The organism is Bacillus sp. SH5-2, from assembly GCF_008368905.1.
Taxonomy (GTDB): Bacteria; Bacillota; Bacilli; order Bacillales; family Bacillaceae_G; genus Bacillus_A; species Bacillus_A luti.
In genome coordinates this window covers 1-57,671 of sequence record NZ_QOSD01000037.1, presented here as the reverse complement: position 1 = coordinate 57,671, position 57,671 = coordinate 1, and the positions used below count along the sequence as shown (strand labels likewise).

The 57,671-nt window shown below is 35.4% G+C and carries 52 protein-coding genes and 1 pseudogene (1 of these 53 running past the window's edge); 18 read left to right on the top strand and 35 right to left on the bottom strand.

Annotated features, from left to right (window positions below):
* From DN410_RS25945 to DN410_RS25920, 6 genes are all read right to left on the bottom strand, one after another.
* Window positions 1-442, bottom strand: partial view of an agmatine deiminase family protein gene (locus DN410_RS25945; RefSeq protein WP_149178599.1) — the 5' end (the start) only. It extends 605 nt beyond the left edge of the window; only the first 442 of its 1,047 coding nucleotides appear in the window; the start codon lies at window positions 440-442; its stop codon lies off the left edge, out of view.
* Window positions 443-549: 107 nt separating this feature from the next.
* The gene (locus tag DN410_RS25940; protein ID WP_149178598.1) at window positions 550-2,277 is read right to left on the bottom strand and encodes an amidohydrolase; all 1,728 of its coding nucleotides are present in this window, start codon (window positions 2,275-2,277) and stop codon (window positions 550-552) included.
* An 81-nt stretch (window positions 2,278-2,358) separates the two neighbouring features.
* Entirely contained in the window at window positions 2,359-3,180 is an 822-nt protein-coding gene (locus DN410_RS25935) for a MerR family transcriptional regulator (protein WP_149178597.1), read from the bottom strand.
* Between the two features lie 40 nt (window positions 3,181-3,220).
* On the bottom strand, window positions 3,221-4,192 hold the full coding sequence (locus DN410_RS25930; RefSeq protein WP_149178596.1) for an agmatine deiminase family protein: 972 nt from the start codon (window positions 4,190-4,192) through the stop codon (window positions 3,221-3,223).
* Window positions 4,193-4,599: 407 nt separating this feature from the next.
* Entirely contained in the window at window positions 4,600-5,757 is a 1,158-nt protein-coding gene (locus DN410_RS25925) for an agmatine deiminase family protein (RefSeq protein ID WP_149178595.1), read from the bottom strand.
* A gap of 288 nt (window positions 5,758-6,045) precedes the next feature.
* Window positions 6,046-7,173, bottom strand: coding sequence for a serine hydrolase domain-containing protein (locus tag DN410_RS25920; protein WP_149178594.1), 1,128 nt, complete (start codon window positions 7,171-7,173; stop codon window positions 6,046-6,048).
* 258 nt (window positions 7,174-7,431) lie between these two features.
* On the opposite strand from DN410_RS25920, the gene DN410_RS25915 reads away from it, so the two are divergent.
* Window positions 7,432-7,662: a hypothetical protein gene (locus DN410_RS25915; protein WP_149178593.1), complete on the top strand. Its 231-nt coding sequence runs from the start codon at window positions 7,432-7,434 to the stop codon at window positions 7,660-7,662.
* Window positions 7,663-7,772: 110 nt separating this feature from the next.
* Here the strand turns inward: DN410_RS25915 and DN410_RS25910 are convergent, their stop codons facing one another.
* Window positions 7,773-9,005: an MFS transporter gene (locus DN410_RS25910; protein ID WP_149178592.1), complete on the bottom strand. Its 1,233-nt coding sequence runs from the start codon at window positions 9,003-9,005 to the stop codon at window positions 7,773-7,775.
* Between the two features lie 86 nt (window positions 9,006-9,091).
* Between DN410_RS25910 and DN410_RS25905 the strand changes: the two genes are divergently transcribed.
* The 3 genes from DN410_RS25905 (at window position 9,092) to DN410_RS25895 (ending at window position 11,216) form a co-directional block, all read left to right on the top strand.
* On the top strand, window positions 9,092-9,943 hold the full coding sequence (locus DN410_RS25905) for a LysR family transcriptional regulator (RefSeq protein ID WP_149178591.1): 852 nt from the start codon (window positions 9,092-9,094) through the stop codon (window positions 9,941-9,943).
* The gene (locus DN410_RS25900) at window positions 9,936-10,445 is read left to right on the top strand and encodes a DUF3916 domain-containing protein (RefSeq protein WP_149178590.1); all 510 of its coding nucleotides are present in this window, start codon (window positions 9,936-9,938) and stop codon (window positions 10,443-10,445) included. The genes DN410_RS25905 and DN410_RS25900 overlap by 8 nt, the downstream gene beginning before the upstream one ends.
* A 93-nt stretch (window positions 10,446-10,538) precedes the next feature.
* The gene (locus tag DN410_RS25895; RefSeq protein WP_149178589.1) at window positions 10,539-11,216 is read left to right on the top strand and encodes a YdcF family protein; all 678 of its coding nucleotides are present in this window, start codon (window positions 10,539-10,541) and stop codon (window positions 11,214-11,216) included.
* Window positions 11,217-11,264: 48 nt separating this feature from the next.
* On the opposite strand, the gene DN410_RS25890 is transcribed toward DN410_RS25895, so the two are convergent.
* Together DN410_RS25890 and DN410_RS25885 are read right to left on the bottom strand one after the other, a co-directional pair.
* On the bottom strand, window positions 11,265-12,209 hold the full coding sequence (locus DN410_RS25890; protein ID WP_149178588.1) for a glycerophosphodiester phosphodiesterase: 945 nt from the start codon (window positions 12,207-12,209) through the stop codon (window positions 11,265-11,267).
* Between the two features lie 386 nt (window positions 12,210-12,595).
* Complete coding sequence (locus DN410_RS25885; RefSeq protein ID WP_149178587.1) at window positions 12,596-14,215, bottom strand: FAD-dependent oxidoreductase; 1,620 nt, start codon at window positions 14,213-14,215, stop codon at window positions 12,596-12,598.
* Between the two features lie 520 nt (window positions 14,216-14,735).
* Here DN410_RS25885 and DN410_RS25880 point away from each other — a divergent pair.
* The 5 genes from DN410_RS25880 to DN410_RS25860 all read left to right on the top strand — a co-directional run bounded on the left by DN410_RS25880 (window position 14,736) and on the right by DN410_RS25860 (window position 19,311).
* Window positions 14,736-15,080 carry an ArsR/SmtB family transcription factor gene (locus DN410_RS25880; protein ID WP_000571888.1) on the top strand — a complete coding sequence of 115 codons (345 nt, stop codon included), beginning with the start codon at window positions 14,736-14,738 and terminating at the stop codon, window positions 15,078-15,080.
* Window positions 15,081-15,098: 18 nt separating this feature from the next.
* A complete protein-coding gene (locus DN410_RS25875; RefSeq protein ID WP_149178586.1) occupies window positions 15,099-16,097 on the top strand; it encodes an NADP-dependent oxidoreductase in 999 nt (332 codons plus the stop codon).
* Window positions 16,098-16,292: 195 nt separating this feature from the next.
* The gene (locus tag DN410_RS25870; protein ID WP_149178585.1) at window positions 16,293-17,759 is read left to right on the top strand and encodes a protein adenylyltransferase SelO; all 1,467 of its coding nucleotides are present in this window, start codon (window positions 16,293-16,295) and stop codon (window positions 17,757-17,759) included.
* A gap of 263 nt (window positions 17,760-18,022) precedes the next feature.
* Window positions 18,023-19,120: a tetratricopeptide repeat protein gene (locus DN410_RS25865; RefSeq protein ID WP_149178584.1), complete on the top strand. Its 1,098-nt coding sequence runs from the start codon at window positions 18,023-18,025 to the stop codon at window positions 19,118-19,120.
* A gap of 2 nt (window positions 19,121-19,122) precedes the next feature.
* On the top strand, window positions 19,123-19,311 hold the full coding sequence (locus DN410_RS25860; protein ID WP_149178583.1) for a Phr family secreted Rap phosphatase inhibitor: 189 nt from the start codon (window positions 19,123-19,125) through the stop codon (window positions 19,309-19,311).
* 73 nt (window positions 19,312-19,384) lie between these two features.
* On the opposite strand, the gene DN410_RS25855 is transcribed toward DN410_RS25860, so the two are convergent.
* The 6 genes from DN410_RS25855 to DN410_RS25830 all read right to left on the bottom strand — a co-directional run bounded on the left by DN410_RS25855 (window position 19,385) and on the right by DN410_RS25830 (window position 23,971).
* Window positions 19,385-19,984 (bottom strand): FMN-binding negative transcriptional regulator, encoded by a 600-nt coding sequence (locus DN410_RS25855; protein ID WP_149178582.1) that lies wholly within the window; start codon window positions 19,982-19,984, stop codon window positions 19,385-19,387.
* Between the two features lie 141 nt (window positions 19,985-20,125).
* Entirely contained in the window at window positions 20,126-20,653 is a 528-nt protein-coding gene (locus DN410_RS25850) for a GrpB family protein (protein ID WP_149178581.1), read from the bottom strand.
* A 23-nt stretch (window positions 20,654-20,676) separates the two neighbouring features.
* On the bottom strand, window positions 20,677-21,024 hold the full coding sequence (locus DN410_RS25845; protein WP_149178580.1) for a DUF4260 domain-containing protein: 348 nt from the start codon (window positions 21,022-21,024) through the stop codon (window positions 20,677-20,679).
* Between the two features lie 12 nt (window positions 21,025-21,036).
* Window positions 21,037-22,005: a bile acid:sodium symporter family protein gene (locus tag DN410_RS25840; protein WP_149178579.1), complete on the bottom strand. Its 969-nt coding sequence runs from the start codon at window positions 22,003-22,005 to the stop codon at window positions 21,037-21,039.
* A gap of 4 nt (window positions 22,006-22,009) precedes the next feature.
* On the bottom strand, window positions 22,010-23,401 hold the full coding sequence (locus DN410_RS25835) for an FAD-binding oxidoreductase (RefSeq protein WP_149178578.1): 1,392 nt from the start codon (window positions 23,399-23,401) through the stop codon (window positions 22,010-22,012).
* A 171-nt stretch (window positions 23,402-23,572) separates the two neighbouring features.
* Window positions 23,573-23,971, bottom strand: coding sequence for a DUF2871 domain-containing protein (locus tag DN410_RS25830; RefSeq protein ID WP_149178577.1), 399 nt, complete (start codon window positions 23,969-23,971; stop codon window positions 23,573-23,575).
* A gap of 255 nt (window positions 23,972-24,226) precedes the next feature.
* Between DN410_RS25830 and DN410_RS25825 the strand changes: the two genes are divergently transcribed.
* Both DN410_RS25825 and DN410_RS25820 read left to right on the top strand, forming a co-directional pair.
* Window positions 24,227-24,730 carry a GNAT family N-acetyltransferase gene (locus tag DN410_RS25825; RefSeq protein WP_149178576.1) on the top strand — a complete coding sequence of 168 codons (504 nt, stop codon included), beginning with the start codon at window positions 24,227-24,229 and terminating at the stop codon, window positions 24,728-24,730.
* A 192-nt stretch (window positions 24,731-24,922) separates the two neighbouring features.
* Complete coding sequence (locus DN410_RS25820; RefSeq protein WP_149178575.1) at window positions 24,923-25,108, top strand: hypothetical protein; 186 nt, start codon at window positions 24,923-24,925, stop codon at window positions 25,106-25,108.
* Window positions 25,109-25,147: 39 nt separating this feature from the next.
* On the opposite strand, the gene colA is transcribed toward DN410_RS25820, so the two are convergent.
* Both colA and DN410_RS25810 read right to left on the bottom strand, forming a co-directional pair.
* Complete coding sequence (colA, locus tag DN410_RS25815) at window positions 25,148-28,063, bottom strand: collagenase ColA (protein WP_149178574.1); 2,916 nt, start codon at window positions 28,061-28,063, stop codon at window positions 25,148-25,150.
* Between the two features lie 202 nt (window positions 28,064-28,265).
* Window positions 28,266-28,943: an MgtC/SapB family protein gene (locus tag DN410_RS25810; RefSeq protein ID WP_149178573.1), complete on the bottom strand. Its 678-nt coding sequence runs from the start codon at window positions 28,941-28,943 to the stop codon at window positions 28,266-28,268.
* A gap of 291 nt (window positions 28,944-29,234) precedes the next feature.
* Between DN410_RS25810 and DN410_RS25805 the strand changes: the two genes are divergently transcribed.
* Window positions 29,235-29,753 carry a GNAT family N-acetyltransferase gene (locus DN410_RS25805; protein WP_149178572.1) on the top strand — a complete coding sequence of 173 codons (519 nt, stop codon included), beginning with the start codon at window positions 29,235-29,237 and terminating at the stop codon, window positions 29,751-29,753.
* A gap of 47 nt (window positions 29,754-29,800) precedes the next feature.
* Here the strand turns inward: DN410_RS25805 and DN410_RS25800 are convergent, their stop codons facing one another.
* Complete coding sequence (locus tag DN410_RS25800) at window positions 29,801-30,709, bottom strand: VOC family protein (protein ID WP_149178571.1); 909 nt, start codon at window positions 30,707-30,709, stop codon at window positions 29,801-29,803.
* Between the two features lie 174 nt (window positions 30,710-30,883).
* Window positions 30,884-31,795 carry a VanW family protein gene (locus DN410_RS25795; RefSeq protein ID WP_071711421.1) on the bottom strand — a complete coding sequence of 304 codons (912 nt, stop codon included), beginning with the start codon at window positions 31,793-31,795 and terminating at the stop codon, window positions 30,884-30,886.
* A gap of 443 nt (window positions 31,796-32,238) precedes the next feature.
* On the opposite strand from DN410_RS25795, the gene DN410_RS25790 reads away from it, so the two are divergent.
* The gene (locus DN410_RS25790) at window positions 32,239-32,568 is read left to right on the top strand and encodes a hypothetical protein (protein WP_149178570.1); all 330 of its coding nucleotides are present in this window, start codon (window positions 32,239-32,241) and stop codon (window positions 32,566-32,568) included.
* 116 nt (window positions 32,569-32,684) lie between these two features.
* The gene (locus DN410_RS25785; RefSeq protein ID WP_149178569.1) at window positions 32,685-33,776 is read left to right on the top strand and encodes a DUF3900 domain-containing protein; all 1,092 of its coding nucleotides are present in this window, start codon (window positions 32,685-32,687) and stop codon (window positions 33,774-33,776) included.
* Between the two features lie 198 nt (window positions 33,777-33,974).
* Here DN410_RS25785 and DN410_RS25780 read toward each other — a convergent pair whose 3' ends face one another.
* A complete protein-coding gene (locus tag DN410_RS25780; protein ID WP_370456830.1) occupies window positions 33,975-34,163 on the bottom strand; it encodes an LbetaH domain-containing protein in 189 nt (62 codons plus the stop codon).
* 296 nt (window positions 34,164-34,459) lie between these two features.
* Here DN410_RS25780 and DN410_RS25775 point away from each other — a divergent pair, with 296 nt between their 5' ends.
* Window positions 34,460-34,999, top strand: a complete 540-nt coding sequence (locus DN410_RS25775; protein WP_149178568.1) for a CatB-related O-acetyltransferase — start codon at window positions 34,460-34,462, stop codon at window positions 34,997-34,999.
* Between the two features lie 347 nt (window positions 35,000-35,346).
* Here the strand turns inward: DN410_RS25775 and DN410_RS25770 are convergent, their stop codons facing one another.
* From DN410_RS25770 to DN410_RS25740, 7 genes are all read right to left on the bottom strand, one after another.
* Entirely contained in the window at window positions 35,347-36,213 is an 867-nt protein-coding gene (locus tag DN410_RS25770) for an exonuclease (protein ID WP_149178567.1), read from the bottom strand.
* A 186-nt stretch (window positions 36,214-36,399) separates the two neighbouring features.
* On the bottom strand, window positions 36,400-36,600 hold the full coding sequence (cspB, locus tag DN410_RS25765) for a cold shock-like protein CspB (protein ID WP_001179150.1): 201 nt from the start codon (window positions 36,598-36,600) through the stop codon (window positions 36,400-36,402).
* A gap of 215 nt (window positions 36,601-36,815) precedes the next feature.
* The gene (locus DN410_RS25760; RefSeq protein WP_149178566.1) at window positions 36,816-37,715 is read right to left on the bottom strand and encodes a WD40/YVTN/BNR-like repeat-containing protein; all 900 of its coding nucleotides are present in this window, start codon (window positions 37,713-37,715) and stop codon (window positions 36,816-36,818) included.
* Between the two features lie 16 nt (window positions 37,716-37,731).
* Entirely contained in the window at window positions 37,732-38,175 is a 444-nt protein-coding gene (locus DN410_RS25755; protein ID WP_001062756.1) for a flavodoxin, read from the bottom strand.
* A gap of 139 nt (window positions 38,176-38,314) precedes the next feature.
* Window positions 38,315-38,935, bottom strand: a complete 621-nt coding sequence (locus DN410_RS25750; RefSeq protein WP_000070938.1) for an acetate uptake transporter — start codon at window positions 38,933-38,935, stop codon at window positions 38,315-38,317.
* Between the two features lie 86 nt (window positions 38,936-39,021).
* Window positions 39,022-39,417, bottom strand: coding sequence for an NUDIX hydrolase (locus DN410_RS25745; RefSeq protein WP_149178565.1), 396 nt, complete (start codon window positions 39,415-39,417; stop codon window positions 39,022-39,024).
* Window positions 39,414-39,755, bottom strand: a complete 342-nt coding sequence (locus DN410_RS25740; RefSeq protein WP_149178564.1) for an ASCH domain-containing protein — start codon at window positions 39,753-39,755, stop codon at window positions 39,414-39,416. The genes DN410_RS25745 and DN410_RS25740 overlap by 4 nt, the downstream gene beginning before the upstream one ends.
* A 71-nt stretch (window positions 39,756-39,826) precedes the next feature.
* On the opposite strand from DN410_RS25740, the pseudogene DN410_RS25735 reads away from it, so the two are divergent.
* Window positions 39,827-39,931: pseudogene (locus DN410_RS25735) on the top strand (CatB-related O-acetyltransferase); the annotation flags it as partial.
* A 96-nt stretch (window positions 39,932-40,027) separates the two neighbouring features.
* Here DN410_RS25735 and DN410_RS25730 read toward each other — a convergent pair.
* Complete coding sequence (locus DN410_RS25730) at window positions 40,028-47,500, bottom strand: DUF7507 domain-containing protein (protein WP_149178563.1); 7,473 nt, start codon at window positions 47,498-47,500, stop codon at window positions 40,028-40,030.
* A 116-nt stretch (window positions 47,501-47,616) separates the two neighbouring features.
* Between DN410_RS25730 and DN410_RS25725 the strand changes: the two genes are divergently transcribed.
* Window positions 47,617-48,366 carry a (S)-benzoin forming benzil reductase gene (locus DN410_RS25725; protein ID WP_149178562.1) on the top strand — a complete coding sequence of 250 codons (750 nt, stop codon included), beginning with the start codon at window positions 47,617-47,619 and terminating at the stop codon, window positions 48,364-48,366.
* A gap of 35 nt (window positions 48,367-48,401) precedes the next feature.
* Here DN410_RS25725 and DN410_RS25720 read toward each other — a convergent pair whose 3' ends face one another.
* The 6 genes from DN410_RS25720 to DN410_RS25695 form a co-directional block, all read right to left on the bottom strand.
* Entirely contained in the window at window positions 48,402-49,235 is an 834-nt protein-coding gene (locus DN410_RS25720) for a GNAT family N-acetyltransferase (protein WP_149178561.1), read from the bottom strand.
* 66 nt (window positions 49,236-49,301) lie between these two features.
* The gene (gene argH / locus DN410_RS25715) at window positions 49,302-50,810 is read right to left on the bottom strand and encodes an argininosuccinate lyase (RefSeq protein ID WP_149178560.1); all 1,509 of its coding nucleotides are present in this window, start codon (window positions 50,808-50,810) and stop codon (window positions 49,302-49,304) included.
* Window positions 50,811-50,911: 101 nt separating this feature from the next.
* A complete protein-coding gene (locus DN410_RS25710; RefSeq protein ID WP_149178559.1) occupies window positions 50,912-52,021 on the bottom strand; it encodes a serine hydrolase in 1,110 nt (369 codons plus the stop codon).
* Window positions 52,022-52,137: 116 nt separating this feature from the next.
* Window positions 52,138-53,070: a nucleoside hydrolase gene (locus DN410_RS25705; protein WP_149178558.1), complete on the bottom strand. Its 933-nt coding sequence runs from the start codon at window positions 53,068-53,070 to the stop codon at window positions 52,138-52,140.
* Between the two features lie 122 nt (window positions 53,071-53,192).
* Entirely contained in the window at window positions 53,193-54,626 is a 1,434-nt protein-coding gene (gene panF, locus DN410_RS25700) for a sodium/pantothenate symporter (RefSeq protein ID WP_149178557.1), read from the bottom strand.
* A gap of 3 nt (window positions 54,627-54,629) precedes the next feature.
* A complete protein-coding gene (locus tag DN410_RS25695) occupies window positions 54,630-54,908 on the bottom strand; it encodes a YhdT family protein (protein WP_149178556.1) in 279 nt (92 codons plus the stop codon).
* Between the two features lie 273 nt (window positions 54,909-55,181).
* Here DN410_RS25695 and dhaS point away from each other — a divergent pair, with 273 nt between their 5' ends.
* On the top strand, window positions 55,182-56,666 hold the full coding sequence (gene dhaS, locus DN410_RS25690) for an aldehyde dehydrogenase DhaS (RefSeq protein ID WP_149178555.1): 1,485 nt from the start codon (window positions 55,182-55,184) through the stop codon (window positions 56,664-56,666).
* A gap of 50 nt (window positions 56,667-56,716) precedes the next feature.
* Here dhaS and fabG read toward each other — a convergent pair whose 3' ends face one another.
* On the bottom strand, window positions 56,717-57,457 hold the full coding sequence (gene fabG / locus DN410_RS25685) for a 3-oxoacyl-ACP reductase FabG (RefSeq protein WP_149178554.1): 741 nt from the start codon (window positions 57,455-57,457) through the stop codon (window positions 56,717-56,719).
* Between the last annotated feature and the right edge of the window lie 214 nt (window positions 57,458-57,671).

Below are 57,671 nucleotides of genomic sequence, written 5' to 3'. Positions count from 1 at the left end.
ATTCAACTTTTGGAATGCTATACCTTTCACTTATTTTAGTTGGTATAATAGCATCGTTTACATACGGATATTTATCTCCCCAACCATTAAATACCCAGTGTGTTAGGCACAGATTTCCCTCTTTATCTTTCACAAAGATCGGTCCATTATCTCGTATCCAGACATCATCAGTTTCTTGTACTAAGAAATCAATTTTATCCATATCTACTTTCGCTTCCATTAACTTTGATTGGACATGTACTTTCTCTTCCTCATCGCATACAACAATATGCACATTTTCTCCATAATGAAGTTCCTTTGCCATCGATACCCAAATATCATCTAACTTAGCTCTATAGCCTTCTCCCCTATGCGTTTTATCATGAGGCCATTGGAGCCATGTCCCCTCATGTTTCTCCCATTCTGCTGGCATATAAAACAAACTATTTTCTATATTTCTCATATATATTCACCCCTTATATGAATGCAGATCCAGTCTATACTTTGACATCGTGTTAAGGTCAACAAGAATATATTCATTTACTTGTAGAAACTTTATAAGGTGACTCTTTACTTCTCCTTGTGATACACTATTTCTCCTTGTAAAACAGTCACCAAAACTTTCGCATTCGGAATCTTATCGGCACTCATTTTAGTAATATCTTCATCTAGTAATACCATATCAGCTGATTTCCCTACTTCAATCGAGCCAGTAATTTTATCAAGACCTAGCGCTTTAGCTGGCTTAATTGTATAGGCATCAATAGCTGCGTATACATCAGACAAGCCCTTGTCATCAATGCTTAATGCATTCGAAATCGTCACAAGTGGATTCAGTTCGTTTACATCCCAATCACTACTAAGTGATACATTCGCACCGGTTTTCCAAATTCGCCCTAACGGCATAATTCGTTTCATTTGCTGATCTGTAAAATACGTACTTGCCCAGCTTTGTTTAGGATCTTCTGCAAAATCATGACCTACTTGGAAATCAGCGCTAATACCTAATTTAGCAAAACGATTTATATCACTATCTTCTACCATTTCCACGTGCGTAAGCGTATATGGCTGTTTTGCACCTTCTGTTTTCGCCGCTTCAATCGCATTTAAACTCTCTCTTCCCCCGCCATCTCCAATTGTGTGAATGAGTGCACCGTAACCAATTTTATTCAGTTCAGTCAACCACCATTTCATTTTTTCTTCTGGAATATAGTTCAAACCATACGGGGTTCCTTGAAACCACTCAAATTTATATTTTTCTAGTGTTTTAGCTGTACTATTAATGCTAATTCCATCACTGTACATTTTCACTTGATTAATAAGCATGCGGGATGACAAATCATCACGTTTAATTTTCTTAAAATACTCCATTTGTTCTGCTTCATTTAAATTCGGATATACCCATGGACGAAGTACTACTCGCGTTGTTAACTTTTTTTCATCATTTACTTTATTCCAAACATCTAACCAGCCTCGTTTCCAATAAAGACGGCCATCACCAACTGTAGTTATACCATTCTTCGCAACTTCATCTAAACCGTCTAACAAACCGTCGTAATTCTTTTCAAAAAGTTTCGGCTGAGAATTCCATGCTTTTTCCATCACAATATCTCCAGCTGTATCATAAAGAATACCAAAAGCTTCTCTTGTCTCTGGATCCCGAATGATTCTTCCACCCTGCGGATCTTTCGTATCTTTATTTATCCCAGCTAACTCGAGTGCTTTTGAGTTAACCCATACAGAATGAGAGGTTCTTTCCATAATTAATACTGGATTATTAGGAAATAACTCATCAAGAACTTGTAATGGCGTTTGTTGTTCTGCTTTTTCGTCCATATCTTTTAATAGCTCTTCCAAACTAAATCCTGTTCCACTTACCCATTCGCCATCTTTCACATCTTTTTTACAATCCTTTAAATAAGAGCGTTGTTTTTGCAGCGAAGCATCTGGTGAGACACTACAATTCCCTGCTGCTGGTGATTTCGCTTCAAAAATATGATTATGGTTATCCACAAAACCAGGAAGAATTTGACGTCCTTGCAAATCTATCACTTTCGTATCATTATTAATTAATTTTTCTACATCCTTATTTGAACCGACAAAAGTGATTTTCCCATCTTTAATCTCCACAGCCTCTGCCATTTCTTGCTTTTCATTTGAAGTATAAATTGCCCCATTTTTCAACACTACATTTTTAGGTAACTGACTCGGTAGCTCACCTTTTCCTATTTCAGACGTACACGCTGAAATCCATACCATACTGAGAACCAGACAAATAATCATGATTGTTCTTTTCATATTCTTTCTCCTTTTTATTATGATAAATTGCTTTCGTATATAGAATAAGGATTGACATAATGTTAATGTCAATCCTTATTCTCATTCTATTTTCGTAAGTAATAAACAAATTTGTGTCACATACTCTTCTACTAAACAATCACATTCAGGTCCCTTTATATAAACTTCATATGGATGACCATCTATTCTATAACCGTTCTTTTCCACCCACTCTTCTAATGCCATATAAGCATAACCTATATAGTCATAACTACCATAATGCATAGTAGTAACAATTTGATGTTGATGTATCTTTTTTATTTCGCATCCTTGTAATTCATTTTTATCGTCACCATCCATAATCGGAATTCTTAATTCAATATCACTGTGACCCGGCATAAACTCTTCATCATAAAAAACGGTAGAAGGAGAGCCTACTATTTGCAAACTATTTTTTTGTACTTCTTCATATAAGTCATAAAAATAATCATCCATATGATCTATATCTATTTGCAACCTCTGAGCAATTACTGTTATTTCATTTCTCGTTCCATTTAATATATCGTAATTTCTATGGCGAGCAATATTTAAAGCCGTATTCATATTTACCATTTCATTCATTTCAGAAATAACCTGTAAATTTTGTTTCACCTCATGAGACAACTCGATAATTTGCGCTTGCATATGGTGAATAAATGAATCTTGATCTGATGACTGCAGTATTACTTTAATTTTCAGCAAAGGAAACTTGTACTCCCTCAGCTTTTTAATTTTCAACGCTATTTCTAGCTGTCCTTGCTCATAATATCTATATCCATTCACTGGATTCACATATGCTGGTTTCAATATCTCTTCCTTGTCATAGTGCCTTAGCATTCGCGTACTCATTTTGCAAATCCGTGAAAATTCAGTAATTGTATACATATACATACCCCTTGACTACATTTTCTTATACGCTTATTTATTAAAACCAATCAAAAATTTTTCTAATTGAAGATTCTCCATTCTGATTACTCAATCTTTTCATTTTTGAAGGTAATAAATGACTCGGACAATACCATGTTAAACAATTCATTGCGCCTCCCATAGTCGATATTTCTCCTACATGAATTTGAATAACTTGTTTCTCCGTATACTGTTGAATATATCGTAATACTTCCCCATCTTTAGCTAATCCAAACTTAGGAACGTAAAGAGCATCACATGTTTCTAATATATTTATATATAAGCCTTTTGCCGACGCTATTTCTTGATCATATTGGCCTTTCTCTGTATATGACGAAGGAACAACTATAAATTCAGCTTCTGGCATTTGCTCTTGAATAATCTCTTGAACATGATATCTAAATTCATGATCCCCTAGAAAATCACTAATAAACATTGTGTGTTCATCAATAAATTTAACCATTCCGTCTGCGTGCGCCAGTACATCTCCTTCTTCAGCAGGAATAATAATAACTCGGCTCACATCTAAATCCCACTCTAATTGCTCTATAATTTCCTCTTCTGTCCAATCATCATTATCATCAAATATGCGTTCTGTTAAAATAACAGTATCTTTTTTGTTCCAAATAAGATTACCACCGTCCAATATTAATGGTGATTTCACATATTCAAAGTCGTTCTTTTTCAACCATTTATTAAATTGGTGATCTAAATATCGCCCTTGATCATCTGGCAAATAATTTGGTCGATATTTAAATTTAACAAGATGATTCGTTACAACTGGTGCAACATCTCTTAACCAAATATCATCATACTCAAAAAAGCTCGTATGGAATTCTTGTTCTTCAACAGATAAAGAAATAAGTTGGTCTGTAACTCCCTTTTTCCCATTTAAATTTTCATTAAAATAAATAAGTTCTTCATAAAACGGTCCATAATATTCATTTGATTCATCTGGAATCGCAGTAAAAATAATTCCCTTTTGTTCCATCTTCTTTACCTCTCTTTTGTATAATATTTAATTAGCCCGCTCTTCTCCTCGATATTTTTCACTTTTCATTACAACTTTTAAAACGTGCACATTTCTTGAATGGATTATAGCACGAGGAAATATTATATATTTATATAAATAAGCCTTACATTGACTCTTGACAAAGATTTAACATATACATATTTAATAATTGTAATGAACCCTATTTTCAAAAACCTCTTCCTTTTTAATCTTTAAAATTATGAAAGTATACAGTTAAATGCTAGAATCATAAATCCAATCATTATGAAGCTAATTAAGATAATTTCTTTCAACACCTTTACTCCCTTTTATACAAATAAAAAAGAATGTCACCTAGCCAAAAGTTCGACTATGGACATCCCTGCCGATAGTTATATTTCCACTTACTACTTCAAACTAACGGGTTGTTGTTGCGTCACACAATGAATCATACCGCCATTTTTATAAAGCTCTCTCACATCAATACCAACTACTTTACGACCTGGGTATAATTTCTGAATCGTATCGTTTGCGATTTTATCATTTGGATCATTATAATTAGGCACCAATACCACTGTATTCCCAATATAATAATTGATATATGACCCTTTATAATCGAGAGTTTTTCCATTTTCTAATACAACTTTTTCTTTACTAAGCGGTAAGTATTCATACTTATATTTCTTTCCTGAAGCATTTTTTGCATTTAACAATGTATCCATATCTTTATTAGATAAACCCCATTCGGCTAGATCATCTTCTTTCATCGTTACAATGGTAGATTTATTATGAAATTTAGCAAATCCATCAATATGAAAGTCCGTAATATCTAAATTAGGCACTCCATCTAACCAAATAAAGTTTGATACCCCAAGATCACTTATATATTTTTCAATTTCCTTTTCTGATAAATCAGGATTTCTATTTTTATTCGTTACCGCACTTCGAGTTAATAAAGCAGTCCCATTGTTATCTAATTCAATTGCGCCGCCTTCAAGGACAAACTTTCCCCAATCAATTCTTTCAATCCCTGATTGTTTACTCACATTTTCACGTATACGAGCATCATTTTTGTACGGCGTTTTCTTTCCCCATCCATTAAATGCTGGGTCTAATATTTTTAAATTTTTATTATTGTCATAAACAAAAATCGGTCCACTATCTCGTGCCCATACATCATCCGTAGGAGCGATAAAGAAATCAATTTTATCCATATTCAGTCCTTTATCTATTAAAAGCTTATTGATTCGCTCTTTCTCCTCCTCATCGTATGCAACAATGTGGACTTTTTCCCCCTCAGTTAAAGTACTTGCCATCTTAACCCAAATAGGTTCAACTTCCTGCTGATACTCTTCACCATATGTGTATTCATGAGGCCATTGCAGCCATGTACCTTCATGTTTATCTTTTTCATCTGGTATTGTATACTTCCCAGCATTTTCCTGTACCTCTACCTTTTCCCCCTCTTTTCCTTTTGCATTTTTATTATTCTCTTCAAAAGAACATCCACTAATAATCGCTGTAGATAATGCACTTATTAAACAAAGCTTTACTATTTTTTTCATTTGTTCAACCTCCTGCTCTTGTCTCCAATAATATAAAGGTTCACATAGTGTAAAGCTCAAGTTTTTTATCAATGTAAAATTTACCAATTAATCTTCCGCATACATTCAATACAATAGATGAACTTCGTGCAGTACCTTTCCTATATATAACATTCATATCATTTAACTTCCTATATAAAATTATTCTAATAGTAATCGCCTCTCATACTTGCTTATTCATTAAGTAAAACATTACTAAATAAAAAAATCGGTATTGATAATTACATATCAATACCGATTTTCCCATTATTATTTTCCTTCTATTAAATCATTCGCCATTTTTCTAAACTCTTGATTAAATGTATCATTCATACCATTTTGTACGTTAGAGAATAATATGACAAACGTTCGTTTATCCCAGTTAAAATTATTAAAGGTATTCCAACCTGCTAATACGCCATGATTATGATAATAATCTGGATACGTATAGAAACTAAATCCATATTTTCTTACAGGTGATGCAGTAAACATATCTAATACACTTTGTTTAGACAGCAGTTTCCCATCCATAATAGCTTCATCTAATCTTTTCATATCTTCAACAGTCGTATACATTTCACCACACCCATACAACCAGTTCATTTTTATGCGGGGTGCAGCTATTAACTCATTATCTTTTTTCGTATAACCTTCTGCTAAAAAAATATCTTCTGGGAGATTTGCCCCCATTCCAGATTCATGCATTTCAACAGGCGTAAAAATATTTTCTTTCACATATTCAGCGAGCGGTTTATTTGCCACCTTTTCTACAATATACGCAAGTACCATATAATTATAGTCTGTATATTTCCACCCTGTCCCTGCAGGAAATTGTAACGCCTGCGAACCAATCCACGTTACTAACTTTAAACGCGAAGCCGCATCAACCCTACCTTGCCCCTGATCTGGCAACCCAGACGTATGTGTTAACAAATTTCGTAACGTAATATTTTTATCTGCTGGAAACGATGGAATATACTTATTTACATTGTCTTCAATATTTAATTTCCCTTTTTCTTTTAGCTGCATAATAGATATTGCAACGACTGTTTTCGTAATAGAACCAATACGATATTTCGTTCTTGGCGTCGTTAATACTTTATCCTTCACATTCGCATAACCGTAACCTTTTCGTAAAATCACATGATCTTTACTTACTACAAGAACACTTCCATTAAATCCTTTATCTTTTAAATATTGATCTAGTCTTTCTGCTGCAATTTCATAACGCTTTTTTTCAGCTATGCTAACCTCTTGCATATCGTCCTTACGCTTACCATTTAAATTAGAAAATGCCTTTATATCATATTTCTTACCTTTATTTGCATGTATGAGTGTAGCGACACTTCCACAAAAAACAGCAAAAATAAAGAAAACAATTAACCATTTCTTTAACATAATAGGAACCCTCTTTTATCTAGTTTCACTTAACGTACGTCCATTCTATTCTATATCTTTTAATTTTCAAATACTTTATAATATTATCTAACATTCACTCTATTTAAACTAGATCCCTTTTTCTCATATTCAATTTTTGACTACTCTCTATTGTATTTCTTTCTTACAAAATTTCCACCATACAATCGGATGCGTCAAACTATAATTTCAATTTCTTTTGTAACATTTGTTACATACTAATAAGAATGGAGATGTAATATGAAGAATACTGACAGACGCAATCGTTTAGATGATAGAATGTTTCATTATCGGGTAACAAAAAATAACATAGTTTTAATTGAATATTACGGAAAACGAATTATGATGTTAAAAGGAAATGATGCTGAAAAATTTTCAAACAAAATACATCATGCAAATAACGATAAAGAAAAACAACTAATTATGGCTAAAATAACAGGTAATTTCAAAAGAGGAAACGAACGTCATTGAAAACGAATCTCATTTATATTTCGATTATACAATAAATTCAAAAAGAAATGTCGCTCATTCGGCATTTCTTTAGACTTTCTTCATAGAAAATTTACATTGCTAACATTCCTTTATTTTTTGTTTTTACTATATAAACTCACTGCCGAGATACTTAATAATACCACTATACACAGCCACGCATACGTATACCCTTTCTGATCTACAATATAACCAAATAAAACAGGTGCAACAATAATAGCAATTTGATTTAATGTAAGTGCCAAACTAACTGTTATTCCAACAGCTTCTTCACTTGCCAGTTCAGCAACTTCGACGACAAAAAGACTAAACCATCCAATTGAAAAGAAGCCTAACAATGCACTTACACCATACAATACTCCACTCGCTATTATATGTATGCTCATTGCTAACAATAGAATCAAACCGATAGAAGCACAGACAGCTATAAATAAAGGCGTGCGCCGATTCCCCTTGTACAATACATCACTAATAGCTGCTAATACAACACGACCAATCATTCCAGAAAAAAACATAACTGAAAATACTGTTCCAGCTACAGTAGATGTAATTGATTGTTCCCTTACTAAAAATTTCATGAAGTGTCCAACTAACACCATTTGTAATGAAATCATGCAAATCCCCGTTATATAAATTGGATATAATTCTTTTTTATATATCACTACTTGTAGCTCCGTCCAAAAAGAAATTTTAATATGTTCTTTCTTTGTTTCCTTATGAACACATGGCTCTTTATAAAACAAAAAAAATAATAATCCTCCAATTATACAAATGCATGAAATACTATTTATCGCGTAAGCCACATTATATTGTATTGTAAGAAACGGGATTAGCACTCCCGCTAATGCGCCACCAATCGGTATACCAGCTTGCCTTATTCCCATCGCTAATCCACGATTTTCTTTTGGGAACCATTTTAAAATCACTTTACTTCCTCCTGGCTGGGAAACACTATAAAACGTTCCTACTAATAAAAATACAAATAGCAACCCATTTAATCCACTTACTATATTAGTTAGTAAAAGCGAACTCCCTAGCAAAAATGAACTGATAGAAATTAATATTTTTTCATTATACTGATCAAGTAGCCGACCAACAAAAAGCATACAAAATAATGGTCCAACATTTACAACACTTACTAACAATCCACTCTCCATATTCGTAAGCGCATATTCTTCTTTCCAAAATAAAGCGAAAGCCCCAACACCATACGTTATAAGCGTCGCAGTTGTTTGAGCAACCGTTGCAAAAATTAACATAACCCACTTATAAGTACTATTCATCCTTTCTTCAATTAACACAATAATCCCTCCATCCCCTTCCATTGTATGAAAGTTCTAATATCATATAAAATAAAGATTCATCATATAATCCATCAAAAAAATTGATACCTTTTCCGGAGGGATGATAGGTGGATATAAAAGATTTAACTGTATTTTACGAAGTTGCGAAGAAAAGTAATATTTCTCACGCAGCTAAAAATTTGAACTATGTGCAATCAGGCGTAACAATGCGTATGAAACAACTAGAAAATGAATTAGGGGTTCCTTTATTTTACCGTAACAGAAAAGGTGTAACTTTAACTTCTAACGGTGAGATTTTATTAACATATGCCAAACAAATTATCAACTTAATGGATCAATCAATAAAAGCGGTTCAAAGTAATGGAACTGAGCCAAAAGGCATTTTGAAAATTGGATGTACAGAATCTACAACTGCGGTAAGGCTCCCCTCTATATTAACAGCCTACTATGAGAAGTACCCAAAAGTAGATTTGATTTTAGAAACCAATACGACCGAACAACTAATTAAGCTTGTATTAGAACGAAAACTAGACGGGGCGTTTATAGCTGGATCTACTCATCATGCTGAACTTCATACAAATGTATTTCGTGAAGAAGAATTAGTGCTCATTAGCAAAAAACGTCTATCCTCTCTTAAAGACATAGAAAATATGAATTTACTTGCTTTTAGTCACGGTTGCTATTATAGAAGTTTATTAGAAGACTTACTTCAAGAAGAAGGGATCTCACCTAAACGAGTTTTAGAATTCGGAACAATTGAAGCAATACTCGCATGCGTAAAATCAAGTATGGGTGTAGCAATTATGATGAAATCTATTTTAAAAGGACATGAACATGACTTATCATTCAATCCTTTACCAAATAACTTCAAAAAAGTTCCTACTACTTTTATTACTAGAAAAGATATATATTACTCTGCTGCATTACAAAAATTTATGGAGTTGACTCACAATGCGTGAAAAGAAAATACGTGGTATGAAACGAAAAACAAACGCTATGACAAAACGAATTGCAGAACATACAAAAACGTTCCCTTCTACTTTTTATAACGATGAATATTGGTATATGCCTTTACCAGTTTCCCAAGCTTTTATCGATTCTCGTAAAACACCTAGAAAAGTAAAACGATTGTGTATACAAACCTTATTAAATCTAGCAAACCATTTAATAAAAATAAAACCGAACGATACAAATACATATCAGGTTGTTGTTTTAATTTCTATAGAAAATTTGTGGGGATCGCAAATTATCGTATTTAAAAACGATGACTACTTTCAAAATTTTTTTTATAAAAATAATGAATTTCAAAAATGGATTCTTCTTTCAAATGAAATTGATTTTTGGGAAACATGGGGAATTTCAATTTGTCCTACTGCCCAAATCTTGCACTTTCAAGAAGTCATTTATGATGAGGATGCAATCGATAAAAAAGAGATTTGGTTTATTGGAGAGTTATCTTAAAAGGGGTACTCTCAAATGAAAAGCTTCCCTTTTTTCACTTAACAAAATCGCTATATAATGAATCTATCATTTTATTATATAGGAGGTTTTCAAATGGTAATACCTAAATATCCTGATGTCCCTACTCTTACAAAAAAACAAATCGATGAAATTACAGAAATCACTTTTCTAAAAGAAATAACACCTCAAAAATGTGATGCAATTTTCGTTTTCTGTGGTTCTCATCCTGGCAATTGGCAAGCTCCTCTAGAATCTTATCGACAAGGTTTAGGAAATAAAATTATCGTTACAGGTGGTACCAGTTTGCATGGCATGAAACATCCGAGCTGGAATTACGGGGATTTGTCAGAAGCAGAAGTAATTGTAAATAAATTAATTGAATATGGCGTACCAAAAGACGCTATCATGTTTGAGACAAACTCCCTCCATTCTATCGCTAATGTAATGGAAGCGAAAAAGATTTTTGATTTCACAAAGATTAATCGGCTACTATTTGTATGCAAAAGCTTAGGCGCTGGTCGGCAATATAGAGTATTAAAAAAACATTTACCTAAAAATATTACTTGTATCCCATATACATTTGATACAAGTTTCGATGGTGAGTTTATAATTAATAGATATAATTGGATGGAAAATGAAAAGAGTCGCTCTATGATTTTTGGAGAATACTTGAGAAATGTTTGCTACGGCAGAAAAGGTGGTATTGAGCCGCCTGAAAAAGAGGTTCATGGTCTAGAAGAATATGTATCCTATTACTATAATCTAGCATAATAAAAACAAGGTATACCTAAAACAACGGTATACCTTTTTCTATTTTACTTATTTTTCTTTTAACACACTATGTAACCGATCCGGATAATTTGTAAACATTCCTGTAGCACCCCATTTAATTAACAATCTCATATCTGGTTTCTCATTAATTGTATAAGGATGAATTAATAGTCTATTTTCCCGAGCCATTTTCATATATGACTCATCAATAATTAGTTCTCCGTTGTCATTACGTAAGTTTGGCCCAATACCGACTGCATACTTTTTAATTTCTTGAAAATCATCATTCGTTACACTTTTCGGCTCATGTGTAATCCCAGACCATTCAACAATCTCATTGTTTTCATTTGGATAATACCAAAGCAATTGAACTAACGGAATATTTTCATTCATACTATGAATCTTTTTTAAACTATCTTTACTAAATGATTGAATCATAACACGACTAGATGACATGTTTTGACCTATTAAATTATATTTTTTTAATAAAGCTAATAATTTCTCTTCCATCCCTGGATACACATCTGGTGATTTTGTTTCAATGTAATATTTCATGCTTCTTCCGTACTTTTGGAAGATTTCTTCAAGAGTCGGAACTTTTTGACCAATGTACTCTTGCTTAGCCTTTTCTGGATAAGCTTTATTGAACCACGATCCTGCATCTAAACTCTTTATTTCACTTAATGTTTTATCTCGTACTTCCCCTGTACCATTTGTAGTTCGATCAACTGCTGTATCATGCATTGCAATCAACTCGCCGTCCTTAGTTAACTGAATATCTAACTCCAAATAATCCGCTTTCATTTTTTTCACAAGATCATAAGAAGCAAAAGTATGCTCAGGTGCATGTCCACTTGCTCCGCGATGTGCAATATTTAAAAACTTATTCGTATTCCATTCATGCTTCCCTTCTGCTTTCGCATGAACAGCTCCCCCAGCAAAGATACTTCCCGTCATAAAGAAAATAACTAAAACGCTAATAATCTTTCTCATCCTTTTAACCCTTCCTACGTTGTAAATTTCAACAAGTTAATGAGATTTACACGAAATAGAAGATATATTTTCATTGTTTTTATAAGCTTATATTAAAATTTCAGTCTTACAAATATACTTTCCCTATGTTATTAATATAGAAAACTATTTATTTTCTATATCCCTCCTTTCCACATGTAACTTCCCTATTGTGTACGGTTCTTCCAATAAAAAAAGCCATAAATTATTTAGAGAACACTTCTGTATCCCTAAATAAATTTATGGCTTTTCTCAAATATCTCCGGCCTCGATTAACTTGTCGAAATTAATCATACCAAACCTATTAAAATTTGTGAATATTATTTTTCAGCATAGTGAAGCACACAAAACAATATTTCCGTAGTTACTTAAAAATCACATAATAAATTACCCATTGCCTCTTTAAGCACTATATCTGGATTTACTACCTCTTTTTCCGAACGCCATCCTATAAAACCATCTGGTCTAATTAATACAGCTCCTCCATTCTCTATTCCATATAATTTGCTAAAAATATCTTCTTGAGCAATAAAGTCTCCACTTAAACCAACGCGATACACCTTTATATTTACTCCTAATTTAGCTGAAACAGTATATGCTGATTCAGCCCAAGAACCATTTTCTGCTCCAGTAAGTAAAACAAAATCGTTACCTAATAAATCAAGGACAGAGACTTCTTTCCCCTCATACATTCCAACAAAATGTGGTGCTCGCGTACCAGGTCTTCCGTTCAACTGTACAATATCCATTCTATGCGGGGTAACTAAGTCATCTATAATCGCCTCTGAACTATACTGATACCCAGCAGTTACAGCTAAACCATCCATATTATTCAAACTGCCTTCCTCTCTATTCGCAGCACGAAATAATAAACTACTCGCATAATTCGTCGTTAATTTTGCAACAGGGTATCTCTCTTCATGATATGTTTCTAACAATTTTGGTTTTGCTTTGCCTTTTAAAACAGCCGCTAATTTCCAAGCTAGATTGTGCGCATCTTGTATTCCTGTATTTGAACCAAACCCTCCAGTTGGCGGCATAATATGTGCAGAATCGCCAACTAAAAAAATACGATTATCTTGAAATTTTGTAGCAGTACTTTCAGTCGCTTCCCACGGTAAAACACTTACTATTTCTGACTCAACATTTGTGCTTCCAATTGCGGTTTGAATAATTTGTTTACAACGTTCTATAGTGAAATCCTCTGGCCCCTCTCCTTTTAATGGATCGTAGGATACATGGTAAATCCATCTTCTGTCGTTATCAACTGGAATAAGCGCACCAAGAACTTCAGGATGAAGTACCATAGTAAAACCAAATGCATCTCCTTGTATAAATTCGCTTAAATCCGCTTCAAAATAAATATTCATATAATAGCCACCGATTGTACCTCTTCCCTCCGTACTTATCCCTAGCTGCTCACGTATTTTACTTTTCGCTCCATCTGCTGCAATTACATAGTCACAATGAATAATACTTTCTTCTTCCGTTTCGCGATTCCGAATCGTTGCTATTACTTCGTGCTCATTTTGTTCATAAGAAACTAATTGATGATAAAAGGATAATTCTCCGCCTAATGTTCTCGCTTCTTGTAACATCATCTCTTCTAAAGTAATTTGATAACAAGCCGTTTGTTTTGATGGACTAATCTCTTCTATTTTTTGAAGTAACTTTTCATCATTTCCATACTGAGTCGCCTTCATTTGTGCCAATTCTTCCTGATTCGCCTCAGCTATTGTATGAACCGCTATTCTTCCTCGGCAATTTTCTAACGCTTTACCCGCCGATCTAATTCTTTGTTCTAAACCCAATTCTCGAAATAACTCCATCGTACGAAAAGTGATTCCACCTGCTTTTGGATGAATTGCAGTAGACAGATGCCTTTCAATAAGTAAATAATCAATATTATGTTTTGCAAGAAATAACGCAGATGCTAACCCTGATAATCCCCCTCCAACAATTAAAACTGGTACATCATTCGATTTCATATATTTATCCTCCACATCATTGTTCTGAGCTCAGTGATATAAATATAATCAAAAAAGCAACAAAGATATAGACTTATATTTCATTTTAAATTATCATATAGATAGATTACGCCCCAAATTAGTTTTATTTTTTCACACAATTATAATCCGCTAGTATTATGCGTGTATGAAAAAGTAAAACGAAAGAACTCACTTTAGTAGACACCAAAATAATGAAAACATTATAAGCGGTCGTAACCCTGAAAATTATCCAGGGTTACGACCGCTTAATTTTTTGTTCAATGGCTTAACTATCCTCATCTGGAAACAACCTATTATTAAATCATTTTCTATTTTTAAAACTTTATCCATTCTAATATGTAATTCTTTTCTACCCCCCTTATCATTTTCAACATAAAAAAATTCATTCGTCTCGATTTTCTTTCCCAATATTGCAGTTCATACAACAATCATGTAGCATTACCGTATCGAAGTAACGGTCCATCATCTTAAACCTTTCGACTAATTAGCAGGAGGTAAAGTGATTGAAATGAATAAACAAGAACAATTAAATGTTATAAAAAGAGATTTTATTGATTCACAAAAAGTGTTATTGGCAATTGGTGATGAAACACGGCAAGCTATTTTGTTAGTTCTAATGGAAACAGAATGTCAAACCGGATTACGTGTAGGAGAAATTACGAAACAAACACACCTTTCTCGACCAGCCGTATCACATCACCTTAGAATTTTACGAGAAGCCGGTATTATTTTAATGCGAAAAGAAGGTACAAAAAACTTTTATTATATTGATATACGTACAAAATTAAGTTTATTAAAAAATCTTGTATTAGATATTGAAAAGCTATTGCACAACTTTTATTGAAATTTGGAGGTATAAGAAATGAAAGCGATGATAATTGATAAGTACGGAAAAGTCCCAATGCGTATGGCCGAGGTACCTACTCCTGAAATAAATGAGTATGAAGTGCTCGCAGAAATTTATGCAGCTAGCATTAACCCAATTGATTTTAAAATACGTGATGGAAAAGTTAAAATGTTACTGAAATATGAAATGCCTCTAATCCTTGGGAATGACTTTTCCGGTGTCATCACGAAAGTTGGATCAAAAGTGACTCGTTTTAAAGTCGGTGATGAAATATATGCTCGTCCAAGAAAAAATAAGATTGGTACTTTCGCGGAGTATATAGCCATTCATGAAGATGATATAGCTTTAAAACCGAAAAATTTAAGTTTTGAGGAAGCGGCTTCGATTCCACTCGTTGGCTTAACTTCCTATCAAGCTTTACATGACATCATGCAATTACAAAAAGGTCAAAAGATTTTAATTCATGCTGGATCTGGTGGTGTTGGTACTTTCGCAATTCAGTTAGCAAAAATAATGGGTGCTACTGTTACAACGACTGCAAGTGAAGCTGGTGCGAATTTAGTAAAGTCTCTTGGCGCAGATGAAATTATTAATTACAAAACAGAAAAATTTGAAGATATACTAAAAGATTATGATGCAGTATTTGATACAATCGGCGGTGCTACACTTGAAAAATCATTCAACATTATAAAAAGCGGTGGCAACATTGTTTCCGTTTCAGGTATGCCGAATGCTCGCTTCGGTAAAGAGTTCGGTTCAGGATTTTTCAAAACACTCTTATTTTCATTAGCAAGTAAAAAACTTACTGCACTTGAAAAAAAGCATAATGCTCAATATTCATTTTTATTTATGAAGCCAAGCGGAGATCAATTACGCACTATTGCAAACTATATTGAAGCCGGAAAAATCAAACCGGTAATCGATCGCGTTTTCCCTTTTGAAGATGCTCAAAAAGCAATGGAATATTCCGAGTCTGGAAGAGCAAAAGGGAAAATAATTGTAAAAATAAAATAACAACAAAAACAAAAACTCCATTTTAATCAATCTTTTTGAAAAATAGAGTTTTTGTATTTGCTGTAAAATAGACACAATGCACTGAAGTCCTTACAATAGATTGCAAGGGGAAATAATATATTATACTTTTAGCTAACTTTACAAAGAATACATACGTACAAATACATAATAAAAAATACAAAAGGAGGAGATAACATGACTAGAAATAATGAAGCTGGTTGGAATTTAGATAATAGTTATACGACTTTACCACATTCATTTTATACAGAAATCCCCCCTACTCCCGTAAGTTCACCGGAGTTAGTTAAACTAAATCATTCATTAGCGATATCTCTTGGCTTGACCCCTGAAGAACTAAAGAAAGAAGCCGAAATTGCAATTTTCGCTGGTAACGCAATCCCAGAAGGTGCTCATCCATTAGCTCAAGCATATGCTGGTCATCAATTCGGACATTTTAATATGTTAGGCGACGGGCGTGCCCTTTTAATAGGAGAACAAATTACTCCTTCAGGTGAACGTTTTGATATTCAACTGAAAGGTTCTGGCCCCACTCCCTATTCACGCCGAGGAGATGGTCGTGCTGCACTCGGTCCGATGCTACGTGAATATATTATAAGCGAAGCAATGTATGCACTTGATATACCAACTACCCGAAGTTTAGCAGTTGTCACAACTGGAGAACCTACATACCGTGAAACAAAGTTACCTGGAGCAATTTTAACTAGAGTAGCTAGTAGCCATATTCGCGTCGGTACATTTCAATATGCTGCGGCTCGCGGTTCAACCGAGGACCTGAAATCACTAGCTGACTATACGATAAAAAGACATTACCCAGAAATTGAAGCTCATGAAAACCGATATACCGCTTTACTAGAAGCAATCATTAAAAGACAAGCAAGTCTCATCGCAAAATGGCAACTTGTTGGATTTATTCACGGCGTAATGAATACTGATAATATAACGATTAGCGGAGAAACGATTGATTACGGCCCTTGTGCATTTATGGACAAATACGACCAAGGAACGGTATTTAGCTCTATCGATACACAAGGTCGCTACGCATATGGCAATCAACCATATATGGCCGCATGGGATCTCGCACGACTAGCTGAATCTTTAATACCAATTCTGCACGAAGATGATGAAGAGGCATTAAAGATTGCCCAAGACGAAATTTCAAAATTTAGCGTACAATATGAAAACAATTGGTTCCTTGGAATGAAAAAGAAATTAGGACTATTTGGCGAAGACGAACAAGACAAATTACTTATTGAGAAACTTTTAAAAATAATGGAGAAATATAAAGCGGATTACACAAATACATTCCGTTCATTAACTCTCGATACATTAGAAAATACCCCTCTATTCGAAAGTCCAGAATTTAAAGAATGGTACGGACTATGGCAAACTCGATTAGAAAAACAAGACGAATCAAAAGCGAATGCCTATGAGATGATGAAAAATAATAACCCATCGATTATCCCAAGGAACCACCGCGTAGAAGAAGCATTAGAAGCAGCTGTTACAAGTGGAGATTATAGCGTAATGGAGAAACTTCTTGAAGCTCTATCAAACCCTTATGCGTATTCTACAGATCAAGAAGAATACTGCATTCCGCCTGCACCGACGAATCGTCCTTATCGTACTTTTTGTGGGACTTGATGGCTTTTATTTATAATCCGTATACTCATTTCCCTACACCACTTGAAATAGTGGTGTTTTTTTGAATTTTTTCTTAATTTTCGAAATAACAGAAGGTTTTACAAAATATTACACAAAATTATGTAGTATCGTAATAAGTTAAAACACCAAAATTTTCTCTTTTAAAAGAAAATTATTTATCAAGTGAATATTCATTATTTTTTGTATATTTATATGATAACATTATAGACAAAACTCAATAGACTATTCTGAGGGGGGATTTTATGAATACCTTATTAACTGGAAGTACATACGCAACGAAACACTTAGAGGCATGGTATCACGCAATCTTAATTCAAAATGTTACAGAAGCACAAACCTGCTATCATGCAGCAACTCAAGAACACAAAGAAATTCTTGTAAAAGAAGATAGTTTAAACTCATCTTACCATTTATTTTTTAACTTATTAAAATTCCGTTATACAGTATTCACTGATGGCCTATCCATTACAAAGGGTAGTTTTGATGCAATTGACGCTATTACTATCCCAACTGATTTACAACTATCCTACTTATACAATTATTACAAAGCCATTTACTTTACTGCATTAAACAAATTTGAAAAAGCTGATGATTATTTCGAAAAAGCAAAATCATCTTTAGCTAGCCTTTCTACTGTGGAACAGGCTGATTTCTATTACCGTTATGCAGTATATCATTTTCAGATGCAGCAACCAAGCCAATCCATCGTATATGCTACTAAGGCATTAGAAATTTTTCAAACATTAAATGAATGCGAAAGAAATATAACCTCCTGTTTAAGTGTACTAGGCGGATCTTATGTAGCAGTTGGTCATTATGAAAAAGCTGAGGAATTATACTATACAGCCATCGATATATTACAAAAAAACAACGAAGAGTCTTTACTTCTTCATGTACGAAATAACCTAGGTACACTCTATGCGAATAAAAACTTGTCAGAACAGGCCATTCGTCAACTGTCAGAAGTAATAGAAGAAATGCCAAAACACTATAAGGCATTATTCTTACTTGCACAAGAAAATGGAAAACTAGGAAATATAGAGTTGGCAAATAAATACATTCAAAGTGGTAAAGAAATTGTTTTACAACTAAACAATGAGGAATATAAACATCATTTTAATATTTTAGAAGCTATTATAAATAAATTTGAATTAGAACAATTAGAGCGAGTTATACAAGAAGGAATTGACTATTTTAATGAAGAATCTTTATTCAGTTATACTTCTGATTATTGCGAGAAAATAGCCACTTTATATCACAAAAAGGAACTCTTCGAAAAAGCTAGTGAGTATTTTTACAGCAGTATTGAAGCTAAAAAAAAGAATGAAAGAAGGTTATGAAAATGAAGAAAACAATTGGTAAAATCGCTTTAGGTATTGCATTTACTGGTATTTTTTCTTTTGGGTTAAACGCTAATCTGACAAGCCAAGCTGGACATGAACATTTCCCTGCACCGCAAAAAACTGACCTTGTTCAATCCGTTGATGTAAGTAAAGACTACAACTCAACAACAACTGAAAAAGCACTTTAAAAAATGAAAGACCTTCAATTAAGAAGGTCTTTTTAAATACGCTTATTTAGAATATTTCCCTTTCATGTAGGCTTTATTTTCTCATCAACTCCGCAATCCTCTTACTCCCCTCACTACCAACTTTCTCAAGTTCCTCCACAACTAATTTCCTTCTCTCGACAGAATGATTTTGACTTAACTTTGCTTTTCCTTCTATTTTATTTATCTTTATTTTGAATCCAACTATTCCCTTACTTAATCCTCCCATATAATTCGGATCTACATCATTAAGTGAGTAGGTGCTCTCTAGATCTTCATATTTATTTACTAAATCTTGAAGAGAATCTACTAATGTCTTCTCATCTTCAACAATTTCTAATTCACCGTATACATGCACTGCAACGTAATTCCATGTTGGTACTGCATTGTTTGTTTCATACCATGACGGAGAGATGTAACTATGTGGTCCTTGAAATATAGCTAGTACTTGCTGAGTCCCAATATCTTTCCACTGTTCATTTGGACGTGCGAAATGGCCGTGTAAAGTAAGGGTCTCCCTATGCAATAACAACGGTAAATGCGTTGCATATGGTTCCCCGTTATGTTGAGAAAATAACGTCGCAAAGCTATTTTGTTCAATTATTTCGTACTGCATCCCTTCATCTTGTATTGCGAAATATTTTGGTATGTACATAAGCTCCCTCTTTTCCGATCTTTTCTTTTTTATTCCCTATTATATTTAGTAATCGCATCAATCAACAGGGCCAGTTTGTCATTATTTTATAGTGGCAGCGTTCAATTCAAAAAGAATAGGTCGCATGTACTTAATGCGACCTTAGTTTATTTCCCCCAATATATTTGTAATAAATGCCGTCTTACCTTCACTATAACTAGCTCGATTTTTCGATCCTCTTGCTAACTCTTCCTTTAAACGTCCATATTCAGCAGCAACATCGTCATGTTCACGAAGATAATCCCGAAACGCTACATGTCTCCTCAGCTCTTCACTATTCTTATCACATACATATAGATGCTGTTCCATCCAAACTGTATTTCCCTCATTCCACGGAACGAAAGCACCCTTTCTTCCAAACGCCTCTCTCCCTTTGAAACTCCATTCCACTTGATGATAGTATCCTATCGTTTCAAGTTTTTTTACTACTTCAGGGAAAATTTCGTAATCTTCTATTACGATATCAATATCTAATATTGGTTTTGCTGGAAGTCCTTTAATAGATGTACTCCCAATATGTTCAATGGATAAAATGCTGTCTTCCATTACATTGTTAATGAGAGTTTGTAGTTTATTAAATTCACTTTCCCATTTGATGTTATATTCTTCGATAGTAATTCTCTGTTTCAATGTATCCCTCTCCTCAAAAGCAATTATAACCTTTGAATATGAGTATCTTTAAAATCCGTCTCATATTTCAAGCCATATCCAAACATTCGATCCATTCCAATATGCGCTGTCCATATTAAGCCAATCATAATAACTGTGTCTATCTTAAAATAGATACCTATGATAGCTATTAATATGGATATAATATATGTGTGAAATATATTATAGATTTTAGCACCTATATGATTATTTATCCCATACGCTAACATTGATAAATCCGGAGCTAAAAGGAACAGAAAAAATATTATCCAACTAAATTCATATATTGAATACGTATAAATCGCGGCTAACAAAACAACCAGTCCTTCAAAATGTACAATGCGTTTTTGCATTTTTTATCATCCCTATTTTTCTATATTTACCGATAATTTTTCATCACTAAAAGTATTCTTTGCATTTTTTGACCAGATGGTCGCTAAAATTGGTCCTGCAATGTTATGCCATACTGCTGCTAATACACTTGGGAGTGCGGCAGCTGGTCCAAAATGTGCTGTTGCTAGCGCAACACCTAAACCTGAATTTTGCATTCCTACTTCTATTGAAATAGCTCTTCTTGTCCCTTCGTCTAGTCTAAGTATGAATGCTGTTATATAGCCAAGTAAGAAACCAAAAGCATTGTGGAGCATAACTGCGATAAAGATAAGAAGACCTGAAGAAGTAATGCTACTTACATTGGCTGAAACAACTGCAGAAACAATAATGATAATTGCTAAAACTGATATTAAAGGGATAACAGTCATTCCTTTCGTAACAGTTTTAGGGAAAAACCTCTTCACCACTAATCCTAAAATAATAGGTATGATAATGACTTGTACGATAGAAAGAAACATAGACATAGGATTCACTGGCATCCATTGTCCTGCAAGTAATAATAAAATAAGGGGTGTAGCAATTGGTGCTAGTAACGTTGATAATGACGTCATTGCAATAGACAACGCTAAGTTCCCTTTTGCTAAATAAACCATAACATTTGATGCAGTGCCACCCGGTACTGAACCGAGCAACACTAATCCAGCTGCTAATTCGGCTGGCAGATTCATAACGTAGGCTAGTACGTATGCGACAAGTGGCATAATAATAAACTGAGCACATACACCGATAATAACTGGCAATGGTTTTGTAGCAATGATTTTAAAATCAACAGCCTTTAATGTTAATCCCATCCCAAACATGACAACCCCAAGCAAGATCGTTATGTAACTAGTTAACCCGAGAAATGGAGCTGGAATAAAATATGCAATAGCTGCAATACAAATAACCCAAAATGCAAAATACTTTCCAGCTATATTACTTATCGCTTCTAGTACTTTCACCCAATCAGCTCCTATCCTTTAACTGAAACACTTTATTCGGATTCAAAATATTTTGCGGATCAAGAGCTTTCTTTATTTTCTCCATTACGAATAGTGCCGCCCCATGTTCTTCTTCTTGATACTTCCTTTTTCCGATTCCGACGCCATGTTCCCCTGTACACGTTCCCCCTCGTTTAAGAGCATACAAAACGATATTTTCATTTATTTCGTCTGCCTTCTTCACTTCTTCTTTATCGTTTGGATCAACCATTAAAAGCACGTGGAAATTCCCGTCTCCTACATGGCCAAGAATACCACCAACAAGACCAATCTTATCTAATGTCTCTTTCGCATGTTGTATTGCACCAGCTAATTCTGAAATTGGTACACATACGTCTGTACTCATAAGCTTTTTACCAGGATAGCTATGAACGTAAGAGTATGCTAGATTATGCCGTGCATCCCATAATTTATTTCTCGCCGCAGTTTCCGTTTCAAAAGCAACTTCTTTACATTTATGATCAAAAACAATTTCCTTCGTGAATTCAATATCTTGCTTTAAACCTGCTTCATTACCGTGAAACTCTAAAAATAATGTAGGCTCTTCTCTGTAACTTGTTTCATTATAATGATTTACTTGTTTCATAGATAATTCATCTACAAGTTCAATTCTCGCAATTGGAATACCCGCTTGCAAAACATGTATAACCGCCTCTACTGCATCATTTACAGTTGGAAACGACGCTCTTGCTGCCATAATATGTTCTGGTATGCCGTATACTTTTAAAGTTAACTCTGTAAAACATCCAAGCGTACCTTCTGACCCTACGAAAATACCATTTAAATGATAACCTGATGATGACTTCGCCGCTAAATTCCCAGTATGTATTACTCCTCCATCAGCAAGAACGACTTCTAAATCTCGAACTTGATCACGCATTACACCATACTTTACCGCTGTTGTTCCGCTTGCATTTGTAGCAGCCATTCCACCTAACGTCGCATCGGCTCCAGGATCTACACTAAAAAATAATCCATACTTTTTCAATTCTTTATTAAGCTGAGAGCGAGTCACTCCCGGTTGTACTCTCACTAGAAAATCTTTCTCTCTTATCTCGAGTATTTTATTCATAAGTGAAAAGTCCATTGTAATTCCTTGTTCATATGGAATAACATGTCCTTCTAAACTAGACCCTACTCCAAAAGGAACGACAGGTTTTTTATGCTCACTTGCTACTTTCATTATTCTACTAACTTCTTCGGTCGTTTTCGGAAAAACTACTACATCAGGTAAACTACTAGCATGATATGATTCATCTTTACTATGTAACTCCCTTACTGTCGTATTCACAACTACTCGATCTTCGGGAATGACACCCTTTAGTTCATTTACTAAATGCTCTACTGTTATTTCCATCGTACACTCTCCTACTTTCTATAAATTAGAATTACAAAATATGTTAAGTGTTTTATACATAATAATCCGAAAAATTAAATAATTCAAGTTTTACATATACAAAATTCATTTCTTACTTTCTAATAGACGAAAAGAACTTGCAACAATTGCTGCAAGTTCTTTTCTATAAAACTATATCTTAAACGACTTCTTTATTAACAACATAAACCAAATTAAAGTAACTGCCATCAGCGAATGAGAAAAACCAACAATATAAGTTAACCCGTTAAAATCCGCTCCATTTAGCTGAAGAAGCCCTCTTGCTGCCAATGAACCTAACATTAAAATTAATGCGATATTATGTACAACAAACCACTTATTAAAACTTTTCGCTTCATGAAACGCGAATACTTTTGCTAATCCTAAAGCAATTAAAAAGAAGAAAAAACCAAGTACAAATGTATGTGTATGCAAAAGATTTAACAAAGTAGATCCCACAATCCCTTTATACTTTCCATACTCCCTAGCAAAAATTCCTGATAATAAACCGATAATCAAATACGTAAACGATGCATTATATAATTTCTTCATTATGTACCTCCTTGAGTAGAATGTGTAGTGTGTCATATTTAGTAATAATGATAGTTATATAGTAAAAACTCCTAGTCACCTAGGAGTCATTGTATAAGCATCTCACTCTTTACAATCAATCCTAATTATAAAATATCCTTTTATACAAAACAAACGAACTTTATGTGAACAAATGAAGCATAGTTAAAATATGTTGCACTTTTGTATTTCGCAATCCATACTAATTGTTATAACTTTTAAAGGTGGTGTAAAAGATTGATAGTTTTAGAAACTGAACGTCTCAATCTTCGTTGGTTCGATATACAAGATGCTCCGTTTATTCTCGAATTAGTAAACGATCCTGCATGGATTCAGTTTATTGGTGATAAGGGAGTTACAAACTTAGAAGACGCAAAAAAATACATCTTAAACGGACCCGTCGATATGTATAATAAAATGGGCTTTGGTCTTTACTTAGTAGAACGAAAAGAAGATCTCACTCCACTTGGTATGTGCGGCCTTATTAAAAGAGATTCATTAGAAGATGTTGATATCGGCTTTGCCTTTTTAGAGAAATTCCGTTCAAAAGGATATGGCTATGAGTCAGCTTCTGCGGTAATCAAATATGGTGTACAAAAGCTAGGAATGAAACGAATTGTAGCAATTACTTCTACGGACAATGTTAATTCAGGAAAGCTTTTAGAAAAAGTAGGATTGGAGTTCGAAGAGATCATTTCGGGCTCAGGAGAAGATTTAAAATTATTTGGATATAACGCATAATAAAAAGGTCGCTATTCATGGCGACCTTTTACTATTTTACTGATTTTGAAATAATATTTTAAGTTATAGTTTCTATCAATTCTTCTGATTAACAATATACCTTCTATATCACATTTTTAGGATTTTATAGAAATAACACTTTCACTTTTAAATAAATTATATTAATATACCAAATAAAGGAAGTGAGAATAAATGGAACAACCACTATTTTTGTTAGTTCTTCAATTCATTGCATTTATTTTAATCATTTGTATCTTATATGGAATCTTGTACAATACCGTATTGAAATTAAATATGCCTAAATGGACTGCACATATGGTAGCTACGGTATTTTCCCTTGGTAGTGCCTATCAAGCTTTTGTAAATTTTTTGGTATGATATGCAACAAAAAGGTCGCCACTCACGGCGACCCTTTTACTATTTCACTTCTACCGTATAATTCCCTGTTCCCCCGCCATACTGATACACATGTAAATAATATTTCCCTGGATACGTATAGTAACTCCCTACTAGTTTATTTCCTTGTTGCTGGGCATACGTAACATAATTATTTAAATCTGCTTCCGAATAAAGAACCCAGTTTACTCCGATATTATTTTCCTTCGTTACATTAATTTGTAGGTTTTTCGCCGTTTCTACATTTATTTCAAAGAAATCACTCGTATCACCATTTCCTAAACTAGCACGTAAAACTTGATTTAATTGCAGTTTATTTGCTGTTTGGAATGAATTATTTGGTTCTTTTTCTACACTGTTATCTTCTTTCTTTTGAACCGTTACATTCGTTGTAACAGCATTCGTTAACCCTTTGTCATCTGTTACTGTTAATTTCGCTGTATATGTTCCTTCTTTTGTATACACGTGAGTCGGATTTTGTTCATCACTTACAGTACCATCACCAAACTCCCATTTATAAGCAACAATTTTCCCATCTTCATCTTTTGATCCATCGCTTTTAAACGAAATTGCTTCGTTTACATTTCCGCTATACGGACCATTTATAACCGCAACTGGCGCTTTATTCACAGCACCTTCTTCTGTATTGATACCATGGAATACAACGTCATATTCAAATTGTCCTGCTGCATTCACACGGTAATTTACGAAGTACGCCGTTACTGTTTTATAGCCTGTCCATTCTTTTGCACTTAAATGTTTTAACGTATCATTCACGTTTTGTGTAATTGTTTTCCAGTCCTCATATTCCCCTTTTGCAGTAGTGCCTGTATACGTTCCTTGCAGTGTAAATGTATTAAAGAACTGTGACTTATTTTTCTTAACTGATACATTACTTAATTTCGCTTCTGCTGTAATTTCTGCCGCAATATCCGAAACTGGTTTTGGAGCATGAGTTGCTACATAATCGTCTGATACTAACGGAACATTATACTTCTCACGGTTATCGACTAACATTTGCATATAGTCTTGATACTCTTTATTTAAATTCGCATCTTTACTTAAAGCAGATCGGTATGCGTCATATGCTGGCACATCATTTTTTCTAATAAGATCATGAATTTTATCAAACATATCATATCTCTTATTGTACATGTACGATTGTAAAGCGAAGGAATAATTATAGAAATCCCACGTTCCATACTTTGCATTTAACGTTCGCTCTGCCGTATAACGTTCAGCTGGATTTGAAGATATTCCTCCTATAATACTCTTTCTCGGTACAACATTATCTGTTCTCGTTGCACCTGCAAAAAACTCAGCATTCCCTTCCTCAAACCAAGATAATCTCTCATTCTCATAAATCTTACCTTGTCCCCAAAGTCCTGGCACTTCATATCTTCCTTGTAGATAATGCGTGAACTCGTGTCGGAACAATTCTTCTAAACTATAAATACTTTCTTCAGGTGTTCGTTCATAAGTAAAGAACGTACCTGTTCCTTCTATATAAAGACCACCGTTATTCGTTTCATATCCATACAATTGACGATTAAATTGATATTCAGTTGGACTATTATAAATAACCATCGTTAATACATCATCAGGATTTCCTTTTTCTAAAGGCTGGTCACTTTCAACGGTACGATGAAACTGTGCCTTTACTTCTTTTGCTGCCCAATATAGACGTTTTACTTTTTCCTCAGTCACTTTATCTCCTGCTTTTAACACAATTGCTCCATCATCGAACGTATACGTTTTCGGTAAATATTTTTTCTTACCATCTTCTCGTATTTGATCTAGATCAACCACTTTACCATTTGCATCTTTCCCACCATAATTCGTCGCAATTTGCTCAGCCGCTACGAAATATTGCTCACCTAAATACGGATAGATTTTCATTGCATCTGTTACAACTTGCAATCCTTTCGTTCCTGTACTATGGAACGTACCAAGTCTACCCGTATAATAAATACCATTATTAATTAACCAACCATTCTTCGCTGTCACCGTTCCAATTAAGGCAAAACGACTTAATTCATTGATATAGCTATCAATTTTTTGGTACCATATTGTATCTTTCGGTGCTTTTCTCGTATCGTATAAATACGATTGAATATCGTAATCAACACCTTGCATAATATCGTAAATCGCATTTCCAGCTGAAAGATCGTCTACCAATGTAGAAAAATCATCATTATATTGTTTAAAAATCTTCGCAGCTGATGTTATCGTTTCCACATCACTCGAAGCATTTCCTATTAATTTTCCGTATGATGATACAACTCTATTTTGCTCTAATGTACCGAGTTTGAAATTCGGATTGCTTGCGATTGTTTTCAATGCAGGTAAGCATTTATCATGATAGTTCCGCTCATTTAGTTTACTTAATTCTGTATGATAAAAACCTAAGTAAAACCCTGAGCGTAACACCTCTACTAAAGTCTCAATCCCTTTTGAATCATCTTTCGTATAAGCTTGTCCTTGCTGCTTCAATTTATCAATAATCGCCTGCATCCTACTATCATTTTGATAGAATGCTAGACTATCCTTATTAAACTGAAATAGCCCAGTAATTTGCTCCCAATCGATTGTTACAAGTAAATCGACTAACTGCTGATTGCTTAATTGATTTAATTCAGCAATTGTATAAGTTTTTGCTGCCACTAATTGCTTACTTTCCTTTTTTACCTCTGGTGGTCTTTGCGATAAATCAGCAAGCTGTAGCCTTTTCTCAAAAGACTTGCTTTCAAGCACTTTTGATGAATGGGCCAATTCTTGCACTGGCAGTTGTACACCAACCGGCTCCATTTTAAGCACATTTCGATAAGAAACCTGCTCCCCCTTTGTATCTTCCGCCGATATGTTCCCCTGAAAACTCCCTAACATTAAACTAGCAAAACTTACCCCTACTAACACTTTTCTTGAATAGCCTTTCATACTCTCCCCTACCTTACATTTTTAGTGTCCCGCACCATTATTTTACTGTTTTTACTTTTTATTCTGTATTGAGAAAGAATAAGGGAACGTTCACACATGTATCCATTCAATGCAAAATTAACGCTTGACTTTCCGTATATTTTGTATCAAAAAAGGATAGATAATAGCGAAATTTCTGCTACATCCATCCTCTTTTTCAGCATTATGATTTTAACTTTATAAACGTAACTTCCGGTAATGTTTGCATATGCTGAATAAACTTATTTTTTTCTTCTGACGATATATTTTTCAGCTGCATCCCTACCTTAAAAACTATTTCTGTTTCTTGCTGTAAAACTTCCACTTCATATGAAAGTATTGGAAAGCCTCTTACTTGTAGTATTGCTAATATTTGTTGTACCGCTTCATGCTTATTTATACACATTTGCACCGTTATATTTTGTGGAAATAAAAATTGCACCTTAAAAATACGACTCACAATCTCTAAACCAATTAAAACAAGAATTGTAGCCCCAATCCCTACTACATACATACCTGCTCCAATTGCTAATCCAATTCCTGCTGTAGCCCATAAACCAGCCGCTGTCGTTAATCCTTTCACTGCCTGCTTTTGAATAATAATTGTACCTGCCCCTAAAAACCCTACTCCACTAACAACTTGCGCTGCAATACGGCTCGGATCAAGAGCCATATGTTCTTCATTCATAATATCTGAAAAAGCATATTTCGACACAACCATTATTAAAGCACTCCCTACCGCTACGAGGAAATGAGTCTTTAATCCGGCTTCTTTTGATCGAATTTCCCTTTCAATACCAATCATTGCCCCTAACAAACCCGCAACACCGATTCGTATAATAAAATCAAAATTTACACTCACGAGCCCTTCCCCCTTTCATTCATTATAGATAGATAAAACAAAAATTATCACACATCCATTTATCGATATGAAAGAATTTCACCAAAATACACTTAATACTCCGATCGTTTTATGTTAATATTTTAAATATTAACATAAAACAAACAAGTTATAATTTTAAACCTCCACTAATTTTCTTAAAAAAAACTAAGATAGATTACATGAAATGAGGTTGAGAAAGTTGAGAAAACGCTTTCATTTTTAAGTTGTAATTTTTTATAAATACTACATACATAAAGGAGTTTATTAACAATGAACGTCTCTTTACTTACACCTACTATCGATTTACAAGAACAATACTTAGATTTTTATAACGAATGGAAAGATAGCGGTGAAACGATGATTCCTTGGGTTATTTCAAAAGACCCATCTAACTTCCCCGCTATGATACAAGAATTACTCGATGCACATAACGGAATAAATATTCCTGAAACGTGGGTACCAGACTCTACGTATTGGCTCGTTACAGACAATAATAGAATTGTAGGGGCTGTTAATATACGTCATAGTTTAACCGAACATTTATTTAACGCTGGCGGTCATATCGGTTATGGTATTCGCCCTTCTGAAAGAAGAAAAGGTTATGCTACGGAGTTACTAGCGTTATCATTAGAAAAAACGAAGGAATTAAACATTACGAAAGCACTTGTCGTTTGCGACGAAGTGAATACAGCTTCAGAGAAAACAATTTTGCATAATGGTGGCCTTCGTGATAAAGATTTCACTGAAGAAAATGGTAATGTTGTAAGAAGGTTCTGGATTGAGCTATGAATAATCAATAAGAGGCCAGAAAGTGATTACACACTTTCTGGCTTCTTTTATACTACTTCTATTTCAAACTGAACTGTAATACCACTTGGATCTACTACTGTAAATCCATTTAAAATTTCATTTATTTCATGTTGTTTTTCTACTAATCTTTCTTTCACTTCATCTAACGCTTCTTTATGCGGTAATACAATTGTATATACCTTAAGTCCAGTTGCATGAGTCGGTGGGTGCGGATTATTTACACCATTCCACGTATTTGCACCGATATGGTGATGATAGCCTCCCGCTGAAATAAATAAGCAATCTTCCTCACGCTGTTGTACTTCAAATCCTACTGTTTCCACATAAAACTCATGTGATTTCTCTACATCAGCTATTCGTAAATGTACGTGTCCAACGACAGTATTAGCAGGTACTCCATCAAACCCATAATCAACGAGTGTTGCCAGTTCTTTTAAATCCAGTGGCGTACTTCCTCCCGGCCCTTCTCCCCATTGATCACGCGGACGATCCGCATAAATTTCAATACCATTTCCCTCTAAGTCCTGTAAATAAAACGCTTCGCTATACGTATGATCACTTGCACTATTAAACCTTGAAATTGGTAAAATTTCATTTGAATATGTATAACGTCCTTCTTGCTCAGCCGGACTATCAATTACATTCTTATTACGAATCACACCAAATAATGCCGAAGCAAACACCTCACGAGTCGGAACTAAAAATGCTACATGATATATACCAGTCGTACGCGGCTCTTGCAGTACCCCATTCTCTAACTTTTCAAGAACAAGTAACGTATTCTTACCGCCTTTTCCAGCTAAATGTGCTTTATTCCCCTCTTGTTTAATTACTTCTAATCCTACCACGTTCTCATAGAAAGCAATTTGCCGCTCTAAATCTTTCACCTTAAATTCAACATGACCAATACGTGTTTTCGGATGAATTTGTACCATGAATAACTTCATCTCCTTATTCCAATATTTTTCCATTACATATAACCGTTACTATGAAGAATACAACCAAAATCATCCTATGTAAATAGGAAAAGTCAGAATTTACACACATTTTTATTTTCATAATAAAAAAGCCACCTCTTCTAACTTTCAGAAAAAGTGACTTTATAACTCTTATCTCATTTTATGTACTTCAGCAACTAACTTACCACCCTGAATCCCCATATAAAGCTTCACAGGTGCGTCATTCGTATTTTCGAATACTAAGTCTAAATATGGATATGCAATTGTAGCATCTCTTCCTTGTGGAACATAACCTACTGTTTTAGAGTGTGTCGTTCTCTCTACCATTTTCAAACCAGCTTGATCCGCTGCGTTATATAAAGTTGATGAAGTTTGACAAACACCACCGCCGTATCCATCTACTAATTTACCATCTACTATTTCTTTTCCTAATTGATACCCTTTGTCTGGTGTTGTATCTCCGATTAATGCATTAAAAGAGAAACGGTCTCCTTTTGCTAATACAACTCCGTTTATGCTCGCTGCAGACAAACGAATGTTTTCAATTCGGCCACCTGTTGAGCCTCCTAAATTCGTTTCATATCTACCAACTACAGTACCACTTCCTTGCCCATCACTAAGTGTTGCGGTAGGCTTTTTCTCAGTAATTGGTAACTGGTATGAAGAGTCCCACATACCAACGTTCAATAACTTATCTACTAATTCTTTTTCCATTAATTCATAAGAAGGCTTTCCTTCTTGCCAACTTCCATCAGGAGCTATACGTGAAGGAACCATCTTTTTGTCAACGCTTTTTCCAACTTCGCTAGCAACCTTCGTTACTGATTTTTTAAATTTTGCTTCATCTTCAAAATAACCTAAACTCGATAAATCTAGTTTTTTCACTTCAGTACCAGTACGACCGTCAACTAAACTAATAGAATCCTGTACTTCTGCTTTAGCTTCTACAGTGTGTCCGCCAATATCACTTACTAATGCAACATCACTTACTTTCGTACCGCAACCACTTACTACAGCTACACATAATACCCCAACCAATATACCCTTTATTTTACGGAACAATATACTCTCCCCTTTTTCCTAACATCACTCTTATGTATTATTTCATTTGTATGTATGTTTTGTTACAATCATTTTACAATATATTTATAAATTGTTACAAGCTATTTTTTACTCTATTTAAATTACTCTTTTCTTTTGTAAATGTCTATACATATTTATGTTAATTTTTGAGTTTAATAACATTGTAACTTTTATGTACACTTTACACATCCAGTATATACCATTTACTAAGTGGAATACAAATGAAACACACTATTGTTTTACCTCTTTATGCAACCACATAAGCCTGTAACTATTATACAAATTCAACATTTTTATCTATCCTCCATAAGTACATCCCTCTTCCCTTTCTGCATATATAGGTATTTGCCGTGCCGCCGCTCCGCTTTCGCACATACATTATGATGAATTTAACCTAATTTAAAGAAACGGAGGATGTTATTATGTATCCCTACAATCCATACGATCCATATAATCAATATGCGTACCAACAGCCACAATATGACTTACAAGCACAATACCAATCTTATATAGATCAAGCAGAGCAGGCGAATCCATATGAACAAAATCGACAATTTCAAATTCCAATCTCTTTTCCTGGCACTGGAAACCGTCAATTAGAACGACGAGTAAATGAACTTGAACGAAGAGTACGTCAACTAGAAAACACAGTTGAGCGTCATACACGTAGATTAAACCGCTTAAATCAGCGTTTACGTACAGTAGAAAACAGATTGAACATTCCATTTTCAGCACTAGAAGACGGATTTTAATTTCAAAAATAAAAAATATATGAAGGAAGGGACCCCTCCTTCCTTCTATAAATTGACTAAAGTTTTTTCCATCTCTATACTGATAAGAGTTAACGAAATGAAACAAGGTGATAAATATGGATTTTGAAATAAATTTTCTTTCCTTTTATGTAGTACAAGTAGAAGGAAAAGGTGAAGCAATTGATAAACGCTACAAACATTTTCAAACATTAGACGCTGAAGAGTACGAAGATAGCTCTTTAAAAGAATTTTTGAATGGTGAATTATTAAAAATATCAAAGCGAAAAGTAGAACGTCACGCAAAAACAGAACAAGCCCCAACAAAAATCGGTCGCTTTATTGTAGAAGAAGGACACGAACTCGATTCGAACCCTCATTACAACCTTTTTAATCGCATTCGCTTTGCAGAAACGAAAGAAAACTTCAAAGATATGAGCGAACCTCTCGTTTATACATATCTTGACACAAGCGCTGTACGTGGTGGTGTATTTTTAATTGCGCAAGCAAAATTACGCAAATACTTTGATGATCCATTCGTTTTTGTTATGAAATGTGATTTCGAACCGAAAGTCGCTTCCATTTCAGATGAATCAACACTGATTCGTAACGTTGAAATGGCCATCACAACAAAGAATATGAAATCCATCCAATATCCGTACATGCCTGAAGAAGGTATGGTGGAACCTGGTGAACTAAAAATACACCAAGCATCACATGCCCGATACTTTGAAGACTTCTTAAAATTCGTCGAGTATGAACGCTCTATGCCTGAAATTATGAAAACACAAGTAATGGACATGGTATACGACCAAATTGAAGATGTATTTGAAGAAGGTACGGAAGAACGCGAACAATTCGACCAAGCGATGGAAGTATGGGCTGCTAGTCCGAAACGCGAAATTATGGAACAATTTTCAACCGAAGAAGTAATGGAAGCTACCGCTCAAATCGTCGAGCACGCTCCTGAAGTGGAATTAAAGCTAAAAGCGGATCATATCTCTGTGAAGGCCCTGCTTGCTGATTTCGGGGATCAAATACATATTGCTAAGGTAAACGACCGATATGTACTTATGATTGAAGCTGATACGCTTACGTTCGAGAAAGGATTTTCTCCTATCGAATTTCTAAAACCGGATGAATTACAAGATGTAATTGAGCGGATTGAGAATAAGCAGCAGTATTCTTATGATCCGAGCGGGATTGAATAAATCCTTCCATATGGCTGTTTTTACTGGGCGCTTTTAATAAGCGCTCTTTTATTTTAGCCACATTTACATGTCTATTTTGTAGTCACTAAAAGAATATAGATATTAAAACCACTGATTTTATACAGGTTCACATTACTAATCAACCAAAATCATAACCATTTTTTCATTATATACTTATCATTAAGAATGAACTCTCTACTATTTTCCAATATAGATTGAATACTTTTTATCATCAACTGAAACAAATTTATTCAATAAATCATGTAAGATCACTCCGTCTTGTATATTTGTGTTTGAACTAATATAAAATGGAGTTCCTTCATCCGCACGAATACTTACATTAGGAGCTACATATACATTATCTTTAATTCTCACATCGTCAATCATACTAGAAAATGGACTTATAAAAACTGTTTCATCAATTTTCGGATAATGTTTAATCGGATTAAATGATGGAATAGGATCGGGGTTGATGAAGGGAGCAAATGACTGATTGCGTTTTTAAAACTAGATGCATTACAAGACGTAATAGAGCAGATTGAGACGAAGCAGGGATACTAATATATTTGTTTGATTTAAAGAAACAAGATATCATTTTATAGATTTAATTTTACAATTCACTACTTTCCTCTCCTATAACCCCATATACATAAAATAATATATCTATTTGGAGGTGCGGGAGTTTGTTTTTAAATCAAAATCCACAGCTTGCTTCGTATGAAATAGGAGATTGGTCATATGGCGACCTTAACGTTCGTACTTGGGGAGAAGGAGCTTCACTCAAGCTAGGTAAGTTTTGTTCCATAGCCGACCATGTAACCGTTTTTTTAGGTGGTGAACACAGAACTGATTGGATTAGTACCTATCCATTTAATGCAAAGCTTCCCGAGGGAGCAGGATTTAGCGGACATCCCAAAACTAAGGGAGATGTAATCATTGGTCACGACGTTTGGATTGGCAGTGGTGCTATGATTATGTCTGGAGTCACAGTTGGAAACGGAGCTGTTATTGGTGCAAGAAGCATTGTAACGCGAGATGTCCCGCCATATGGAATAGTGGCAGGTAATCCCGCAAGATTGGTTCGACATCGCTTCTCATCAGAAATAATCGAAGAACTTCAACAAATTTCCTGGTGGGACTGGGATATATCTACTATTAAGACCTCTTTACATTTACTTCTTTCGGATAATGTAAGTGAGTTTATTCGAGAATATAAAAAATGATATTCTCGAATATCAACATCCCCCTTTATTGATTTTATACTATTTCTATGGACTTGATCTTTGTAAAGACTTCACTTTCTAATTTAGTGGCTCAAATACGTATTATAAAGATATGTACTGATGATCATAGCAGTCACACTTTATCTTTGAAAAGAATTTTCTACGTGTGAATTTCTGAAGCAAGATGAATTTCAAGACATGTTGGAGTGGATTGAGAAGAAGCAGTTTTGATGTGATCCAAACATAATTTTTAAAAAACAAATACTAAAAACTCCTATCTATATATGAAATAGGAGTTTTTCCATTGCTCACTTATAAATTCTTATTATAAAAAGGACTAATCTTAGCTATAATGCATTTGCGTTATCTTTCTCTCTTCCTGCACCTTTCTCCGCCTCAGCCAAATACCTAATCTGTCTTTCCGCTTTTCTAACCGCCGTACGAAAATGCTTTTTCAGAAGTTCTATTGTAGATTCACTTATATAGTATCTTTCCGTTATACTTTCCCACGTGTCACTACTTTCAAATGTACTCCATACGAAAGGGCGTTCTGTATTTTTTCGCAGTTCTTTAAATACCCATTTTCGCATCTTTTTTTTCGCCTTTTCTGTTAGTTTTCCGTTCTTTACAAGTTCAAGTTCACCATGTCTTTTGTATCGTTTATAAATATCTCTCTCGTTATATACTTTAAGAAGTATATTTGCTGTATTCTCAGCATCTGCTAAAGCTCGGTGTTGTTTTCCTTCCCACGTTAGACCGAGCTGTTCTACTGCAAATTGTAAACTTGGCGTATGTTCAAACAATTCTTCATACGCTTGGAAAACAAATTTTTGCAAATCCATTCTACTTTCTTTTTCCATACATGGGCATTCTACACCGTTTAATGTACAATCATGAGATAGAAAACGATAGTCTTCTTTTCCCCATGAAACAAATATTGAATCTTCGCCGATGAACTGAATAAATTTTTCAATAATTTGAGGGAATTTTTCCACACCGACTAAATCTTTCTTTGTAATTCCAGTTAATTTTGTCGTATGACGAGTTAATCTTGCACTAGGTTTCACTAACTCCGAAAATTCTTCAATTATCTTCATTGTACCTATTTCTATTTTTACAGCTCCGATATCAACTATCTCTGACGGATCTTCTGATTTATACGGTCTGAAATTTCTCTCAATGTCGAACACAATGAAATGTGTAGCGTTTTTCAATTTATTTACCTCTTTCTAAATTCCTTTTCACACCAATACTCTATTTTCAGTATTTATTTATTCATGTACTTTATGCAAAAATAATCTGAAAAAAGAACGAAAATTCAGTCTTATTATTATATGTAAGTAGGAGGACATCAATAAAAATGCAAAAAAAAGAAGGGCGAGCCCTTCTTTTTTCAAAAATTACTTCTTGTTAACGTTAGTAGCTTGAGGTCCACGGTTACCTTGTTCTACTTCGAAAGTAACTTCTTGACCTTCTTCTAAAGTTTTGAAGCCTTCGCCTTGGATAGCTGAGAAATGAACGAATACGTCTTCTCCGCCTTCAACTTCGATGAAACCGAAACCTTTTTCTGAGTTAAACCATTTTACTTTACCGTTTTGCATGAAAAAAATCCTCCTACAATGTACCTATATGTACATATTCATTTTCAACCACCTTACAATAATAAGCCAGATATTAAAAAACTGCAACCCCTGAGGAGATTTAACATTGCTATCCTCCTCGGAAGTTACAGCTCATTTAAATCTCTATATTATTAAAAGTAAAATGGTTTAAATATAATATATCATATCAATATAATAAAAGCAAACCTTTTTTGCTATATAACTTTTTTCTCCCACTGCATCGCTTTTGATTCACCTGATCCAGCTACAACATAGCCTTCTTTTTGATTGACGATGCGCCAACCATGCCCTTTAACCGAGTCACATACTGTAACAATTCCTGCATCAAGGTGCACACGACAAATCGTACTAATTCCCGCCTTATTTTGTGTTGAAGTCGTATATAGTACATTTTGATCTACACTTAAGTCTAAATAGCTACTCGCTTTCTGCTCGCTTTGACATGTGTGCCAATATGTTTTTTCACTCTCAATACTTTCATCTATTTTGCAAAAAGAAATATTTCCACTTATTCCTTTACATGATCCACTTGCCGCTACTAAATAAGAATTATATATAGTCAACGCAGAAATCATTTGATTCTTCGCTATTTTAATCCTTTTTAATTTACGTGTCTCTAAATCAAAAAGCCAAACTCCACCATATTTAGCATGTATCTTCGTACCGATAAATAAGTAGTGTTTATATAAAAATAACGAACGAATAGACGGTGCATCACTGCCGTAATCAAGAAATGGATGAATGGTCTCCCATGTAGAGCCGAAATTATTAGAATGGTACAGCGTTTTATCTCCATGAGCAATCACTATTCCACTCTTATTGCTACACACATTCCAGCTCGTTGCTTTCGTCGGGAAACGCCGAACCTCCCATACGTTTCCACCATTCATACTACGAATAAAAACTCCTTCGTCTCCTACTCCGTAAACTACGTTACCTTCACTATGTAAATCTCGAATTCGTTTTTGAAACCCATTTAAAATCTGTTTCCATTCTCCATCTTGTTCAATGAATAAGCCATTATATGTAGTAGCTAACAATAGTTTTCCATCTCTTAACTTTGTAATAGCAGTTGCACTTAACATTGTCTCCACGTTGACACTCCCATTCTTAGAACTTCTCAGCAAATGCAATTGCAAAATTACTGCATTTTTCAACATCCTCTTCATCTTCTGGAGCTAGTTCGATTTTCAATCCTTCTTGTACAAGCTCTGCACCGCGCTCTACAAGTCTTTCTTCAAATATCGTTACCGCTTCACAAAATAGTTCATACGCCGTATCACCTGATCCGAATACCGCTACTTTCTTCCCTGATAAATCTATATTTTCTAAGTCATCATGGAAATCTTCCGCTTCAAATGGTAATTCCCCATCTCCCCACGTATAAGATCCTAAAATGATTCCATCATAGGCTAGTAATTCTTCAGCATCCATGCCTTCCATTTCTTGCAATACTACTTCATGATCAAAGGCATCTAAACTAACTTTAATTAAATCAGCAATACTCTCTGTATTTCCTGACATACTCGCATAAGCTATTAAAATTTTTGCCACCTTGGCATCCCCCTCTAACAATAAATGATTCTCATTCTCATTATATTAATAATGAGAATCAATTTCAATTATATTTTTCATTTTTATTTATTCCATACAAAAAAGCACAGATGACTATACAATCATCTGTGCTTTTTTATTACTTTTTAAAAATACCAAACGGCTTTCCAACTGGTAAAACAACTTTTCCGAAGTGTGTGTTTAACACTGCTGCTGCTGAACCATAGAAAGATAATAATGAAATAAGAAGTTCAGAATATGCTGCTAAATTATGCATTGCATGCGGCATAACACCTAAAGTACTTAATGAAAGACCGATAAATAAGAAATCAATAAGGACGAAAATCATAAATAATACTTTATGTGTTTCCATTGCACCAATTGTCATAAAGATTGTGAAAATCAAATATCCGATAAAGGCTACACCAAGCTGTTTTGAATCTGCAGCTTGTGCTAATTTTTCGCCAAATACTCCAAGTTGAATTAACCAAGTCATTCCAACACCTAGCCAAAATAGGCCATACGCACCAAATGCTGTTGTACCGAATGTATTGTTATGCTTTGCATCATGAATGCAAGCAAAGATTTGTGCAAATCCTCCTAAAAAGATTGCCCATGGTAATACTAGTGAAACGCCATCTGTTAAACCTAACTTTTGAGATGATGCTACAAGTGTTACCATCGCTAATCCAAATAGACCAATTCCAGATGGATCTGCTGTTGTCATTTTCACATGATGTGTAGTAGTTTGATTGCTCATATAAACCTCCTGATTATAAACATACTCGAATACAATACTTAAATCAGGAGGCTATGTCAATGGTTTTTTTTGTATGTTGTCAGACATCACATCTTATAATGATTAAATATGCTTTCGACCAATTCGTAAGGTTTTACATTCACATTTTCCAACTCTTTTATTGGCATCCATAACGGAATATAGCTGCCTCTATCTTTCCGCTTATACTCCTCCCCTTTTCCGTTTCCGAAGAATCCATCCGTAATATAGGCTTCATAATAATATTCGGTACCTTTATACTTTACCTTTGTAATAAGGCGCCTCACTTCTATATGTATCCCTAATTCTTCATATGCCTCTCGTTTCGTTGCCTCTTCAGGTGTTTCACCTTCCTCAATTCCTCCGCCTGGAAAAACATAATACGTTTCATTTTCTCGAATACGTTTAATAAGGGCAATGTTTCCGTCCTGCACAATGATAGCCGCACCGCGATTTCTTATCACTTTATTACCTCAATGCCAATCGCAACTGTTCCCCACTTTTCTTCCTGCTCTTTCGTATATATTTTGTATGTACTTTCTAGCATTTTTTCTAAACTATCCTTTTCACAATCCAATAATTTTTTATCAATTTGTTCGTACATTACTTTAAAACTTTCGTATCGTTTTATTTCTGTTACTTTTACAGCCATCGTTTCTGCTATCGTAAGGTTCGTAAATACGATTTCATCGCCTTGTTTTATAAGTTGACGCTTTCGGTCGTATAACCGTACTTCATACACTTTTTTCCCTGATTGAATTGACTGAAAAGGTTCGTTATATAACCCCATTTCGTATCGCATACATTCCACTCCCTTTTATTCATTCCACCTACTAACACCGTTCGCATTACTTGCTTGAGAAAGAAGGCTAAATACTCATGTTATATAAAAAAAACGAATATAGTAAATATGATATTGGTGATTATACTTATAGTAAAGTAGGTACAACTATTTTTTCTTTGGATGATGAAATGAAATAAAAAACAGATACGTTTTGCTCATTAAGAGAAGAATCCACCTGTTCGATACATATAAAAAGAGCATCCAATTGTTTCAAGATGCCCTTTTTATATTTATTTTCTATTTATTTTCAAGTGATCACATAGAGAACATTGAAAATGAAGTTTCTCCAAACAATGAAAATTTGTTGCGCAAATTTGTTCTATCGTCGGAACAAACGGAATTACAACCATGTTGCTTTCTGTTATTTGTGTAACAGGCGGTAACACTGTTCCTACTTCATATTCAAAGCGAATACTGGCTTGATTAATATAATTCCCCGAACCACTTGGTGCGCTCCCAACTACTACTTGGAACGAAACCGTGCGTGCTTCACCCGGATTTAAACTACCTATTAAAAACCCTAATACTGGGCTTACATTTGGCAATGAAGTACTATCGACTGATACGCTTCCAGTAATAAATTGAACACTACTATCTAATAAATCTTGAAAACGAATATTTTGTATTACAGTATCTCCTGTATTTGTTATAACTGTCTTAAACGTAATGACATCACCAATTGTTGCTGTTTGTTGGTCTGCCGTTTTTACTACAGTCGTCGAAACGTTCGGTATTATAAATGGAATTACGACTGTATTACTCTCTCCTTCAACTATTATCGGCGGTTCGTTAGGGTTAACCGTGGCAAGCCCACTCGCCGTCGCTGTATTTGTAACTAAGTTATTTATTTGTCCTCCTGTTATTACAACTTGGAAATTAATAATTGCTGCATCATTTGGTTGAAAATCACCTAATGGAATACCGGTATTCGGATTGGCAAATGGAAGAGGTACATCATTTACCGTTACCGTTCCATTTATAAAGAACGTATTCGGATCAATGATATCTGTTAAAATAATATTCGTCACAGGAACTGTACTATCATTTATAACGGCAATACCGTAAGTGACAACATCTCCTACCATTGCTACTTCAAAGTTTGCTCCTTTTGCAACAAATAAGATTGCAGTATTTACCGTCACAATAACTGTATTGCTCGTATCCATTACTGTAACTGGCGGCTCTCCTGGTACTAAAATATATTCAGCTAACGCCCCAGCAACGTTCACTACTGTACCACCATCTGGAAAACTTGTAATCGTAGCTTTATATGTTACAATCGCCGTCTCACCGACTGGAATGTCTGGTATCGTAAATCCAACCTGTGGATTTAACCCTGGCTGCGGAACTCCATTTATCGTTACACTATTTGGGACAAAATCAGCTTCCTGAGATAACACATCGATAAATTGAACATTCATCGCATCTGCAGTACCAGTATTTAATATACGAACAGTATACGTTACCGTTTCTCCTACTCCAACAATTGGATGATCTACTTCCTTTTGCATATCTAAACTGCCTCTATTTACTGGTGTGACTGTCGTATTACTTGAATTCGTCATTGTAAACGGAGGTTCTCCTGGAATCAATTCGAAATCACCCGTTACTCTCGCTGTATTCATAATGCTACTAGAAGGCGGAACCGCAATTACATTTACTTCAAATGTAATTAATATGCTATCCCCTACTGCAAGATCTGGTAACGAAAAGCCTACAAATGGATCTAAACCTACTTGCGGAATTCCATTTATTTGTACACTTCCAGGAACGAATTCTAAACTAGGTGATGGAACATCAATAAACTGAACATTCTTCGCTGTTACCGTTCCTGTGTTTGTAACTTGCACACTATAAGTTAACGTATCCCCTAATCGTGTTGCTTGCTTATTCACGGTTTTTATAACATTAAAACGTCCTCTATTTACCTTTGTTATTGTCGTATTACTCGGTTCAGTTACTACAACCGGTGGTTCTCCTGGTACTAAAGTAAAGCTTCCTGTTATATTTGCAACGTTCGTAATTGTTCCTGATGACGGGATGTTTGTAACTGTCGCTTGAAACGTCACGATAACCGTTTCACCAACTGATATATCCCCAACCCCAAAGCCACTAATCGGATTTAAGTTTGGTTGCAGGGCTCCATTTATCGTTACACTATTTGGTATAAATGACGCTCCTGCTGAAACGGTATCAATAAACTGAACATCATTTGCTGTTACTGTTCCTGTATTCGTTATTTGAACCATATATGTTAATATATCTCCAACGAGAGTAGCAGCCCTATTTACTTGTTTAATAACATTAAATCGCCCTCTATTTACAGTTGTGAGTGTTGTATTGCTCGGTTGGTTTACTATAACTGGTGGTTCTCCTGGTACTAATACAAAGCTTCCTATTACATTTGCCGTATTGGCAATTGTTCCGTTTGACGGAACACTAACAACGGTTACTTGGAATGTTACTTCTACACTTTCACCTGGATTTATATCTGGAAGCGGGAATCCATTATTCGGATTGAATCCAGGTTGTAACACATCGTCTATCGTTACACTGTTCGGCACGAATGCTATAGAGGAAGGTAGTACATCACTATATTGAACATTCGTTGCTGTCACTGTCCCTGTATTTTGAACTACTGTTGTATATGTGATTGTATCGCCTACTGCAACAACCGGCTGACTTACTGATTTTAAAACATTCAAACCAGCTTCATTGATTTCTGTTAATGTCGTGTTACTTGTCGTCGTTTCCGTAATAGGCGGCTCTGTTTCACTTACGGCGAATGTAGCTGTAACGTCTACAAAGTTAACAATCGTTCCACCTTCTGGTATGATTATTACCATTTCTTGATATGTGACGCGTACAAAACCACCTACAGGTATATTCGGAACTGTAAAACCACTAAAAGGATTTAATGCTGGTTCTGGTATCCCGTTTATGCTCACACTTCCTGATACAAATTTCACACCAGCAGAAGTAGTATCTATAAAATGAACATTCGTCGCTGCCACTGTTCCAAAATTAAAGATAAATACATTATAAGTTAAAATTTCTCCTACAGTCGCTACTTCTTTATCTACTATTTTCAATGGGAAAATAAACGCTATATTAATTGTCGTAACGACCAAATTTGTTAATATCGTTTCCGTAATCGGTGGTTCTTGCGGATTTGGTTGTGAAGTAAATGTAACATCTGCATCATTTAATATGACTTCATTATCTGGAATTTCTGTAATCGTCACTTGGAACTTTACCTCAATACTTCCACCATTAATTAATAATGGAGTAACTGTAAATCCTATTTCTGGATTAAATCCAAGTTGCTGCACCCCACCTATCGTTACACTATCTTCTACAAATGTCGTTCCTTCTGGTATGACATCTTGGAAGAACACATCTGTAACTGGTATAATTCCTACGTTTGAAATGAGCACGGTATACGTTAATACATCCCCAACCGCTCCAGTTGCAACATTTACTGTTTTTGTTGCTGTCACTTCACCAGGAGGAGGTAACGGTATTGTAACTACCGTTGTATTACTTGAGTTCGTTGTTGTTACAGGTGGTTGTAAAGGATTCAATAAGAAAGTAGCTGTAGCAGATGCTGTATTTAGAACTGCCCCAAGCGTTGATGGTGCAACAACTATCACTTGAAACGTTACTGTCAATGATGTACCAGCCACAATATTAGGAAGCGTGAAACCTATATTTGGATCGAATCCAGGTTGAGGCGTTCCATTTATCGTTACACTATTTGCTACAAATGTTGTTTCTGGAGCAATTGGATCAATGAAAGAGACATTCGTTGCTGTTACTGTACCGTTATTTCGAATGACAACAGAATATGTGTAAGTTTCTCCAAGTGCTGCCTGTTGTACAGATGAAGATTTTTGTATATTTAATTGTGCTGTGTTTACTTGCGTCACTACAAAATTACTATTTGTAATAGTCGTTATTGGAGGGTTTGCTGGATTTATAAGAAAACTTGCAGTAACGTTCGATTGGTTTCGAACATTTCCACCGCTCGGAATACTCTTCACTGTAACTTGAAACGTAATCGTGGCCGTTTGTCCGACCGGAATATTTGGTACTGAGAATCCTGCCATAGGATCCGCGCCTTGCTGAACAACTCCATTTATCGTCACACTATTTGCTACGAACGCAGTACCAGACGGAATTGGATCTTGAAAAATAATATTCGTTGCAGGAACAGTTCCTGTATTTTGAATAAGAATCGTATACGTTAACGTATCTCCTACTCCCGCTTGTGGTGTATTTACACTCTTCATTACATTAAGTGATCCTACATTCACTCGCGTCACAACAATATTACTAATCGTTACAATTGTAATTGGTGGCTGGAGAGGACTTACTTGGAAATCCGCAGTGACATTCGCATTATTCGGAAGAACTCTATTTGGTGGTACACTCGTGATTGTTACTTGAAAAGTAACTGTTACCATCCCTCCTACTGGAATATTAGCAAGTGGAAATCCAGTTGTTGGGCTTAAACCTGGTTGAGGTGTTCCATTTATTGTTACACTATTTGCTACAAACGTTGTTCCAGAAGGAATCGGATCAAGGAATGATACATTTGTTGCTGCTACTGTTCCACTATTTTGTATACGAACTGTATACGTTAACGTATCTCCTACTCCTGCTTCAGTAGCGCTTACACTTTTCATTACATTTAACCCTGAAGAATTCACGACTGTCATAACAGTATTACTTGGTACCGTTACAGTAATCGGTGGCTCTGTTGGATTTACAAGGAAATCTCCAGTGACATTCGCATTATTTACAACATTATTTCCTTGGGGAATTTCATCAATTAACACTTCAAACGTAACAATTACATTCGCACCAGTAGGCAAATTATTTAATGGGAATCCAAGTTCTGGATCTGCCCCTTCTTGTAAAACACCATTAACAAATACACTGTTTTCAATAAATAATGTTCCTTGTGGAATTGAATCTTGGAAAAATACATTTGTAGCTGGTACACTACCTGCATTTATGATTTCAATTGTATATACTAAAACATCCCCTACCGTTGCAACATCCGTATTCACTGATTTCATAACTTCAAAATTCCCTGATTGCACAGTTGTATTCACAACATTACTCGGAACATTGATTGTTACTGGCGGTTCGCTCGGATTCACTTGAAAACTGGCTGTTACATTTGCTTGATTTAAAATATCTTCATTTTCTGGATCCTGTACAATTAATACGTCAAATGTGACTATAACTGTTTGAGCCGGAGGAATATTCGAAAGAATAAATCCTGTATTCGGATCTAGTCCACTTTGTGGCGTTCCATTAATTGTGACAGAATTTGTTATGAAAGAAACTGCTGAAGAAATAGTGTCTTGGAAAAATACATTTGTTAGCGGAACATTCCCTGTATTTTGAACGGCAATCGTGTATGTTAAAGTATCCCCCACTGCCGCTTGAGCTGTATTTACTTCTTTTATTACATTTAAACCGCCAGTATTAATTTGTGTTACAACTGTATTTGTTTGTCTATTAATTGTCACTGGAGGCTGACTTGGAATAACAACAAAATTAGCAGATACATTTCCGCGGTTTGCAATCGTACCTCCTGATGGTGTAGATGTGACTCGAACTTGAAAAGTTACCGTCCTACTTCCGCTCGGAGATATATTTGCTACCGCAAACCCAGTCGCAGGATTTGTCCCAGGTTGCGAAACTCCATCAACAGTTACACTATTTGGTATAAAAGTCGTTCCAATTGGGATTGGATCTTGAAAAATAACGTTCGTCGCCAATACATTTCCTGTATTTTCAATTATAACTGTGTACGTAAGAACATCATTAACTGTCGCAAAAGCTTTATCCACAGTCTTTCTCGTTCTAATATCAGCTATATTAATAGTAGTAAATACAGTATTACTTGTCGCCTGCCCTGAAACTGGTTGCTGACCAGGCACCGGAATAAAATTAAATGTTACACTCGCACGATTCGGAATTGGATTGACAAGAGGATTAGATGTTACTCGAACTTGAAAGCGCACTACAGTCGTTTGCGAAGCATTAATACTTCCTAGATTAATACTACTTGCTGGATTCGCCCCTGGACGCGCTACTCCATTTACTGTAACACTATTTGCTACAAACGTCGTTCCAGCAGGTATACTATCAACAAAAACAACATTGTTTGCAGTGACATTTCCATTATTCGTCACATTAACTGTGTACGTTAATACATCATTAAGTGTTGCCGTCTGTAAATCTACAGATTTTTGCATACTTATAGTTGCTTGATTCACTGTCGTTTGTACTGTATTTGAAGAAGACATACTTGTAATAGGAGGACTTCCGACGAAAGGACGGAATTGATATGACACCATTGCACGATTCGAAATAGGATTTGGATTCGGGAATGATGTTATTCGAACTTGAAATGTAACAATTCTTTGCGTGTTATTTGGGATTGTACCTAAATTAATTCCATTAGCAGGGTTCGCATTCGGCTGTGTTACTCCCCCTACCGTTACACTACCTGCAACAAACGTCGTTCCGTTCGGAATGCTATCTCGTAATACAACGTTCTCTGCACTTCCTGTTCCTGTATTTGGAACCGTAATCGTATAAGTGAGAGTATCCCCTACCCCTGCGACTGTTCTATTAACCGATTTAACAGGATTAATAATTGGACCTGTTGCATCAATTTGAACACCAAAACCAGCTGCAGCGTATCCATCTCCATTTGTAACAAATCGAACAGTTGCTGACGTTTGATTGTTTACTAAAGATGAGGAGGCATCTACATTCGTAATATCCCACCCCTGTCTTCGGACAGCCAAAGCTCCCCCTAACGGCTGATTTAAATCTCCGAATGTACCGCTCGTATCTAAATTTCCGCTGTCATTACAAATTTGAGACTGGAAGAAATTATTTGCAGGGTTTCTCGGTCCGAATAATGCAACTGTAGCATTTGCATTCGGTCCAAAGCGAAGTTGATCTCCCACAATGTTAGAATCACCTTCTTGAGCAGTTACAAGTACCCTTCCTGTTACAGCTCCTGTAGCTGGCGTAGCAAATCCTGAAATAGTAGCATCAACTGGTGGTGATGAAGCATCAATAATTTCTTGACCTGCATATACTGACAAATTTCGAAGTGGTAAACTGGCATTTTGATACACAACCTCAAGCGTCCATCCAGCTGAACGGCTAATTGTTGAGTCAGCTGAAGTTCTTGCAGCAGGCACAGCACCCGTTGTATATGTGCCTCCCCCACCTGCACTAACAAGATTCGTTACATTCGCAGAGCGAGCATAATAAAACTGGTTTCCTACTGAACCTTGCTGCGCGGTAGCAGGATCTGGCGTAACAGAAAACGTCCCTGCTGGCGTTGTAAATGTAATGTTATCATTTAAAAATGGTAAAACATCTTCCGTATCAGTCCGGAAAGTACCAGCCCAAACTAATTCTGCATATAACACACTGCTTCCCGCTGGAAGATTTAAAATTGCACTTGAAGAATTCAATTGCCACTCATCTGTTGTCCCTGCTGGGAATCCTGGTACTTGCAACGCTGTATTTACTGTCGTAAACACAGCAAGTGTACCAAAAATATTACCTGGTGCAGGTGATGTAGGGCTAAGTCCCAGCGTATTCCCAGTAAACGTGACGGCACCAGGTACTGTTGTCGTAAAACGATTTATAAAAGGCACACAATCATCTCATTTCAATTATAGTAAAAAGTGCTCTATACTATAAAATGTAGACAAACTATACAATGTACGTTGTCCAACAAAATTCCGCACATATGAGAGGAGTTTATAAAACTATGCGCTACGTTATCATAACAGGAACTTCACAAGGTTTAGGTGAGGCCATTGCCACGCAATTGTTAGAAAAAAATACAACTGTCATCTCTATTTCTAGAAGAGAAAATAAAGAGCTTACGAAACTCGCAGAACAATATAATAGCAATTGTGTTTTCTACTCCTTAGATCTTCAAGATGTACATAATTTAGAAACGAACTTTAACAAAATCATTTCATCTATTCAAGAAGACAGTGTATCTTCTATTCATTTAATTAATAATGCGGGTACAGTTGCTCCTATGAAGCCAATTGAAAAAGCAGAAAGTGAACAATTCATTACGAACGTTCATATTAATTTACTTGCACCTATGATTCTCACCTCCACTTTCATGAAACATACGAAAGAATGGAAAATAGATAAACGTGTTATAAACATTTCATCTGGTGCAGGAAAAAATCCTTACTTCGGATGGGGCGCTTATTGTACAACGAAAGCTGGCGTAAATATGTTTACACAGTGCGTAGCAACCGAAGAAGCAGAAAAAGAATATCCAGTAAAAATCGTCGCTTTTGCACCTGGTGTTGTTGATACAAATATGCAAGCACAAATTCGGGAAACAAATAAAGAAGACTTCACAAACTTAGACCGTTTCATCACATTAAAAGAAGAAGGAAAACTACTGTCACCTAAATATGTTGCGAAAGCTATACATAACTTACTAGAAACGGAGAACTTTCCGCAGGGCGAGGTTATTAGAATTGACGAATAACAAAAAGGCGTGCTACAATAGCACGCCTTTTCATTCTACTTCTCGAAAAATATAAGTACAGACTCACCAATTTGCTCATAACCAATTTCCTGATAAATTTTATTCGATGTCTGATTCGCCAAATCAGTATATAACGTGGTTGTTTTGTACCCTTCATCTAACATACGTTGACTAAGTGCCGCTACACAATTTGATGCGTATCCCTTTTTCCTTGCTTCTGTCGGCGTATACACGAAATTAACTGTTATATTATTTTTAGTTGGACGTGTTTTTGCAGCTACAGAAACAAGTTTCCCGTCTACTTCTAGACCGAATAGATGATGATTATTGATTAATGTATGTGCCGTTTGTTCCGCTTCTTCTTTCGTAGTTGGGAGCTTCACATCTTCGCAAAATTGATATATCCATTTTTCTATTAATGGTAGCTCATCACTGTTTATTTCTCGAAAAATCCCATCCTCGTTCCACTTCTGCTTAACTTGTTCTAATGCATACACCCCTTGCTCCATTACAACATTCGTTTTCTTATTTTCTAACGTCGCAATCTCTTCCGCTAATTGTTGTACAACTTTTTTATTACCGATCAATCCGGGAATATCCGGATATACTTTCGTTAACTCTTTTGCAAGGACCTTGATAGCTACTCCCGAAATTTCAGCATTTGCAACAATGATTTGTTTCTTCTCTTCTGTTTGAAGAAATACAACCGCAATTTCTTCTCCTTGTTTCGCTATCCCCATAAATATCGGTTCTTGGACCATTTGTAATACACCTAATATAAGATTATTTTCCTGCTCATTCTTTTCTAAAAATGGTGTAACCTCTTCTTTAAAATTAAGTATCTCTTTATACACATGTAATTGAATCATCGACAATCTCTTCTCTCTATTTATAGTTTCATTAAGTATTGGCGATTAATTCATTAAATCCTTCTTTTACGATTCAATAATATTCAAAACTAACATATTCAAATCATTTTCAGCTTGTAAAATTCTCTGTTTTTCCTTTTCAAATACCTCTTCTTCTTTTTGAAACGACTCTTTTCGTTTTTTAATCATGCGCTCCATTTCTTTTTTACTCGGTCCACCGTATACTTTTCTTTTTTGAATAAAAGCTTCGGGTGATATAATCTCTTTCCACTCTTCTTCTAATAAACGCACTTTCAAATTTTCTTGTAAGTACAGATTTACTTCTTCGAAATGTAATTCATGAAGCTCCTTTTTCTGCTCTAATGACATCTTCGCAATAACACTTGCTGCATGATGCGCTTGCCGAAATGGAGTTTCATAGTTTTTTGTTAAAACATCTGCAAAATCAGTTATCGTAATTGCATGTTTATAGGAACGACTTTTTAACGTTTCTTCTTCTACTTTCATCGTTCGAATGACTGCATTCATAATACAAAAAACACGAATGGTCTTTTCGATTCCTTTATATAAATACGGCTGCAAGTCATCTTCCGTATCGACAATATCACCAAATGGTGTATTATGAATCATTTGAAATACTGTAAATACTTCCCCTAAAGCGCTACTCGTAATAGCACGCGCATGCTCAATTGAAACCGGATTTCGTTTTTGCGGCATAATACTACTAATTTGTACATACGGCTTCGCCACAGTAATACCACCATATTCCTTCGTTGCTAATAATAAGAAGTCATGAATCCATCTACTCGTATTTGTCATCATTACCATAAGTAATGAGCTAACCTCTAATAAATAATCCGCTCCAGCAACCGCATCATATGAGTTCTCGATTACATTTGTAAACCCAAGTAAATGAGCAACTCGCTCTCGTTTAATCGGGAAACTTGTTGTAGAAAGAGCAGCTGCCCCCATCGGAGAATGATTTAAAAGCTGATACGTTCTTTTCATCCGTTCTAAATCTCTTTGCATCGTATCGTAAATCGCTAACGTATAATGACCAAATGTTGTTGGCTGTGCTGGTTGTGTATGTGTATAAGCTGGCATAATCGTTTCCTTATGATCAGAAGCAAGTTGCAGCATACTTTCTTGCAATAACAAATGATGTTCCATTAATCGTAATACATATCGTCTTAAACTCATGCGATACATCGTAACGCCCATATCATTTCTACTTCTACCGATATGCATATTACTTACAAAATCGCTTTTCGCTTCTTGAGAAATTAAATGTTCCACTAAAAAAAAGAGATCTTCATGCTGCTCTGTATAGAGCAATTGCTCTTCTGGAATTCCCTCTACCTTTTTTAATGCGTGTAATATAACTTTAGCTTCTTCCTTTTTCATTAAACTTTCTTCCGTTAGCATCGTAATATGCGCTTTATGCACTTGAAACATATCTTTCAATAAGTAATTTCGTTGAAAATTAAATACATGTTGTAATACACAATCCACATATGTTTTCCCAGGGAAATCAGCGCCTTCACTCTTTATAAACTCTTCTTTACTTTGTTTCATCACCTTTTCCCCTCTCACCTAAGTATTACTACCCATCATACCCAGAGATGGCAAAAAAGTGCTTGTATATAAAAATAAACTCGGCACTTTAAGCACCGAGTTTACTTAATAAAAGTCGCATCATACTTATCACTTTGCAACACTTGGAAATGTAAGTTTGCTAAATGTTTCCGTATTTCTGCACTGTCGTCCTCATTTAAATTATTTGCTAAGAACACTATTTCTGTACAGTTCCCACGTTTATCCATCGCATAAACTGCTTTTGTAACTGTCCATGGCGTATAGCCATTTTTTTGCCCTGCATGTCTAAATGTTTTACGGTATTTCTTAGCGCTCATATCTGTTTCAACGATTTTCGCCCATACTTTTTCTTCTGCTTCTGTCAGACCACCTTTATGATTTGCCTTTTGAAGCAGTACCATATAATCGTTTGCAGAAGCTGCTGGTAATCGATCTGACCAAATTTTATCGTAACGTTCCTCTAAATAAAGAGGAATTTCCTTCTGTAATAATGGTCCCTTCTTTTTTAAGCGTTCATGAATAATCATTGCATATTCACGATATTGCTCTTGAGACATTTCTTTTAACTTTTTCTCTATTTTATATTTTGGAACATGTAGTTCTTTATGCAAATATCCAGGGATGTATAAAGATGAAACAATCGGAAATAGCGGCTGATGTGCTGGAAGCGATAAACTTTGTAAATTACGATTAATATTATCTAATCCTAACACTTCCATTAAATATTCAGCATTCGCATTCGAACTAAACTTAACCATTCCTTTTGCCACTTCTTCTAAAGAAACTGCCCCTTCTGTTATCTTGTCTGTCTTTTGCAAATACCTTTGCCATCTATCTTGTGCACCACCATCTGTATTCGGCACATAATACCGATTCACATCATTAATGGAAACGAAACTAGACGGGTCAATTTTCCCTTCTGTAACTTGTTTCGTATATTCAAGCGCCACAATTAATTTCATCGTACTAGCAACTGGCAATACAACATTTGGATTTACAGAATAAACAACTTTATCATTTCTCTTTACGAGAAGCGCACTATTTTTTTCATCTTTATGTTCTTCAATAAAGGATGCGATATACTGTGCATCATCATTATTTGAACTCCACACTTTTTTCACTAAAAAATTACCCGATATTAGCAAAACAAAAATACCCACAATCACTGCGCATACTATAGTTTTTTTCAAGTAAAATTCCTCTCCTATTGTGTAACTCTTCTCTATCTATCTCTTAAAACAAAATAATGGAGATGATTATTTTAGTAATCATCTCCATTATTTTAACTTGTATTCTCCTATTATGTCTACGTCATAATTTTTACGAAGTCTTCGAGAAACTTTTTGTAATGTAATGACCAACCAATTCGCACCCAATTCTTTAAAGCTTTTGAGTCCGGTTGAGGACGGAAATCAGCAATACTTTCTCCCTTTGCAATCCCTACTGTATCTACATCGACACGACGGTACACATAATCCAAAAGGGACGGATTCGCCGCAACCATCATTGTAACGACGTCATGTACTGGACTACCTGTTATTTTCGGGTTTAACTTTTTATACGCTTTATAATAATACGTAAATATCGGCTCGATTAACTTGTTAAAACTCGTTTTAGAGTGTTTCGTAATATATTTCACCATTTCTGGCGTAATAATTGCTTCAGATGTAACGTTAAGCGGCACTAATGTCACATTCTTAGCATTTTGCATAACTAATTGTGACGCAATGGGATCACCATGAAAATTCGCCTCTGCGACTGGTGTCACATTGCCAGGCATTAAAAAAGCACCGCCCATTATATAGTATTCTTTCACATACTTCATCATCGTTTTTTCTAAAATAAACGCTGTCGCAAGCGTCGTTGACCTGCCAGCATCAACAATGATTAACTCTCCCTTATACTTTTCAAGAATATCAAAAAATGCACAAAAAGGTTTTATGTTCGGTGAAAAAGTTTTTGGAGGTTTAATTGGTCCTAAACCTTCCGCCCCATGAATTTCTGGATAATACGTTGTAATATCTCCAGATAAAGGGATTTTCGCACCATTAATAACAGGTATATCTTCCCTACCTGCTAACTGTAATAAATATGCCGCATTACTTGTCGCCTTTTCTTGCGTTACATTTCCATATCCTGTAACTACACCAACAATATCAATATCAGGATGCAACAATCCATACATAATTGCTAAAGAGTCATCAATTCCTGGGTCTCCTAAAAATAATACTTTTTTCATCGCCCTCAACTCCATCCCCTCAATTGTTATTAATTTATGAATAGCCATACATATACAGAATAAAAAAGAACAAATTCATACGAAAAAACGCAGTCCTATACGGACTGCGTTCTCTATTTTATCTAGACTTTTTTCTGCATGGTAACCATGCTGCCAATGATGTAAGCAATAAATGCAAAGCAGATTGGGAAAACAACTGTATGTATACCGAACGGATTTGGATAGAAAAGATGAATACACATATATGAGCCTACCCCAACTAAAATGGAAGCAAGTGCCCCAGTTGCATTCCCCTTTCTCCAATATAATCCTAATACAATCGGCCAAATGAAAGCCGCTTCTAATCCACCGAATGAAAATAAATTTAACCATATTAAAAAATCTGGTGGCTTAATCGCTGCTGCATAAACAAGCAGCCCTACGATACCGGTAATCCACAGACTTCCTTTTTTTATTGTACTGTGTGCCGCATCTTTATTTATGTAGTTTACGTATATGTCTTTAATAATCGACGAACTTACAAGTAACAATAACGAGTTTACTGTAGACATAATCGCTGCCATTGGTGCAGCTAAGAAAACTCCAGCTAACCAAGGTGGTAACACTTCCATTGCGAGTAGCGGCATAACTTTATCCGGTACCGTTATACCTGGAAGTACTACTCGTGCAAATACACCCGTTAAATGCATACCAATCATAATTGTGCCTACAACAATCGTTCCAATTATAAGCGCTTGATGCATCGCTTTTGAATTTTTATAAGACATTGCACGCACGCTAATTTGCGGTAAACCAACAACGCCAATTCCAATTAAAATCCAAAACGATGTCACATATGATTTCGTTAAACTACCATCTGCTCCAAATGGTGTAATTAAATTCGGATTAATTTGAACAAGCTCTTGCATAATCTTCCCAATTCCACCACCAGCAATGACAGTAGCAATTAAAATGATTGTCGTTCCAACTAGCATAATAATGCCTAACAGCGTATCTGATAAAGCAACTGCACGAAATCCACCAATTAATACGTACACAAGTACAGAAAAAGTAAATAAAAATAGTGCTGTTGTATACGATAAACCCGTTAGCGACTCAATTAATCGTCCACCGCCAACCCATTGGGCTACTGTTGCTGAAAATAAAAAGATAATAATACATAATGCAGAAAGGATCACGACTGCTTTATTATTGTATCTTCCCTTTAAATAATCAATAAGAGTAATGGCTTCCATCTTCCTAGCAATAATGGCAAACTTTTTACCGATAACTGTTAATACGATATATCCAGTTACAACTTGAATCGCTGATAATAGTACCCATCCAAGCCCCATATTGTATGCTATACCAGGCCCACCAATGAAGCTACTTGCACTACCGTACGTAGCAATCATTGTCATTGCTAATAATAAACCGCCAAGCTCACGCCCACCAAGAAAATATTCTTGTAAAAATTTATTTTGTGCCGTTGCTTGTACACGCCTTGAAGCATAGACACCAATTAAAAATACAACGATAAACGAAATTATCATTGGAATGATTACATACCAATTCATCTATTATTCCTCACTTTTTTCTTCCTCATCGAGTGAAATATCTTGAAATACAAAACGAACAACTAAACTAAGCAAAATAACCATAACGATAAATCCAACTATACAGCTATAAAAAAACCATGCTGGAAAACCTAATATGTATGTATATTCACTTGGATCTTTACTACCAAGCCCATAAGCAAATCCGTACCATATTATAAAATTAATAATAGCCAGTCCAAGACCAATTAATGCTTCTCTATGGGCGATTCGAAAGCGTGGATCATCATGATAATCCTTCATTTCTCTCCCTCCTCTCACGATGTATTATTGTACCATTGTTCTTCTAGTTTTTCCTACTAGAAAGCAAAAACAAGCAGGATTTTTTATCATCACATAGAAGATTCTCTTACATTACATATTTTTTACAATTGTAACACAAATGAAATTTGAATTTTCAGCATTTGTTAATTATGATTTTAATTAGAGGCTTTCCATCTAGTTCCTACATCCTTGATTTCGGAATAAACGCCGTCTCGTACTGCGTTTACATTATATTTTCAAGGGGGTTATACAATGAGTCAACTAGCTGTAAATCTTCATGAAAAGGTAGAAAAGTTTCTTCAAGGCACGAAAAAGTTATATGTGAATGGATCTTTTGTTGAAAGCGCTTCCGGCAGAACATTTAAAACACCTAACCCAGCAACCGGTGAAACACTCGCCGTCGTTTCTGAAGCTGGTCGCGAAGATATTCATAAAGCTGTAGTTGCAGCTCGCATGGCTTTTGATGAAGGCCCTTGGTCTCGCATGAGCACAGCTGAGCGAAGCCGTCTTATGTACAAGTTGGCTGATTTAATGGAAGAACATAAAGAAGAGCTTGCACAGCTCGAAACATTAGATAACGGAAAGCCAATCCGTGAAACAATGGCAGCAGACATACCACTTGCAATAGAGCATATGCGCTATTATGCTGGCTGGGCTACAAAAATCGTTGGTCAAACAATTCCTGTTTCCGGTGATTATTTTAACTATACACGCCATGAGGCTGTTGGTGTCGTTGGTCAAATTATTCCTTGGAACTTCCCACTTCTTATGGCAATGTGGAAAATGGGAGCAGCACTTGCTACAGGATGTACAATCGTTTTAAAACCTGCAGAACAAACTCCACTTTCCGCTCTATACTTAGCTGAATTAATTGAAGAAGCTGGATTCCCGAAAGGTGTTATTAATATCGTTCCTGGGTTCGGTGAATCAGCTGGACAAGCTCTCGTTAATCACCCACTCGTTGATAAAATTGCATTTACCGGTTCTACTCCAGTCGGTAAACAAATTATGCGACAAGCATCTGAAACATTAAAACGTGTTACTTTAGAGCTTGGTGGTAAATCACCAAACATTATTTTACCAGACGCCGACTTATCTCGTGCAATTCCTGGTGCACTTTCTGGTGTTATGTTTAATCAAGGACAAGTATGCTCTGCTGGATCACGCCTATTTGTTCCGAAGAAAATGTATGATAATGTCATGGCTGATCTCGTCCTCTATTCTAAAAAACTAAACCAAGGTGTCGGTCTTAACCCTGAAACAACAATCGGTCCTCTCGTTTCCGAAGAACAACAAAAACGTGTAATGGGCTACATCGAAAAAGGGATTGAAGAAGGCGCTGAAGTACTTTGCGGAGGAAGTAATCCATTCGACCAAGGTTACTTTGTTTCGCCTACAGTATTCGCTGACGTAAATGATGAAATGACGATCGCAAAAGAAGAAATTTTCGGTCCAGTTATTTCTGCAATACCATTTAACGATATTGATGAAGTAATTGAACGCGCGAATAAATCACAATTCGGCTTGGCAGCTGGTGTATGGACAGAAAATGTTAAGACAGCACACTATGTTGCAAGTAAAGTACGTGCAGGTACAGTATGGGTAAACTGTTATAACGTCTTTGATGCAGCATCTCCATTTGGAGGATTTAAACAATCCGGTCTTGGTCGTGAAATGGGATCTTATGCATTAAATAACTATACAGAAGTAAAGAGCGTTTGGCTTAACTTAAATTAATGAGAAAGAACCTGACCTATCCGGTCAGGTTCTTTTCATTATGTATTCCTTTAAACTTGCAGTCCTCCGCTCACATTTAATACTTCTCCTGTAATATAGGATGCGTATTCTGATGCTAAAAAGACTGCTGCGTTCGCAATATCTTCTGGCGTTCCAATTCTACCAACTGGAATCGCGCCAACCATCTTTTCTTTCACTTTATCTGGTATCGTTTTTGTCATATCTGTATCCATAAACCCTGGACAAATTGCATTACAAGTAATACCGAAACTTCCAACTTCTTTCGCCGCTGTTTTCGTTAAACCTACAACTCCCGCCTTTGTAGCCGCATAATTCGCTTGTCCAATATTCCCATCTCTACTAATAGAAGAAATATTAATAATCCTTCCATATCCTTGTTGTCTCATATAAAGAAGCGCTGGTTGCATACAATAAAAAACACCAGTTAAGTTCACTTGTAATACTTGTTCCCAAGCAGACTTCTCCATTTTATGTAACATTGCATCTCTTGTAATCCCAGCATTGTTTACCAAGATATGTAATGTCCCGAATTTTTGAACCGCATATTCAATTAACGACTTCGCTTCATTTTGATTACTCACATCACATCGATATAAGCTCACTTCATATCCTTCATCCGATAACTCACGTGTCGTTTTTTGTAGCTTCTCTTCATTTACATCGCTAATGATTACTTTAGCCCCCAACTTTGCATAAACCCTCGCAATCTCTTTTCCAATTCCCTGCGCGGCTCCTGTTACAACAGCTGTTTTCCCATTTAAAAACTCCATCCCTATCCCCCATTTCTATTACTTATACTGTATATTTCGGCTCGTTGCTTTCCAAATCCTCTTTGTATAAAAAAGTCTATTTGTGTCAAACTAACTTTGCAACGTCGCATAAAGTGAAACTTTAATCAGTGGGAGGATTCTTTATCCCCCACTGATTATTAGTTGAACCAATCGGACTTTTATGGGCAGTTGATCCCCCACCTAACTTCTTTGC

Bases quoted from the DNA above. Each gene is read 5' to 3' on its own strand.
- DN410_RS25940 (WP_149178598.1), bottom strand. From the start codon at position 2,277: ATGAAAAGAACAATCATGATTATTTGTCTGGTTCTCAGTATGGTATGG.
- DN410_RS25750 (WP_000070938.1), bottom strand. From the start codon at position 38,935: ATGAGCAATCAAACTACTACACATCATGTGAAAATGACAACAGCAGAT.
- DN410_RS25895 (WP_149178589.1), top strand. From the start codon at position 10,539: ATGGTAATACCTAAATATCCTGATGTCCCTACTCTTACAAAAAAACAA.
- DN410_RS25820 (WP_149178575.1), top strand. From the start codon at position 24,923: ATGGAACAACCACTATTTTTGTTAGTTCTTCAATTCATTGCATTTATT.
- fabG (WP_149178554.1), bottom strand. From the start codon at position 57,457: ATGGAGTTTTTAAATGGGAAAACAGCTGTTGTAACAGGAGCCGCGCAG.
- DN410_RS25695 (WP_149178556.1), bottom strand. From the start codon at position 54,908: ATGAAGGATTATCATGATGATCCACGCTTTCGAATCGCCCATAGAGAA.
- DN410_RS25800 (WP_149178571.1), bottom strand. From the start codon at position 30,709: ATGGTACAAATTCATCCGAAAACACGTATTGGTCATGTTGAATTTAAG.
- cspB (WP_001179150.1), bottom strand. From the start codon at position 36,600: ATGCAAAACGGTAAAGTAAAATGGTTTAACTCAGAAAAAGGTTTCGGT.
- DN410_RS25830 (WP_149178577.1), bottom strand. From the start codon at position 23,971: ATGAAGAAATTATATAATGCATCGTTTACGTATTTGATTATCGGTTTA.
- DN410_RS25705 (WP_149178558.1), bottom strand. From the start codon at position 53,070: ATGAAAAAAGTATTATTTTTAGGAGACCCAGGAATTGATGACTCTTTA.
- DN410_RS25855 (WP_149178582.1), bottom strand. From the start codon at position 19,984: ATGTACATACCAAAATATTTCGCAATACAAGATGAAGGGATGCAGTAC.
- panF (WP_149178557.1), bottom strand. From the start codon at position 54,626: ATGAATTGGTATGTAATCATTCCAATGATAATTTCGTTTATCGTTGTA.
- DN410_RS25925 (WP_149178595.1), bottom strand. From the start codon at position 5,757: ATGAAAAAAATAGTAAAGCTTTGTTTAATAAGTGCATTATCTACAGCG.
- DN410_RS25780 (WP_370456830.1), bottom strand. From the start codon at position 34,163: ATGATTGACGATGTGAGAATTAAAGATAATGTATATGTAGCTCCTAAT.
- DN410_RS25935 (WP_149178597.1), bottom strand. From the start codon at position 3,180: ATGTATACAATTACTGAATTTTCACGGATTTGCAAAATGAGTACGCGA.
- DN410_RS25835 (WP_149178578.1), bottom strand. From the start codon at position 23,401: ATGGAAATAACAGTAGAGCATTTAGTAAATGAACTAAAGGGTGTCATT.
- DN410_RS25910 (WP_149178592.1), bottom strand. From the start codon at position 9,005: ATGGAAGGGGATGGAGGGATTATTGTGTTAATTGAAGAAAGGATGAAT.
- DN410_RS25885 (WP_149178587.1), bottom strand. From the start codon at position 14,215: ATGAAATCGAATGATGTACCAGTTTTAATTGTTGGAGGGGGATTATCA.
- DN410_RS25900 (WP_149178590.1), top strand. From the start codon at position 9,936: ATGCGTGAAAAGAAAATACGTGGTATGAAACGAAAAACAAACGCTATG.
- DN410_RS25860 (WP_149178583.1), top strand. From the start codon at position 19,123: ATGAAGAAAACAATTGGTAAAATCGCTTTAGGTATTGCATTTACTGGT.
- DN410_RS25805 (WP_149178572.1), top strand. From the start codon at position 29,235: ATGAACGTCTCTTTACTTACACCTACTATCGATTTACAAGAACAATAC.
- DN410_RS25870 (WP_149178585.1), top strand. From the start codon at position 16,293: ATGACTAGAAATAATGAAGCTGGTTGGAATTTAGATAATAGTTATACG.
- DN410_RS25865 (WP_149178584.1), top strand. From the start codon at position 18,023: ATGAATACCTTATTAACTGGAAGTACATACGCAACGAAACACTTAGAG.
- DN410_RS25915 (WP_149178593.1), top strand. From the start codon at position 7,432: ATGAAGAATACTGACAGACGCAATCGTTTAGATGATAGAATGTTTCAT.
- argH (WP_149178560.1), bottom strand. From the start codon at position 50,810: ATGAAACAAAGTAAAGAAGAGTTTATAAAGAGTGAAGGCGCTGATTTC.
- DN410_RS25890 (WP_149178588.1), bottom strand. From the start codon at position 12,209: ATGAGAAAGATTATTAGCGTTTTAGTTATTTTCTTTATGACGGGAAGT.
- dhaS (WP_149178555.1), top strand. From the start codon at position 55,182: ATGAGTCAACTAGCTGTAAATCTTCATGAAAAGGTAGAAAAGTTTCTT.
- colA (WP_149178574.1), bottom strand. From the start codon at position 28,063: ATGAAAGGCTATTCAAGAAAAGTGTTAGTAGGGGTAAGTTTTGCTAGT.
- DN410_RS25845 (WP_149178580.1), bottom strand. From the start codon at position 21,024: ATGCAAAAACGCATTGTACATTTTGAAGGACTGGTTGTTTTGTTAGCC.
- DN410_RS25725 (WP_149178562.1), top strand. From the start codon at position 47,617: ATGCGCTACGTTATCATAACAGGAACTTCACAAGGTTTAGGTGAGGCC.
- DN410_RS25740 (WP_149178564.1), bottom strand. From the start codon at position 39,755: ATGCGATACGAAATGGGGTTATATAACGAACCTTTTCAGTCAATTCAA.
- DN410_RS25920 (WP_149178594.1), bottom strand. From the start codon at position 7,173: ATGTTAAAGAAATGGTTAATTGTTTTCTTTATTTTTGCTGTTTTTTGT.
- DN410_RS25930 (WP_149178596.1), bottom strand. From the start codon at position 4,192: ATGGAACAAAAGGGAATTATTTTTACTGCGATTCCAGATGAATCAAAT.
- DN410_RS25720 (WP_149178561.1), bottom strand. From the start codon at position 49,235: ATGATTCAATTACATGTGTATAAAGAGATACTTAATTTTAAAGAAGAG.
- DN410_RS25875 (WP_149178586.1), top strand. From the start codon at position 15,099: ATGAAAGCGATGATAATTGATAAGTACGGAAAAGTCCCAATGCGTATG.
- DN410_RS25790 (WP_149178570.1), top strand. From the start codon at position 32,239: ATGTATCCCTACAATCCATACGATCCATATAATCAATATGCGTACCAA.
- DN410_RS25785 (WP_149178569.1), top strand. From the start codon at position 32,685: ATGGATTTTGAAATAAATTTTCTTTCCTTTTATGTAGTACAAGTAGAA.